This is a genomic window from Microbacterium sp. MTN4-26 (genome assembly GCF_042846595.1).
Taxonomy (GTDB): Bacteria; Actinomycetota; Actinomycetes; order Actinomycetales; family Microbacteriaceae; genus Microbacterium; species Microbacterium luteum.
The window spans coordinates 109,640-165,329 of record NZ_BTGO01000001.1 but is presented as its reverse complement, the minus strand read 5'-3'; the positions used below and the strand labels follow the sequence as shown (position 1 = coordinate 165,329).

Annotated in this window: 58 protein-coding genes and 3 tRNA genes (2 of these 61 cut by a window edge); 33 read left to right on the top strand and 28 right to left on the bottom strand. The window is 68.0% G+C overall.

Annotation, left to right across the window (positions count from 1 at the left end):
- From ACGG9C_RS00875 to leuS, 3 genes are all read right to left on the bottom strand, one after another.
- A protein-coding gene (locus tag ACGG9C_RS00875; RefSeq protein WP_390178112.1) for a ComEC/Rec2 family competence protein crosses the window boundary here: on the bottom strand, positions 1–675 show its 5' portion. The gene continues 1,659 nt to the left of window position 1, outside the view; the window shows 675 of its 2,334 coding nt (coding positions 1–675); the start codon lies at positions 673–675; its stop codon lies off the left edge, out of view.
- Entirely contained in the window at positions 675–1,265 is a 591-nt protein-coding gene (locus tag ACGG9C_RS00870; RefSeq protein ID WP_228481034.1) for a ComEA family DNA-binding protein, read from the bottom strand. Before ACGG9C_RS00870 ends, ACGG9C_RS00875 begins: the two co-directional genes overlap by 1 nt.
- 87 nt (positions 1,266–1,352) lie before the next feature.
- Positions 1,353–3,947: a leucine--tRNA ligase gene (gene leuS, locus ACGG9C_RS00865; RefSeq protein ID WP_390178111.1), complete on the bottom strand. Its 2,595-nt coding sequence runs from the start codon at positions 3,945–3,947 to the stop codon at positions 1,353–1,355.
- Between the two features lie 159 nt (positions 3,948–4,106).
- Between leuS and ACGG9C_RS00860 the strand changes: the two genes are divergently transcribed.
- Genes ACGG9C_RS00860 through ACGG9C_RS00845 form a run of 4 tightly spaced genes read left to right on the top strand, consistent with a single transcriptional unit; the run spans position 4,107 to position 7,439 of the window.
- Positions 4,107–4,793, top strand: a complete 687-nt coding sequence (locus ACGG9C_RS00860) for a DedA family protein (protein ID WP_071045767.1) — start codon at positions 4,107–4,109, stop codon at positions 4,791–4,793.
- Positions 4,794–4,798: 5 nt separating this feature from the next.
- The gene (locus tag ACGG9C_RS00855; RefSeq protein WP_071045766.1) at positions 4,799–5,836 is read left to right on the top strand and encodes an App1 family protein; all 1,038 of its coding nucleotides are present in this window, start codon (positions 4,799–4,801) and stop codon (positions 5,834–5,836) included.
- Between the two features lie 32 nt (positions 5,837–5,868).
- Positions 5,869–6,582: an SOS response-associated peptidase gene (locus ACGG9C_RS00850; protein WP_071045763.1), complete on the top strand. Its 714-nt coding sequence runs from the start codon at positions 5,869–5,871 to the stop codon at positions 6,580–6,582.
- Positions 6,579–7,439 (top strand): 3-methyladenine DNA glycosylase, encoded by an 861-nt coding sequence (locus ACGG9C_RS00845; protein ID WP_390178110.1) that lies wholly within the window; start codon positions 6,579–6,581, stop codon positions 7,437–7,439. The genes ACGG9C_RS00850 and ACGG9C_RS00845 overlap by 4 nt, the downstream gene beginning before the upstream one ends.
- 9 nt (positions 7,440–7,448) lie before the next feature.
- Here the strand turns inward: ACGG9C_RS00845 and ACGG9C_RS00840 are convergent, their stop codons facing one another.
- From ACGG9C_RS00840 to rplU, 11 genes are all read right to left on the bottom strand, one after another.
- Entirely contained in the window at positions 7,449–8,666 is a 1,218-nt protein-coding gene (locus tag ACGG9C_RS00840; protein ID WP_071045759.1) for a glycoside hydrolase family 3 N-terminal domain-containing protein, read from the bottom strand.
- Between the two features lie 86 nt (positions 8,667–8,752).
- Positions 8,753–8,828: transfer RNA gene (locus tag ACGG9C_RS00835), tRNA-Ala, on the bottom strand.
- A gap of 102 nt (positions 8,829–8,930) precedes the next feature.
- Positions 8,931–9,308 (bottom strand): ribosome silencing factor, encoded by a 378-nt coding sequence (gene rsfS / locus ACGG9C_RS00830; protein ID WP_071043331.1) that lies wholly within the window; start codon positions 9,306–9,308, stop codon positions 8,931–8,933.
- Positions 9,308–10,297, bottom strand: coding sequence for a hypothetical protein (locus ACGG9C_RS00825; protein WP_071043330.1), 990 nt, complete (start codon positions 10,295–10,297; stop codon positions 9,308–9,310). Before ACGG9C_RS00825 ends, rsfS begins: the two co-directional genes overlap by 1 nt.
- Positions 10,294–10,890, bottom strand: coding sequence for a nicotinate-nucleotide adenylyltransferase (gene nadD / locus ACGG9C_RS00820; RefSeq protein ID WP_071043329.1), 597 nt, complete (start codon positions 10,888–10,890; stop codon positions 10,294–10,296). The genes ACGG9C_RS00825 and nadD overlap by 4 nt, the downstream gene beginning before the upstream one ends.
- Positions 10,891–10,899: 9 nt before the next feature.
- Entirely contained in the window at positions 10,900–11,124 is a 225-nt protein-coding gene (locus ACGG9C_RS00815) for a hypothetical protein (RefSeq protein WP_071043328.1), read from the bottom strand.
- A gap of 57 nt (positions 11,125–11,181) precedes the next feature.
- Positions 11,182–12,441: a glutamate-5-semialdehyde dehydrogenase gene (locus ACGG9C_RS00810; protein ID WP_071043327.1), complete on the bottom strand. Its 1,260-nt coding sequence runs from the start codon at positions 12,439–12,441 to the stop codon at positions 11,182–11,184.
- A 9-nt stretch (positions 12,442–12,450) separates the two neighbouring features.
- Positions 12,451–13,284: a glutamate 5-kinase gene (gene proB / locus ACGG9C_RS00805; protein ID WP_071043326.1), complete on the bottom strand. Its 834-nt coding sequence runs from the start codon at positions 13,282–13,284 to the stop codon at positions 12,451–12,453.
- Positions 13,281–14,789: a GTPase ObgE gene (gene obgE, locus ACGG9C_RS00800; RefSeq protein ID WP_071043325.1), complete on the bottom strand. Its 1,509-nt coding sequence runs from the start codon at positions 14,787–14,789 to the stop codon at positions 13,281–13,283. The genes proB and obgE overlap by 4 nt, the downstream gene beginning before the upstream one ends.
- Before the next feature lie 81 nt (positions 14,790–14,870).
- Positions 14,871–15,128 (bottom strand): 50S ribosomal protein L27, encoded by a 258-nt coding sequence (rpmA, locus tag ACGG9C_RS00795; RefSeq protein WP_071043324.1) that lies wholly within the window; start codon positions 15,126–15,128, stop codon positions 14,871–14,873.
- 18 nt (positions 15,129–15,146) lie between these two features.
- Complete coding sequence (gene rplU / locus ACGG9C_RS00790) at positions 15,147–15,455, bottom strand: 50S ribosomal protein L21 (RefSeq protein ID WP_071043323.1); 309 nt, start codon at positions 15,453–15,455, stop codon at positions 15,147–15,149.
- Between the two features lie 190 nt (positions 15,456–15,645).
- Between rplU and ACGG9C_RS00785 the strand changes: the two genes are divergently transcribed.
- Entirely contained in the window at positions 15,646–15,918 is a 273-nt protein-coding gene (locus tag ACGG9C_RS00785; protein WP_071043322.1) for a DUF4031 domain-containing protein, read from the top strand.
- An 18-nt stretch (positions 15,919–15,936) separates the two neighbouring features.
- On the opposite strand, the gene ACGG9C_RS00780 is transcribed toward ACGG9C_RS00785, so the two are convergent.
- The gene (locus ACGG9C_RS00780; protein ID WP_071043321.1) at positions 15,937–18,309 is read right to left on the bottom strand and encodes an Rne/Rng family ribonuclease; all 2,373 of its coding nucleotides are present in this window, start codon (positions 18,307–18,309) and stop codon (positions 15,937–15,939) included.
- Between the two features lie 325 nt (positions 18,310–18,634).
- Here ACGG9C_RS00780 and ACGG9C_RS00775 point away from each other — a divergent pair, with 325 nt between their 5' ends.
- From ACGG9C_RS00775 to ACGG9C_RS00755, 5 genes are all read left to right on the top strand, one after another.
- Positions 18,635–19,660: a tyrosine-type recombinase/integrase gene (locus ACGG9C_RS00775; RefSeq protein ID WP_390178109.1), complete on the top strand. Its 1,026-nt coding sequence runs from the start codon at positions 18,635–18,637 to the stop codon at positions 19,658–19,660.
- A gap of 610 nt (positions 19,661–20,270) precedes the next feature.
- A complete protein-coding gene (locus ACGG9C_RS00770; RefSeq protein ID WP_390178108.1) occupies positions 20,271–21,053 on the top strand; it encodes a hypothetical protein in 783 nt (260 codons plus the stop codon).
- Positions 21,050–21,238, top strand: coding sequence for a hypothetical protein (locus ACGG9C_RS00765; protein WP_390178107.1), 189 nt, complete (start codon positions 21,050–21,052; stop codon positions 21,236–21,238). The genes ACGG9C_RS00770 and ACGG9C_RS00765 overlap by 4 nt, the downstream gene beginning before the upstream one ends.
- A gap of 90 nt (positions 21,239–21,328) precedes the next feature.
- Positions 21,329–21,532 (top strand): hypothetical protein, encoded by a 204-nt coding sequence (locus tag ACGG9C_RS00760; RefSeq protein ID WP_390178106.1) that lies wholly within the window; start codon positions 21,329–21,331, stop codon positions 21,530–21,532.
- Positions 21,529–21,843, top strand: coding sequence for a hypothetical protein (locus ACGG9C_RS00755; RefSeq protein ID WP_390178105.1), 315 nt, complete (start codon positions 21,529–21,531; stop codon positions 21,841–21,843). The genes ACGG9C_RS00760 and ACGG9C_RS00755 overlap by 4 nt, the downstream gene beginning before the upstream one ends.
- 29 nt (positions 21,844–21,872) lie before the next feature.
- On the opposite strand, the gene ACGG9C_RS00750 is transcribed toward ACGG9C_RS00755, so the two are convergent.
- Complete coding sequence (locus ACGG9C_RS00750) at positions 21,873–22,424, bottom strand: hypothetical protein (protein WP_390178104.1); 552 nt, start codon at positions 22,422–22,424, stop codon at positions 21,873–21,875.
- Positions 22,425–22,564: 140 nt separating this feature from the next.
- On the opposite strand from ACGG9C_RS00750, the gene ACGG9C_RS00745 reads away from it, so the two are divergent.
- The 17 genes from ACGG9C_RS00745 to ACGG9C_RS00665 all read left to right on the top strand — a co-directional run bounded on the left by ACGG9C_RS00745 (position 22,565) and on the right by ACGG9C_RS00665 (position 36,709).
- Entirely contained in the window at positions 22,565–24,160 is a 1,596-nt protein-coding gene (locus ACGG9C_RS00745; RefSeq protein ID WP_390178103.1) for a hypothetical protein, read from the top strand.
- Between the two features lie 165 nt (positions 24,161–24,325).
- On the top strand, positions 24,326–25,372 hold the full coding sequence (locus ACGG9C_RS00740) for a hypothetical protein (RefSeq protein ID WP_390178102.1): 1,047 nt from the start codon (positions 24,326–24,328) through the stop codon (positions 25,370–25,372).
- Complete coding sequence (locus tag ACGG9C_RS00735; RefSeq protein ID WP_390178101.1) at positions 25,369–27,093, top strand: hypothetical protein; 1,725 nt, start codon at positions 25,369–25,371, stop codon at positions 27,091–27,093. Before ACGG9C_RS00740 ends, ACGG9C_RS00735 begins: the two co-directional genes overlap by 4 nt.
- A gap of 17 nt (positions 27,094–27,110) precedes the next feature.
- Positions 27,111–27,479, top strand: coding sequence for a hypothetical protein (locus ACGG9C_RS00730; protein ID WP_390178100.1), 369 nt, complete (start codon positions 27,111–27,113; stop codon positions 27,477–27,479).
- Positions 27,469–27,879 carry a hypothetical protein gene (locus ACGG9C_RS00725; RefSeq protein WP_390178099.1) on the top strand — a complete coding sequence of 137 codons (411 nt, stop codon included), beginning with the start codon at positions 27,469–27,471 and terminating at the stop codon, positions 27,877–27,879. Before ACGG9C_RS00730 ends, ACGG9C_RS00725 begins: the two co-directional genes overlap by 11 nt.
- A 13-nt stretch (positions 27,880–27,892) precedes the next feature.
- The gene (locus ACGG9C_RS00720) at positions 27,893–28,288 is read left to right on the top strand and encodes a hypothetical protein (protein WP_390178098.1); all 396 of its coding nucleotides are present in this window, start codon (positions 27,893–27,895) and stop codon (positions 28,286–28,288) included.
- Positions 28,289–28,507: 219 nt separating this feature from the next.
- The gene (locus ACGG9C_RS00715) at positions 28,508–28,786 is read left to right on the top strand and encodes a hypothetical protein (RefSeq protein WP_390178097.1); all 279 of its coding nucleotides are present in this window, start codon (positions 28,508–28,510) and stop codon (positions 28,784–28,786) included.
- A 6-nt stretch (positions 28,787–28,792) separates the two neighbouring features.
- A complete protein-coding gene (locus tag ACGG9C_RS00710) occupies positions 28,793–30,235 on the top strand; it encodes a hypothetical protein (protein WP_390178096.1) in 1,443 nt (480 codons plus the stop codon).
- Positions 30,236–30,248: 13 nt separating this feature from the next.
- Positions 30,249–30,608, top strand: a complete 360-nt coding sequence (locus ACGG9C_RS00705) for a hypothetical protein (protein WP_390178095.1) — start codon at positions 30,249–30,251, stop codon at positions 30,606–30,608.
- A complete protein-coding gene (locus tag ACGG9C_RS00700) occupies positions 30,605–32,908 on the top strand; it encodes a hypothetical protein (RefSeq protein ID WP_390178094.1) in 2,304 nt (767 codons plus the stop codon). Before ACGG9C_RS00705 ends, ACGG9C_RS00700 begins: the two co-directional genes overlap by 4 nt.
- Complete coding sequence (locus ACGG9C_RS00695; protein ID WP_390178093.1) at positions 32,908–33,123, top strand: hypothetical protein; 216 nt, start codon at positions 32,908–32,910, stop codon at positions 33,121–33,123. The genes ACGG9C_RS00700 and ACGG9C_RS00695 overlap by 1 nt, the downstream gene beginning before the upstream one ends.
- 20 nt (positions 33,124–33,143) lie before the next feature.
- Positions 33,144–33,956: a fibronectin type III domain-containing protein gene (locus ACGG9C_RS00690; RefSeq protein WP_390178092.1), complete on the top strand. Its 813-nt coding sequence runs from the start codon at positions 33,144–33,146 to the stop codon at positions 33,954–33,956.
- A 19-nt stretch (positions 33,957–33,975) separates the two neighbouring features.
- On the top strand, positions 33,976–34,194 hold the full coding sequence (locus ACGG9C_RS00685; protein WP_390178091.1) for a hypothetical protein: 219 nt from the start codon (positions 33,976–33,978) through the stop codon (positions 34,192–34,194).
- Positions 34,191–34,490: a hypothetical protein gene (locus tag ACGG9C_RS00680; protein WP_390178090.1), complete on the top strand. Its 300-nt coding sequence runs from the start codon at positions 34,191–34,193 to the stop codon at positions 34,488–34,490. The genes ACGG9C_RS00685 and ACGG9C_RS00680 overlap by 4 nt, the downstream gene beginning before the upstream one ends.
- A 14-nt stretch (positions 34,491–34,504) precedes the next feature.
- Entirely contained in the window at positions 34,505–34,849 is a 345-nt protein-coding gene (locus tag ACGG9C_RS00675) for a hypothetical protein (RefSeq protein ID WP_390178089.1), read from the top strand.
- A gap of 653 nt (positions 34,850–35,502) precedes the next feature.
- A complete protein-coding gene (locus ACGG9C_RS00670) occupies positions 35,503–35,901 on the top strand; it encodes a hypothetical protein (protein ID WP_390178088.1) in 399 nt (132 codons plus the stop codon).
- A gap of 190 nt (positions 35,902–36,091) precedes the next feature.
- Positions 36,092–36,709: a vitamin K epoxide reductase family protein gene (locus ACGG9C_RS00665; RefSeq protein WP_071043320.1), complete on the top strand. Its 618-nt coding sequence runs from the start codon at positions 36,092–36,094 to the stop codon at positions 36,707–36,709.
- A 63-nt stretch (positions 36,710–36,772) separates the two neighbouring features.
- Here ACGG9C_RS00665 and ndk read toward each other — a convergent pair whose 3' ends face one another.
- From ndk to ileS, 4 genes are read right to left on the bottom strand one after another with little or no spacing between them, the layout of a single operon-like run.
- Positions 36,773–37,186, bottom strand: a complete 414-nt coding sequence (gene ndk / locus ACGG9C_RS00660) for a nucleoside-diphosphate kinase (protein ID WP_071043319.1) — start codon at positions 37,184–37,186, stop codon at positions 36,773–36,775.
- The gene (locus ACGG9C_RS00655; protein ID WP_071043398.1) at positions 37,187–37,585 is read right to left on the bottom strand and encodes a DUF4233 domain-containing protein; all 399 of its coding nucleotides are present in this window, start codon (positions 37,583–37,585) and stop codon (positions 37,187–37,189) included.
- On the bottom strand, positions 37,578–38,933 hold the full coding sequence (locus ACGG9C_RS00650; RefSeq protein ID WP_390178087.1) for a bifunctional folylpolyglutamate synthase/dihydrofolate synthase: 1,356 nt from the start codon (positions 38,931–38,933) through the stop codon (positions 37,578–37,580). The genes ACGG9C_RS00655 and ACGG9C_RS00650 overlap by 8 nt, the downstream gene beginning before the upstream one ends.
- On the bottom strand, positions 38,930–42,262 hold the full coding sequence (ileS, locus tag ACGG9C_RS00645) for an isoleucine--tRNA ligase (RefSeq protein WP_071043317.1): 3,333 nt from the start codon (positions 42,260–42,262) through the stop codon (positions 38,930–38,932). Before ileS ends, ACGG9C_RS00650 begins: the two co-directional genes overlap by 4 nt.
- 338 nt (positions 42,263–42,600) lie before the next feature.
- Here ileS and ACGG9C_RS00640 point away from each other — a divergent pair, with 338 nt between their 5' ends.
- From ACGG9C_RS00640 to ACGG9C_RS00630, 3 genes are all read left to right on the top strand, one after another.
- Positions 42,601–43,920: an MFS transporter gene (locus tag ACGG9C_RS00640; RefSeq protein ID WP_286720662.1), complete on the top strand. Its 1,320-nt coding sequence runs from the start codon at positions 42,601–42,603 to the stop codon at positions 43,918–43,920.
- A 119-nt stretch (positions 43,921–44,039) separates the two neighbouring features.
- Positions 44,040–46,604, top strand: coding sequence for a valine--tRNA ligase (valS, locus tag ACGG9C_RS00635; RefSeq protein ID WP_390178086.1), 2,565 nt, complete (start codon positions 44,040–44,042; stop codon positions 46,602–46,604).
- Positions 46,604–46,852, top strand: a complete 249-nt coding sequence (locus tag ACGG9C_RS00630) for a hypothetical protein (protein WP_071043314.1) — start codon at positions 46,604–46,606, stop codon at positions 46,850–46,852. The genes valS and ACGG9C_RS00630 overlap by 1 nt, the downstream gene beginning before the upstream one ends.
- Positions 46,853–46,887: 35 nt before the next feature.
- Here the strand turns inward: ACGG9C_RS00630 and ACGG9C_RS00625 are convergent, their stop codons facing one another.
- Together ACGG9C_RS00625 and ACGG9C_RS00620 are read right to left on the bottom strand one after the other, a co-directional pair.
- A complete protein-coding gene (locus ACGG9C_RS00625) occupies positions 46,888–47,097 on the bottom strand; it encodes a hypothetical protein (RefSeq protein ID WP_071043313.1) in 210 nt (69 codons plus the stop codon).
- Positions 47,097–47,717, bottom strand: coding sequence for a helix-turn-helix domain-containing protein (locus ACGG9C_RS00620; RefSeq protein WP_071043312.1), 621 nt, complete (start codon positions 47,715–47,717; stop codon positions 47,097–47,099). Before ACGG9C_RS00620 ends, ACGG9C_RS00625 begins: the two co-directional genes overlap by 1 nt.
- A 92-nt stretch (positions 47,718–47,809) precedes the next feature.
- Between ACGG9C_RS00620 and ACGG9C_RS00615 the strand changes: the two genes are divergently transcribed.
- Positions 47,810–49,861: a M3 family metallopeptidase gene (locus tag ACGG9C_RS00615; RefSeq protein ID WP_390178085.1), complete on the top strand. Its 2,052-nt coding sequence runs from the start codon at positions 47,810–47,812 to the stop codon at positions 49,859–49,861.
- Between the two features lie 50 nt (positions 49,862–49,911).
- Here the strand turns inward: ACGG9C_RS00615 and clpX are convergent, their stop codons facing one another.
- From clpX to ACGG9C_RS00590, 5 genes are all read right to left on the bottom strand, one after another.
- The gene (gene clpX, locus ACGG9C_RS00610; protein ID WP_071043310.1) at positions 49,912–51,180 is read right to left on the bottom strand and encodes an ATP-dependent Clp protease ATP-binding subunit ClpX; all 1,269 of its coding nucleotides are present in this window, start codon (positions 51,178–51,180) and stop codon (positions 49,912–49,914) included.
- A 160-nt stretch (positions 51,181–51,340) separates the two neighbouring features.
- Positions 51,341–52,012, bottom strand: coding sequence for an ATP-dependent Clp protease proteolytic subunit (locus ACGG9C_RS00605; RefSeq protein WP_071043309.1), 672 nt, complete (start codon positions 52,010–52,012; stop codon positions 51,341–51,343).
- 29 nt (positions 52,013–52,041) lie between these two features.
- Entirely contained in the window at positions 52,042–52,629 is a 588-nt protein-coding gene (locus tag ACGG9C_RS00600) for an ATP-dependent Clp protease proteolytic subunit (RefSeq protein WP_071043308.1), read from the bottom strand.
- A 145-nt stretch (positions 52,630–52,774) separates the two neighbouring features.
- Positions 52,775–54,151, bottom strand: coding sequence for a trigger factor (gene tig / locus ACGG9C_RS00595; protein ID WP_390178084.1), 1,377 nt, complete (start codon positions 54,149–54,151; stop codon positions 52,775–52,777).
- A gap of 67 nt (positions 54,152–54,218) precedes the next feature.
- Positions 54,219–54,292, bottom strand: a tRNA-Pro gene (locus ACGG9C_RS00590).
- Between the two features lie 132 nt (positions 54,293–54,424).
- Between ACGG9C_RS00590 and ACGG9C_RS00585 the strand changes: the two genes are divergently transcribed.
- Positions 54,425–54,498: transfer RNA gene (locus ACGG9C_RS00585), tRNA-Gly, on the top strand.
- 140 nt (positions 54,499–54,638) lie between these two features.
- Here the strand turns inward: ACGG9C_RS00585 and ACGG9C_RS00580 are convergent.
- On the bottom strand, positions 54,639–55,175 hold the full coding sequence (locus tag ACGG9C_RS00580) for a gamma carbonic anhydrase family protein (protein ID WP_071043306.1): 537 nt from the start codon (positions 55,173–55,175) through the stop codon (positions 54,639–54,641).
- Positions 55,176–55,336: 161 nt separating this feature from the next.
- Here ACGG9C_RS00580 and ACGG9C_RS00575 point away from each other — a divergent pair, with 161 nt between their 5' ends.
- Positions 55,337–55,690, top strand: partial view of a Dps family protein gene (locus tag ACGG9C_RS00575; RefSeq protein WP_071043305.1) — the 5' portion only. Its footprint extends 132 nt past the window's final position; 354 of the gene's 486 nt are visible here — the first part of the coding sequence; its start codon is at positions 55,337–55,339; its stop codon lies off the right edge, out of view.

Genomic DNA, 55,690 nt, shown 5'->3' with positions numbered 1-55,690 from the left:
GGTGTCGCCCACGGCCAGTCCGGGCACGAGCGACGCTCCGTCGCTCGGCAATCCATCGACCGCTGCGAGCAGCCCACGCCGCAGATCGCTCGAGATCCGGAGGACTCCGCCGGCAGGTCGCAGCAGCTCGACCACCGTGGCGTGGACCTGTGCGACGGCACGCTCACCGGCCTCGGACACCTGGAAGGAACCCCGCGCTTCGACGACCGCGCCGGCATCCAGAGCGGAGACGTTCTCGATGTCGTCGGGAGCGACCACGATCTGGATGACCGCGGCGACCGCGTGCGCCCCTTCCCCGTCACCGACGGCGCTCGCCACGGCATCGAAGGCGAGGTGCTCCGATCCCCACGGTTCGATCTTGCCGGTCACGGTCGCGGTCATCGACACCAGCGGTCCCTCACGCTCGGCCAGATCGATGACGTGCTCCCGGGGCCCGGTGGCCGACCACACGTTCGCCGCGGCGACGCCCGTGCTGAGCGCGACGAGGCCGATCAGCACGCCGGCCCGGCGCAGCCGCACCGCACGCCGCGAACGCCATGTCATGACGATCGCGCCCGCCATGACCGTCGCGCTGCCGGCCGCGAGCGCGGGAGCCACCGCCGGGTGGACCGTCGCGAGGCCCGCGACCACCCAGGTGAGCGCCGCCGCCGGGGCGAGCGTCCACGCTCTGCCCATCACACGACGATCAGATCGCGCATGCCGGCCAGCAGCTTCTCGCCGATCCCCGGCACTGCGAGAAGGTCGTCGACACTGGTGAACCGACCGTTCTCCTCCCGCCAGGCCACGATCCGGCCACCGAGGGTCGGCCCGATGCCCGGGAGCGTCTCGAGCGCGGCCACGTCGGCGGTGTTGAGATCGATCGGGCCGGCGCCGCCGCTCGCCGGCCCCGGCGCAGGCGCGGGCGCCTCCCCCTTCGCGGGCACGTGAAGCTGCTCGCCGTCGGCGATCGGCCGAGCGAGATTCACGGCGGCGGAATCGGCGTCGCCGGTGAAACCACCGGCGGCTGCCACCGCATCCATCACGCGCGCGCCGTCGGCGAGCACGTACAGGCCGGGACCGGCGACGGCGCCCGACACGTGGACATAGAGATCCGCCTCCGGTGTGCCAGTCGTCGCGAGGTCATCGACGGTCACCGTCTCGACAGGTGCCGTGGCACCGCGTACGAGCCCGATGACCACGGTGACGACCAGTCCCGCCAGCACGAGCAGCACCAGTCCGCCGACGCCCCAGCGCCGAGCTGTCGAGGTGTCCGAGATTCTCGCCACCCGCTCACGCTAGGCGTGTGCGCACACGCGGCGGACGCGGCCCGACCGCTCGGTGGACAGCGCGCTGCGGCAGCCCCGTGGGGAGGGTCAGTTCGCGCTGAAGCTCACGACCTTCGGTGCGCGGACGATCGCGCGCGCGATGGTCTTGTCACCGAGGGCGCGGATGACGCGAGCGTCCTCTCGGGCGAGCTTCTCCAGCGCGTCGGGCTCGATGCGCGCCGGCACCTCGAGCGTCGCCCGCACCTTGCCGTTGATCTGAACGACAGCGGTGACGGATTCCTCGACCAGCAGCGTCGGGTCGGCGCTCCGCCAGGGCATGAGGCCGACGAACGGCTCATAGCCGAGCGTCTCCCACATCTCCTCGGCCGTGTGAGGAGCGAACAGGTCCAGGATCATGGCCGTCGCCTCGGCGGCTTCCCTCACGGCGGGATCCGCCGCACCCGCGCCGGTGTCGATCACCTTGCGGGTCGCGTTCACCAGTTCCATGAGCCGGGCGACGACGACGTTGAACTTCGTCTGCTCGACCAGTGTCGGAGCATCTGCGAGGAGGCGGTGGGTGACGCGGCGCAGGGCCGGATCGCCGTCCTTCCACACGACGTCCCGCTCGCTGGCCACGTCGTGCGCCACGCGCCAGGCGCGGGCCAGGAACTTCTGGGCACCCGTCGTCGAGACGTCGTTCCAGTCCTTGTCGTCCTCGACCGGTCCGGCGAAGGCGAGGGCGACCCGCAGCGCGTCAGCGCCGTGCGCGTCGAGTTCGTCCTGGAACACCACGAGGTTGCCCTTGCTCTTGGACATCTTCGTGCCGCCGAGGATGATCATCCCCTGGTTGATCAGGCTCGAGAACGGCTCGGTGAAGTCCACCAGCCCCATGTCGTACAGGACCTTGGTGATGAACCGCGCGTAGAGCAGGTGGAGGATGGCGTGCTCCACGCCTCCGATGTAGAAGTCCACCGGCGCCCACTTCATCGCCTCGGCGGACGAGAACGCCTCGTTCGGGTCGCCCGGCGAGAGGAAGCGCAGGAAGTACCAGGAGCTGTCCACGAAGGTGTCCATGGTGTCGGGGTCGCGCCGCGCCGCCTCGCCGGTGGTGGGATCGACGGTCTGCACCCACTCGGCAGCCGCGCCCAAGGGCGAGGTGCCCTTCGGTGCGAGATCGAGACCGGCCGCGTCCGGGAGGGTGAGCGGCAGCTGATCCTCCGGGACCGGCACGATGCGGCCGTCATCGGTGTGGATCATCGGGATCGGGGTCCCCCAGAAGCGCTGCCGGGAGATGAGCCAGTCGCGCAGCCGATACGACTTCGACGCCCGGCCGGCCCCCTTCGCCTCGAGTTCCTCGATCATGCGGGTGATCGCGTTGCGCTTGGACAGCCCGTTCAGTGAGCCCGAGTTGACCATGCGACCCTCACCGGCCAGGGCGACGCCCGTGTGCGCGGGATCGAGCTCGTCGAGCGACGGGTCGTCCGCGAAGGGGTCGATGGGGTTGCCGTCTTCGTCGACATCGATGACCGGGATCGCCCCCGTGATGGGTGCGGTGGTGTCGACGACGACCTTCACCGGCAGGTCGAATGCGCGCGCGAAGTCGAGGTCGCGCTGGTCGTGGGCGGGGACGGCCATCACGGCGCCGTGGCCGTAGTCGGCCAGCACGTAGTCCGCGGCCCACACCGGAAGGCGCTCGCCGTTGGCGGGGTTGACGGCGTAGCGCTCGAGGAAGACGCCGGTCTTCGGCCGATCGGTGGACTGACGCTCGATCTCGGTCTGACGACCGACCGACTCGACGTAGTCGCTGAAGCGCTGCCGCACGTCGGCCGAGGCTCCGGCAGCCAGCTGAGCCGCCAGCTCGCTCTCCGGTGCGACGACGAAGAAGGTCGCCCCGTGGAGGGTGTCCGGGCGCGTCGAGAAGACGGTGACCTTCTCCGGGTGCCCTTCGATCTCGAAATCGATGTCGGCTCCGACAGATCGCCCGATCCAGTTCCGCTGCATGCGGATGACCTTCTGCGGCCAGCGCCCTTCGAGCTGATTCAGGTCGTCGAGGAGCCGGTCGGCGTAGTCGGTGATCTTGAAGTACCACTGTTCGAGCTTCTTCTTGACCACCACCGCACCGCTGCGCTCGGATGTGCCGTCGGGAAGCACCTGCTCGTTGGCGAGCACGGTCTGATCCACCGGGTCCCAGTTGACGGCGGCGTCCTTGCGGTATGCGAGCCCCCGCTCGTGAAGACGCTGGAACAGCCACTGGTTCCACTGGTAGTAATCGGGGTCGCTCGTGTGGAGGACGCGGTTCCAGTCGAACGAGACCCCGTAGGCACGGAATCCGGCCTTCTGCTGTGCGATGTTGTCGTACGTCCACTCCCGCGGGTCCGCGCCGCGCTTGATCGCGGCGTTCTCGGCGGGCAGGCCGAATGAGTCCCATCCGATCGGGTTGAGCACGTTGTAGCCGCGGTGGCGCCAGAAGCGCGCCACGATGTCCGAGTAGAGGTAGTTCTCCGCGTGACCCATGTGCAGGTCGCCCGACGGGTAGGGGAACATGGCGAGCACGTACTTGCGCGGACGCGTGTCCTCGGGGCCACCCGCCTTGAAGGGGTCGGCCTGCTCCCACCGCTGTTGCCACTTGCGCTCGACGGCGTGGGCGTCGAAGCCGCTTCCGTCGTCGGAAGCAGGGCGGTCGGAGGGAGAGTGCTGTGACACGGGAGAACCAATCGCGGAGTACGGGGGCGCGCGGAACGCGTCTTTCAGGTTACCGGAACCTCATCCGGCCCCCGCGCGAGCCCGCGCATCCTGAAGGCCTGCTCCGAGCAACGGGGATTTCACACCTCCTCGCGAGGCGTCCGACGTAGTCTCGATCGGGTGAACGACGTGCTCACCTGGATCCTCGATGCCGTGCAGTCGGTGGATCCGGTGCTGCGAACCGCACTCGCGGGCATCGCGATCATGCTCGAGACGAGCGTGCTGATCGGTCTGATCGTGCCCGGGGACACCATCGTCATCGTCGCCGGAACGGCGGTCTCGAGCATCTGGGAGGGGCTCACTCTCGGTGTCGTGGTCGTCATCGGTGCGCTGGCGGGCGAGAGCATCGGATTCTGGCTCGGCCGCTACCTCGGGCCCCGTATCCGTCACTCCCGTCTGGGACGGCGCATCGGCGAGGCGAACTGGATGCGGTCGGAACGCTACCTGCGCCGGCGGGGCGGCCCCGCGATCTTCCTGTCGCGCTTCCTCCCGGTCCTGCACTCGCTGGTGCCGCTGACCGTGGGGATGAGCGGCTACCGATACGGCCGCTTCCTCGCCTGGACCACGCCCGCCTGCATCGTGTGGGCGGCACTGTACGTGTCGGTGTCGTCCGCCGCGGCCGGCACCTATCGCGAGCTCGCCGACCGCCTCCACTACGCCGGCTACCTCTTCGTCGGCGTCATCGTCGTGTTCCTGGTTCTCGTTCTGGTCGCGAAGAAGGTCATCGAACGCGTCGAACGCAAGCACCTCGCGGACGACGGCACCGGCTCGACGGCGGTCCCGGGCGCGCATCGCGTGGAAGACTGAGGGGTATGGCCGCCCCGACCGAGGATCCCGTCCGTCCGAAAGTCCTGTGGCTGGCCCGGTGGGAGCGGCGCTTCCACGCCTGGCGCGAACGCCGGGCTCGTCAGCGCGGGCAGCTGCCGACGGTGACGCCGTTCCCCGGGTACGGCGGCACCGACTGGGTCCGCGTGCTCGGGCGCGTGCTCATCGTGCCGCCTCGGACCCCTCCGAGCGACGGCGAGTACGGCGGCGTGCGCGGCTGGCGCAGCTTCGTGGCCGTGCCCGTCGGCTTCGCCCAGGTGAGCGTCGACATCGGCGGCGTGACGCATGACGTCGTCGCCGATCGCGGCGGCGTGATCGACACCGTGCTGCCCGCATCCCTCGCGCCGGGGTGGCAGACCTTCACGATGTCGGTCGAGGGCGGCGAGCCCGTCGAGACGCGGGTCTTCGTCGTCGGTTCGGATGTGCGCTTCGGTGTCGTCTCCGACGTCGACGACACGGTCATGGTCACCGCTCTCCCGCGGCCCCTGCTGGCCGCATGGAACTCGTTCGTGGTCGATGAGCATGCTCGGCAGCCGGTCGCCGGCATGGCGGTTCTGCTGGAGACCCTCGTGCGCGATCGACCGGGAATCCCCGTGGTGTACCTGTCGACAGGTGCGTGGAACATCGCACCGACGCTCATGCGATTCCTCCGGCGTCACCTCTATCCGCCCGGGGCGACGCTGCTCACCGACTGGGGGCCCACGCACGACCGCTGGTTCCGCAGCGGCCAGCTGCACAAGTCGGAGAACCTCCGGCGGCTCGCAGCCGAGTTTCCCGACATCACGTGGCTCCTGATCGGCGACGACGGCCAGCATGACGATGAGATCTACACGCGGTTCGCCAGCGAGCACCCCGGCAACGTCGCCGCGGTGGCCATCCGGCGCCTGTCCCCCACCGAGGCCGTTCTCGCCGGTGGCCGCACGGCCGTCAACGACCACACGGCGGCATCTGTCCCGTGGGTCTCGGCCTCACACGGCGCGGGCCTGCTCCGGCGCCTGCGCGAGGCGGGGGTCGTCGATTCGTGAGCCGTGTCGTCGGCCGCGCGTAGGCTGGCAGCATGTGCGGAAGGTTCGTCGTCGCGAATGTCGGATCCGAGCTCGTCGGCGTTCTGCGCGTCGACGTGGAAGGCGACGATCTTCCCGCACCGTCATTCAACATCGCCCCCACAGACCCTGCGGCGATCGTGCTCGATTCCACCAAGACCGAGCCGCCGACGCGGCGGCTTGCACGAGCGCGCTGGGGTCTCGTTCCCGGGTGGGCGAAAGACCCGACCATCGGAGCACGGGCCTTCAACGCCCGCTCCGAAGAGCTCGAGGACAAGCCGCTGTTCCGAACCGCCCTCCACAAGCGCCGTGCCGTCATTCCCGCATCGGGGTACTACGAGTGGCAGAAGTCCGACCAGGGAAAGGTGCCGCACTACATCCACCCGGCGGACGACAGCCCGCTGCTGTTCGCCGGCCTGTACGAATGGTGGAAGGATCCGTCCAAGAGCGACGACGACCCGGCACGGTGGATGCTGAGCTTCACGATCCTCACACGTGACGCGGTCGGCTCGCTCCGTTCCATCCATGACCGTACGCCGCTGTTCGTCGACCCGGACCACGCGGACGCGTGGCTCGATCCGACGACCGAGAACGTGCGTGACGTCCTCGACGCCGCGATCGACGCGGCACCTGCGGTCGCCGAGACGCTCGACGCCCGGGTCGTCTCCCCCGCTGTCGGAAACGTGCGCAACAACCGCCCCGATCTCATCGACCCGGTCCAGACGTGACGGTCACGACGAGCCTTCCTGCGTCGGCGTGGCACGATCTCGCGTCGCGTCACGCCCACCGCGCCGACGCCCTCACGGCCGCGCGGCGCGAGCGCTCCTCTCGCCGGGAGGCGCACCCGGTGGACGATTTCCTCTACACGTACTACTCCTACAAGCCGGCAGTGCTGCGCCGGTGGCATCCCGGTGCGGGCGTTGTCCTCGAAGACGCCGCCGAGACCTCACGCGGCCGGTGGCGAGGTTACGTCGCGAGCGACCCTCCCGGATCGCTCGTCGTCGATGCCGATGAGTGCCGACGCACGCGCGGCGACCTCCTCGCCGGCATCGTGCGCATCCTCCGATCCACGGCCGGGCGCGCCCCCGCCTTCGGATGCTTCGGCATGCACGAGTGGGCGATGGTCTATCGATCATCTTCACCGCGTCACGACCTGCCGCTTCGACTCGGCCCCCGAGGCACCGATGACGTGGTGGAGGCGCACGAGCTGCGCTGCACGCACTTCGACGCCTACCGCTTCTTCACCCCTGATGCCGCACCGCGCAACCGCGAACCGCTGTCCCGTCGCACGCAGGCAGATCGTGAGCAGCCGGGATGCCTGCACGCGGGTATGGATCTGTACAAGTGGGCCGTCAAGGCCGGGCCGCTCGTGCCGGGCGATCTCTTGCTCGACACCTTCGAGCACGCGCGCGCGGTCCGAACCCTCGACATGCGGGCCTCACCCTACGACCTGCGTGACTGGGGCTTCGATCCGGTGGCGGTGGAGACCGCCGCGGGCAAGGCGGAGTACGTACGGCAACAGCGAGAATTCGCGGCGACGGGGGCCAGGCTGCGGGAACGTCTCCTCGCCGCCATCATCGGCTGACAGCGGGCGTCACTGCGCGCAGTCCGCGCAGGGAAGCAGGGTGGTGTGCGCCGACACCCATCGCAGCGCCGTGACCCGCTCGGATGCCTCGGTCAGTCGCTCCAGCGACACCTCGCCGCGCTCCACGGCGGCCACGATCCCCTCCACCAGGCGCTCGGCGCTGCCGGCGTCGCTGTAGAGCACCGTCAGGAGCAGATCATTGCCTGCTGCCAGCGCGGCGACGCCGTTGGCTACCGGATCGGCGTATTCGGGCAGGCCGGTCGCCTGAAGCATCCCGAGATCGTCGGTGACCGCGACGCCGTCGAACCCGAGTTCCTCGCGGGCGATGCGATGCCACTCGGACGACAGGGATGCGGGCGCGTCATCGACGGTCGTGTACGACAGATGTCCGAACATCAGCAGGGGTGCGCCCGCGTCGATCCCCGCGACGAATGGGGGCGCTTGCGTCTCGGACCATTCCTGCATCGACATGTCCGTGCTCGGGATGCCGATGTGCGAGTCGCCCGGCGCTGCGCCGTGGCCGGGGAAGTGCTTGAGGGTGGATGCCACCCGTCCGCCCTCGCCCTGAACAGCGCCCACGACCCTGTCCGCCGAGGCAGCCGGGTCCGTGCCGAGAGCACGCCGGTAGATGAACATCCCGGGGTCGGATGTCACGTCTGCAATGATGCCGAAGTTCACGCTCGCCCCGGCACGCGCCACGAGAGACGCGCGTGCCGCGAACGCGTCCGCCGCGGCACCGGGGTCGGCGTCCTTCAAGGTCGGCGCCGCGGCGAAATCGTCCCACGGCAGCCGAGAGACGTCGCCGCCCTCCTGGTCGATGGCCAAGAGCGGCGGGAGCGTCGGATCGACGATGAGGGATCCCGTCACCGCACGGAGCGCCGACTCGTCCGCCGGGATGTTCGCGCCCATCAGGATGAACCCCGCGATCCCCTCCTCGGCCATGTATGTCCGGAGCAGCGATGTGTCGGTCGTCGGAAGGTGCCCCATCACGACGCTCGCCGCGCGCTCACGCACCGTCATCGCTGCGACGAGCCGGGCGGCTTCCGATCTCACCTCGCCGGCACCGGCGGGCGCGACGACGACGGGCTCTTCGGCGGCGGACGCGTCGGTCGAGGGCATCGATGCGGCAGCAGCCGCGATATCGGGATCGGACTCCTCCGACGCGAGTGCGCCGCTGATCGCGCTGCTCAGCACGCCGACCACCAGGACGCGCGCGAGGAGCTTCATGTCTCCACGCTACGACACAGCAGGATGGGGAGGACTCTTCAGGCTGCCCGCATCCAATACAAAACCCCCGGTTGCCCGGGGGTTTTTGGTGGACCTGAGGGGACTCGAACCCCTGACCCCCTGCATGCCATGCAGGTGCGCTACCAGCTGCGCCACAGGCCCAGATCGTTTCCCGCTCCGGCGGGACAACTCGATCAGCTTACAACATGTTCCCGGTCTCTTCGAACCGTCGCCGCCCCGGGCGTGGCGCGCGACGCGGCGTAGTCACTCACCAGCCGAGGCTCCGGCAAGGACGATGGGGACGACGGGGCAGTCCTTCCACAAGCGTTCGAGCCCGTAGTACGACCGCTCCTCCTCATGGAAGACATGCGCCACGAGGTCGCCGAAATCGAGGAGGATCCAGCGGGACTCCTCGCGTCCTTCGCGCCGGAGCCGCTTGTGGCCTGCCTCGAGGAGCTTCTCCTCGATCTCATCGGCGATGGCGGCGACATTGCGCTCGCTGCGCCCGGTGACGATGAGGAAGACGTCGACGAGCGGCAGCGGATCGGACACGTCCAGGGCGACGAGGTCCTCACCGCCGGTCGCGTCCGCTGCGGCGGCGGCGATCTGGAGCATCTCCCGCGACTGTTCCGTCGCCGGCATCAGATCGCTCCCGTCACGAACGCGAGGATGAGCACGCCCACGAGGGCGAGCGCCAGGACACCGGCGGTGATCGCGAGTGTCAGCATCAGCCGCCCACCCTTCTCGGGGGTGGGGGGCTTGATGACGTCGCCGGGCTGCTTGTGGGTGCTGATCGCGGCGCTGGCGGCGATCGGCGTCGGTGACGAATGCGCCGGCAGCTCACCGTCGACGAGCACCGCGTCCACCTCTTTGCCGTCCGCCGTCCCACGGGCGTGTCCGGTGGATCCGAAGCCCTCCGGCAGGTCGTACGACCCCGTGAGGATGACCTCGCCCGTCGAGGCGACAGGCGAGGCGAGCGTCGACGGCGTCTGAGACATGATGAGCGCGTTGGGAGTGCTGACCGAGCCGCTCGACGAGCGCGTCAGCAGCTGATCGAAGGACGCCGGGGCCCCCGCAGCCTCCTGCACGCCCCCGGCGAGGAGCCCTGCCCCGAGAGCCGGGTTCACCACGGGCCGCTCGGACTCGTCCGCGACCTCTCGGCCAGCCTCGCCCGAATTGTTTTCGGTCGGTGCATCCGCACCCTCGGGGACGGAGGCGACGATGGGCGTCGGCTCGCCCAGGGCGGGGTCGACCGGCGCCGCGGTCCACACGGGCTTCTTCGCCGCTGTGGTGTGTTGAGCAGCCACCTCCGGTGTGATCACCGGCACCGAGGCGGTGCGTATCTTCTCCTGCTGGCGCGCCTGCCGGCGCGTGAGCGGCGCCTCACCGAGGTTCACACTGGAGTCGGGGGCCGGCGCCGGCGACACATCGGTCGGGGGTGCCGGCCGGGGCAGGCGCGGCTTCGGAGAGGCGACCGGTGCCGCCTGCTCGGGCGCGGCGTCGTCGGTGTCGGCTGTGGCATGGGCGTCGGCGTCCGGGGGTGTCACGACGGGCGTCGAGCCGGTGTTGCGGATCTCCCGCAGCTGACGGCGGGTCAGCGGCTTGTCCGCGGGGTGCTCGGGTGTGCTCATTCCATGCTCCGGTAGAGGTGATGCTTCGCAATGTATTGGACAACCCCGTCGGGGACGAGGTACCACACCGGGTGACCTCGACGAACCCGGTCTCGACAGTCCGTCGACGAGATCGACAGCGCGGGGATCTCCAGCTGGCTCACGTTCTCCGACGGCAGTCCCTCGGTGCTCAGCACGTGGCCGGGACGGGAGACGGCGACGAAGTGGGCGAGTTGCCACAGTTCATCATGGTCCCGCCAACTGAGAATCTGCGCCACGGCGTCGGCGCCGCTGATGAAGTACAGCTCCGCGCCCGGTCTCTCCGCCTGCAGATCGCGCAGTGTGTCGATGGTGTAGGTCGGGCCGGCCCGGTCCACGTCGACGCGGCTCACGGTGAATTGCGGGTTCGATGCCGTCGCGATGACGGTCATCAGATAGCGATGCTCGCTGGAGGTCACGCTCTGCTTCTGCCAGGGGCGTCCGGTCGGAACGAAGACGACTTCATCGAGGTCGAAGGACTGCGCCACTTCGCTGGCCGCGACGAGGTGCCCGTGGTGGATGGGATCGAACGTCCCGCCCATCACTCCGATCCGAGGGGCTCGCGCCGTGGACATGCAGCGGGCCTAGTGCCCGTGTCCCGCCTTCTGAACGTCGTTCGCGTGCGCCTTCGCGTAGGCCTCCGCCTTATGTGCGTGGCGGTTCGCCACGTTACGATACGACGCGGTCACGAGCGCCAGCAGACCGAAGACGGCCAGGGCCACCGCACCGTACCAGAAGGTCTCGAGCGCGACGTTGCCGTGGTGCTCGGTCTCCTCCGCCGCGAGGATGACGATCTCAGCCAGTGTCATTCGTGCTCCGTTTCGGGTGGGCCCGGGATGTCCGGACGCTGACCAGTCTATTTGGGATCAGGCTCGGACGTGGCCTTCGCCCCGCCCGATCCACTTCACGCTCGTGAGTTCGGTCAGGCCCATCGGCCCTCGGGCGTGCAGCTTCTGCGTGGAGATGCCGACTTCTGCACCGAAGCCGTACTCTCCGCCGTCCGTGAAGCGTGTCGACGCATTGAGCATCACCGCCGCGGAGTCGACCTCGGCGAGGAAGCGCTCGGCCGCTGCCGGGTCATCGGTGATGATCGCCTCGGTGTGGTGCGTCGAGTAGGTTCGGATGTGCGTCAGCGCCTCGTCGATCCCGTCGACGACGCGCATGGCCAGATCCAGACTCAAGTACTCCGTGGACCAGTCGTCATCGGTGGCCGCCACGACGCGAGGCGAGAGTCCTGAGATCGTCTCGTCTCCATGCACGGTCACCCCCGCCCCCTCGAGCGCGTCCAGCAGGTCGGGGACGAGTCCGAGAGCATCGCGGTGCACGAGGACCGTTTCGACGGCGTTGCAGACGCTGGGTCGCTGCGCCTTCGCATTGACGACGATCTCCCGCGTCCAGTCCGCGCGCGCGGTGGCGTCGACGAAGATGTGCACGACCCCCGCGCCGGTCTCGATGACGGGCACGGTCGATTCCGTCACGACCGTTTCGATGAGCTGCGCGCTTCCCCGCGGAACGAGGATGTCGACCAGCCCTCGCGCGGTCATCAGCTCGCGTGCGCCGTCGCGTCCGAACGCATCGATCGTCTGCACCGCTTCGGGGTCGATGCCTGCAGATGCGAGGGCATGCCGCATGGCTGACACGAGGGCCCTGTTCGTGTTCTCGGCCGCGCTGCCGCCGCGCAGGACGACCGCGTTCCCCGACCGCAGGGCGAGGGCCGCGATGTCGACGGTCACGTTCGGCCGGGCCTCGTAGATCGCGCCGACGACGCCGAAGGGCACGGCGACCTTCGTCAGCCGGATGCCGCCGCCGATGATGCGCTCGTCGAGGACACGTCCGACGGGGTCGGGAAGGTCGGCGACCTCCCGCACGGCGGCGGCGAGAGCGGCGACGCGCGGGGCGTCCAGGCGCAGGCGGTCGCGCAGGCCATCGGCGAGCCCGCTCGCCGCACCGCGTGCGAGATCCTCGGTGTTCGCGGCGACGATCTCGGCGGAGGCCGCCTCGATCGCGTCGGCGATGGTCCGCAGCGCGTGCGACTTCGCATCGTCGTCCAGGAGCGCGACGGCTCGGCTGGCATCCTTCGCCCGCTGCATCCGCTCGCGTGCCGAAGCCTCCGTCACCGTGGTCATCGTTCCAGCCTACTGATTCCCGGCCGCCCGCACGGGCCCCGTGGCGGGCGCCGCATCCGGTGCCGGATCCGGCTCGAACCACGTGCCGACGTGACGCCCCTCGAGCGCCTCGGCCACGAGGTCCGCGCTCGTCACGAGCACGCCGATGCCCGCTGCCGAAGCAAGCTTCGCAGCCGAAGCCTTCGTCGCGGCACCGCCGGTTCCGAGGCTGTTGACGACCGTTGCGCCGAACTCGTAGTCGTCGAGATCGTCGCCCCAGGCCACACGATCGATCGGGCGAGCACCCGGCTCGCCCGGCGGGCGCGTGTAGAGGCATTCGATGTCGCTGAGAAGAACCAGCGCGTCGGCACCGATCAGGCGGGCGACCAGCGCTGCCAGGCGGTCGTTGTCGCCGAAGCGGATCTCGTGGGTCGCTACGGTGTCGTTCTCGTTGACGATCGGCAGGATGCGCAGTCCCAGAAGCCGCTCCATCGCGCGGCGCGCATTCGATCGCGGTGTCGCGTTCTCGAGGTCGCCTGCCGTCAGCAGCACCTGCCCGGCGACGACACCGAAGGGGCGCAGCGCATCCTGGTAGCGGTAGATCAGCACGTTCTGCCCGACCGCCGCGGCCGCCTGCTGGGTGGCGAGGTCGGTGGGACGCTCGTCGAGGGTGAGGTACGGCATTCCGGTGGCGATCGCTCCCGACGAGACCAGCACGACCTCGGCGCCGCGAGCATGGGCGTGGGCGAGCGCTTCGACGATCGGCGCGATCTTGCCGCGATTCGCACCGCTGATCGACGAGGACCCCACCTTGACCACCACGCGGCGCACGGTGGCGAGACCGGAGCGGTCGACGACGCTCACCCGTCGCTCTCCTCGCTCCACCCGGACGACGAGAGGCGCTCGGCCTCGAGATCGGCGCGCGCCTCGGCCTTGGCATCCATGCGTTCGCGATACTGCTCCCGCCGCTGCGACGTCGTGCGGCGGTTCGACGGATCGATCCGGGGATCGGTCCCCCGCGGAGCGGTCATGAGTTCGGCAGCCGAGCTCAGCGACGGCTGCCAGTCGAAGACGACGCCGTCGCCCTCCCCGATCACCACGGTCGCACCCGGGGTCGCACCGGCGCGGAACAGCTCGTCTTCGACACCGAGCTTGTCGAGGCGGTCGGCCAGGAAGCCGACGGCCTCATCGTTGCGGAAGTCGGTCTGCTGCACCCACCGCTCCGGCTTTGCGCCGACGATGCGGTAGAGATTGCCGTAGGTGCCGCCCTCGACCCGAATGGAGAACTCCTTCTCGGAACCGCGCGGGCGGATGACCACGCGCTCCTGCGGCCCCTCGTCGGCTCGCGTCGCCCGATGACCGGCGATGATCTCCCCCAGAGCGAACGTGAGCTCACGCAGCCCCGAGCGAGCGACCGTGGAGATGTCGAAGACGCGGAAGCCGCGAGCCTCGAGGTCGGGGCGCACGAGATCGGCGAGGTCCTTGGCCTCGGGCACATCGAGCTTGTTGAGCGCGACCAGCTGTGGCCGTTCGAGCAGCGGCACCTGATCGTCCGCGACCGGGTAAGCGGCGAGCTCCGCGAGAATGACGTCGAGATCGCTCAGCGGATCGCGGCCGGGGTCGAGGGTGGCGCAGTCGAGCACGTGCACCAGTGCCGTGCACCGCTCGACGTGCCGGAGGAACTCCAGGCCCAGCCCGCGGCCCTCGCTGGCACCCTCGATGAGTCCAGGGACATCGGCGATGGTGTAGCGCGTGTCACCGGCCTGGACGACGCCCAGGTTCGGATGCAGTGTCGTGAAGGGGTAGTCGGCGATCTTCGGTCGCGCGGCCGAGACCGCCGCGATCAGGCTCGACTTGCCGGCCGAGGGGAATCCGACCAGCGCCACATCGGCGACGGTCTTCAGCTCGAGGACGACATCGCCCTCCCAGCCCGAGGTGCCCAGCAGCGCGAAGCCGGGCGCCTTACGCTTCGGTGACGCCAGGGCGGCGTTCCCGAGTCCTCCGAGGCCGCCCGGGGCGGCGACGAAACGCATCCCGGGGTGGATGAGGTCGACGAGGGTCTCGCCATCGGGCGCCTTCACCACGGTCCCGACCGGCACAGACAGCTCGAGGTGCTCTCCCGCCGCGCCGGACCGGTTGTCGCCCATGCCGAACCCGCCGTTGTCGGCGCTGCGGTGCGGAGAGTGGTGATACGACAGCAGCGTCGTCTCCTGCGGGTCGGCGACGAGCACGATGTCTCCGCCGTGTCCGCCGTTGCCGCCGTCGGGACCGGCGAGGGGCTTGAACTTCTCCCGTCGCACCGACACACAGCCGTTGCCGCCCTTGCCCGCGCGCAGGTGAAGGGTCACCCGATCGACGAAGGTGACCATGTCATTCCCCTCAGGATGTGGATACAGATGAGGGGCGAGCCGAAGCCCGCCCCTCATCGAAGACTTCTCGTGAGCCCCGGATCACTCCGCAGCTGCGACGATGTTGACGACCTTGCGACCGCCCTTGTTGCCGAACTCGACCGCACCGGCGGCGAGGGCGAACAGCGTGTCGTCGCCGCCCCGGCCGACGTTGGCGCCCGGGTGGAAGTGGGTTCCGCGCTGACGGACGATGATCTCGCCCGCGCCGACGACCTGACCGCCGAAGCGCTTCACGCCGAGGCGCTGCGCGTTGGAGTCACGACCGTTGCGAGTGGAGCTTGCGCCCTTCTTGTGTGCCATCTCAGCTTCTTCCTGGAGTTACTTGATGCCGGTGACCTTGACGCGCGTGAGGTCCTGGCGGTGCCCCTGGCGCTTCTTGTAGCCGGTCTTGTTCTTGAACTTCTGGATCACGATCTTGGGGCCGCGCTCCTCACCGAGGACCTCGGCGGTCACCGAGACCTTCGCCAGCTTGTCGGCGTCGGTCGTGACGGCGTCGCCGTCGACGAGCAGGACGGCCGGAAGCTGCACCTTGTCACCGATCTGAGCGGCCAGACGATCGAGAACGACGATCGAGCCGACCTCGACCTTCTCCTGCCGGCCACCGGCGCGCACAACTGCGTAAACCACTTCACACCTTGTTTCGTCTTGGGGAGCGCACGGCTCCGGTTGTCTTGAAAGACGGGTAACGGTGCGGAAGCCATGCTCTCGGCGTGTCGCCATGAGTATGCGGCACGCTACGCACCAAAGGAATACTTTACCGGATGCCGCAGCCCCGCGCAAAGCGACGCCGCCGGAGTCCGCGCCGTAGGATCGCGGGATGGCGATCCTGATCGATCCACCTCGCTGGCCCGCGCACGGACGCTTGTGGTCGCACCTGATCAGCGATGCGAGCCTCGACGAACTGCACCGCTTCGCAGCGGCGAACGGCATCCCCCGGCGCGGTTTCGATCGCGATCACTACGACGTTCCCGACGACGCCTACGACCGTCTCGTGGCCGCGGGCGCTCACGCCGTCGGAGGCCACGAACTGGTCCGGCGCCTCATCGCCTCCGGACTGCGCGTCACCGCTCGCGAGCGCCGCGGGCGGTGACGCGCGACCTCCGCGACGTCAGTCTTCGCTCGGCGGGGCCGGCGTGACGGTGCTCACCGGCGTACCCGTCAAGGCGGCGGTGGTCACCCGGCGCCGACCGCGTCCCTGACCGGGGGCCTTCGGCTCGGGGAGCGCATCCAGAACGGAGTCCAGGAGGACGTCCGTCTCGGTGCGGGGACCCTTCGATGACTCGGGCTTCTTGCGGCGGGGCTTCTTGCCCCGATCCGCGTGCTCGGCCCGGGATCCGTCCTTCGGGGCAGGCTGGTCGTCCTTGGGCTCGGGCAGCACGACATCCACCTGTCCACCGGCGGCGGGGGCCTCCTCCCCCTGCGACGGATGGATCGTCGAGGCCGCGATCTGCGCCAGCGCCGACTTCACGCCCTCGGTGATCGTATGCGTGCCGCCGCCCTGGGACGACGCTCCGTTGCCGTTGCCCTGCGAGGGACCGCCGTTGCCGTTCTGGCGCTGTCGACGACCGCTCGAGGACGACCCCGATGACCGATGCTTGACCACCGGGTCGTGATGGACGATCACGCCGCGGCCGGCGCACACCTCGCACGCCTCGCTGAAGGTCTCGAGCAGCCCGAGACCCAGCTTCTTGCGCGTCATCTGCACGAGTCCGAGCGACGTGACTTCGGCCACCTGGTGCTTGGTCCGGTCGCGACTGAGGCACTCGACCAGACGCCGCAGCACGAGATCGCGGTTGGATTCGAGCACCATGTCGATGAAGTCGACCACGATGATTCCGCCGATGTCGCGCAGCCGCAGCTGCCGCACGATCTCCTCGGCCGCCTCGAGGTTGTTCTTCGTGACCGTCTCTTCGAGGTTGCCGCCGGAGCCGACGAACTTGCCGGTGTTGACGTCGACGACGGTCATCGCCTCAGTGCGGTCGATGACGAGCGATCCCCCCGAGGGCAGCCACACCTTGCGGTCCAGCGCCTTCTCGATCTGCTCGGTGATGCGGAAGCGGTCGAACGGGTCTCGGTCCTCCTCGTACGACTCGACGCGATCGAGGAGGTCGGGAGCGACCCCTTCGAGATACGCGGTGATGGTCTGGTGCGCATCCTCACCCTGGATGAGCATCTTCGAGAAGTCCTCGTTGAAGACGTCGCGCACGATCTTGACCAGCAGATCGGGCTCCGAGTGCAGCAGCGCCGGGGCCTGCTGGGATTCGACCTGGCGGCCGATGTGCTCCCACTGCGTCGTGAGCCGGTTGACGTCACGTGTCAGCTGCTCCTCCGTCGCGCCCTCGGCGGCGGTGCGCACGATGACGCCGGAGGACTCGGGCAGCACCTCTTTGAGGATCTTCTTCAGACGCGCCCGTTCGGTGTCAGGGAGCTTGCGCGAGATGCCGTTCATGGCGCCGCCGGGCACGTACACGAGATAGCGCCCAGGGAGCGAGATCTGGCTCGTCAGTCGCGCACCCTTGTGTCCGACCGGGTCCTTCGTCACCTGCACGAGCACCTTGTCGCCCGATTTCAGCGCGAGCTCGATCCGTCGCGGCTGATTGCCGGTCTCGACGGCGTCCCAGTCCACTTCACCGGAATAGAGCACGGCGTTTCGTCCCCGGCCGATGTCGACGAACGCGGCCTCCATGCTGGGGAGCACGTTCTGCACGCGACCGAGATAGACGTTCCCGATGAGAGACGAGTCCTGATTGCGGGCCACATAGTGCTCGACGAGGACGTCGTCCTCCAGCACCGCGATCTGGATCCGGCCGTTCTTCGATCGCACCACCATGACCCGGTCGACCGCCTCACGGCGCGCGAGGAATTCGGCCTCGGTCACCACGGCACGACGGCGACCGGCCTCGCGCCCGTCACGGCGGCGCTGCTTCTTCGCCTCGAGGCGCGTGGATCCCTTGATCCGCTGCGGCTCGGTCACGACCTCGACGGCCCGCTTCCGGCCGGAGGACCGGCGCGATTCGTCGTCGCCGCCGCTCTTGTCGTTCTGGCCGCCGCCTCCGCGACGTCGACCACGGCGGCGAGAGCTGCTCCCAGACTGCTGCTCCCGGTCGCTCTCGACGTCGTCATCGGGCCGCGCCGGCAGCACCGCGATCTCGGGAGCGTAGAAGTGCAGCTGCGTCGACACCGCGGAGACGAACTGCTCCGGCAGGAGACCGAGACTGACAGCGGTCAGTCTCTCCGGTTCGGAAGGTTCTTCGGGCGGAGCCGGAGGAACCTCGGGCTCGGCCGAGGACTCGGGCTCAGGGGACGGCGCCGGCTCGGAGGACGCTTCCTCCTGGGTGGGCACCGTGACCTCGGCGGCCCCTGCGGGTTCCGAGAGTTCCTGCGTCCCAACCTCGGACGACTGTTCCGCCTCTACGTTCGTCTCCGCCGGGGCGTCCGGTTCGGAGTCTGCTGGGACGTGTGCATCATTTCCATCGGCCATCTCTGGCGTACTCCCCGCGGGTGACACCGCGCGTCACCCGTCGAAATCTCGTGCGTGGCGCCCATCCCTGGGAAGGGGCGTCCCCGCGAACTCACTCGGTGTGTCGTCGCGCCCGGTCCAGCGGGTTCCGCGACGACGATAGGGCGTTCATCGCCCGAAGTCTTCTGTCGATGCCCGTGGCGGCGCGGCCGCCGTGCATCGCCGTTCATTATCGCACGGTGACCAGGTTCCGCGCCACGACACGGCGCGCGGCCCGCTGGCCTAATTTCGGCCTTCGGTTTTCGGCCCGTCCTCCTCCGACGTAGCACGGAGGAAGGGACACAACATGGCAGGCAAGCGGTACCGGGCACGGGTGACCATCGATGGCAAGCAGATCCACCTGGGCTACTTCACCACGGCGAGGGAGCGGAAGCAGGCCGAGGCGGAGGCGCTCGCAAACCAGCGAGAGACCGTCCAAGCACGCGAGCGCGGCGGCGAGAGGTTCGAGACTTTCGCGGCCCGAACGCTCCAAGCTCGCAAGCGCAAGGTGGCGCACTCGACCTGGGTCAATTACAACCTCATGGCGCAGAGGTGGATCTTGCCGACCTTCGGACGGATGCGCCTCCGTGACATCACCGTGCGGGACGTGGACGAGTGGTTTGCGAGCCTGCCTCCCGCACCGTCGAATGCCCAGCGCTACGCAGTCCTGAGCCTCATCATGCGGCGAGCGGTCAAGGAGGGCGAGATCGACCGGTCCCCCTGCATGACTGAGGGCGTCGCGTCCGTGAAGTCGAAGCCGCGCCCGACGTGGAGCTGGACCGACTTTCAGATGCTGGTGGACGCCGCCGCCGACGCGCAGGAGAGCGCCCTCCTCCATGTGCTCGCAGGGTCCGGCGCACGCATCGGTGAGGTGCTCGCACTGGACTGGGGCGACGTCGACTTCGACAACGGTGAGATCACGATCTCCAAGCACCTAGGCAGAGGGACAGCGGTCCTGCCGGGCACCAAGGCCCACCCTGACCAGGTGCGCATCCTCGCCCTGCCGTCAGCGGCCCTCAGCGCCCTCCTGAGGCTCTTCCAGACCACCCAGGGCCTCCAGGAGGGTCCTGTGTTCCTGAACAGCAGAGGAGGCCGCCTGTCCTACTCCGTCGCCTTTGAGCGGTTCAAGAGCCTCAGGGCCTCCCGGGGCCTGGATGATCTCCACCTGCACGACCTGCGCCACCTGCACCTGACTGCGTTTGCCCAACACGCCACCCTTGCCGAGACGATGGAGCGCGGAGGCCATGCCGACTACCGTTCGGCCCTTCGCTATCAGCATTCCAGCCGTGAGCGCCAGCGGGCCATCGTCGCGGCGATGGAGGACGCGAAGTGACGTCCCCACGGTGCCCCCTCACCGGCCGAGCATGCTCAACTGCATACGGTCGCCACGGTTGCCGGTGCTCGAAGTGCAGGGCCTGGAACGCCGACCACTCCCGCCGCCGTCGCGAGAGGGTTGGTGGACGCAACCGAACATTCACGTGGTCGGAAGAGAAGATTCTGGCGAACAGAATGCGTGAGCTGTGGGAAGAGGCCGACGCGGCCTTTCGGTCCGATAGCGCGTACGCGATCGAAATAGCCAACGCGGCTAATAAAGAAAGGACCCCTCGCCGCGAGCAAATGGACGAGGGGTCCTTCGATGAGAGTGCCGACCAAAGCAACTAACGCACTCAGCCTAGCAATTCAGCATGGACTGAGCACTATCCGAGGCCCTGTCATATGAGCTAGGCAAGGTCTGTCATATGAGCTAGGTATTGCCCCTGTCATTTCAACTTATCCGTCCACGGGACGGATGGAGAGAAACTTCGCATTTCCGCATCGTGGGAGTATCATCATCGGCATAGCTTGACTTCGCTTCGAAGTCGATTCGAGAAATTCGAGTCTGGTCGTCACCGGAAATGCGAACCGGTGAGGGTAGCAACATCGCAACCTTGTGGAAGCCGACCATGAAGCTCTACCCGTACCCGAAGCCTCAGCCTCACCTTCGCCGCCGCGCGACCTCGAAGGGCCGCCCCGAGGTCTACTGGGACCACTCGACTCGCGTACTCCGCACGATGGGCCGGAACGCCCTTCGCCGCATCCACGAGGTGCACAAGACCACCGGCCGGTTCCCGACCGTGGATGAACTCCAAGAGTGGGTCCTGGATCATCACCCGCAGGCGCGGCGAGAGTTCGACAAGGTCGACGCAATGGCGGAGGACGCCGCCGTCTTCGCGCTGGGCGTGTTCGATGTCGAGGAGTATGAACGGCGCGTTCAGCGGGCTCGCAATGGCGGCAAGATGTCAGGCCACAAGAAGGGCGCCCGGGGCAGGCGCCCGGTGGCGTTCACCGTCGAGGATCTGCGCAAGGTGGAGCACCTGAGCATCCGTGAGCAGGCGGAGGCCCTGGGATGCTCCGAAGCGACCATCTCCCGACGCCGTCGCGACCTGAAGGCGCACAAGGCCGCTGAGCTGGATGCCGCGGTCGACGAGGTCATGGGCCCGATTCCGGAAACGTCCAACGAGGCTTCACAGAGCGACCCTGAGGCGCGTATCACGGACATGGCACCCGACAAGCCCACGCCCGAATGGACCCTCGACGAGATCTCCGCCGATCCCGACGCGTACCGTGCGCAGGCCGAGGATGAGGCCATCGCGGCCCTGGATGCTGAGAAGTTCCTGGCAGGTCTCGACCTCAGCCTCCTCGACGACCTCACCGGCCGATATTCCCCTCAGACGAAGGGAACGTGACCATGCTCACTCGCTCAATTGCCATCCTCCGACAGGCGCGTCTCGTCGCTGAGAACCCCGAGACGCTCAAGGACATCGATCTCGCCATCGCCCTCCTCACGGGCGTCGAGGCCGTGGGCGACAACCTCACCGAAGCCGAGCGCGAATGGCTCCGCTCAGCCATCGAGGAAGAGGCCCGGCCATGACTCGTTTCCGGAAACTCAGCCCTGCCCATTGGGGCCGAACAACCTACGTCGTCGTCCTCCTCGCCACCGCCCTGATCGGAGCACTCTGACATGTCCATCACCCGTATGGAGTTCACCTGGAACCCCCAGGTCGTCATCACCGTCATCGGCGCTCTCGTGCTCATCGTCGGCATCCCGCTCATCGCGTGGACGCACGTGTACGCGCCCATGCTGGAGCGCCCCGAACGAGTCACGTACTCCGCCTGTATCGCTGACGGCGGGTCCGTCCCTGAGTGCCTGGAGTACCCGAAGTGACCCGCACCGGCCCCACCTCCGCAAAGCACGCCTCTCCCGAGTGGCGGCGCACCGTACGCACTATCCGCGCGCAGGTCCGGCAGGCCTACGAGCGGGGCGAGCCGGTCATGTGCTGGCGCCACGGCGACGAGATCCCCGAGGGTGTGCCGTTCGACGTCGGGCATCTCCAGCCGTTGGGAGGGGAAGGCATCGACAACGCCGCCCCCGAGTGCCGACGCGGCAACCGGTCACACGGCGGTCGCATGGGCGCGGCGAAGACCAACGCGAAGCGCTCGAAGGCGTCGACCTTCCGCCCTCTGCCGTGGGCCTAGGTCGATTTGAGAAACGAATGACTAGCGGATCAGCAACCACCGCCGCCCATGAGAGACAAGCTCTCAGGGCTGGGTGCCTTCGTCGTGACTGGCCGGCGCTTTCCCCGGTATTGGAGGCTCACGACCGGGCGAACAAGAGGACGCCGTCTAGACGGAAGCTGTCCGGGTGGCGTTCTCGGCTTTGGATCCACGGCATTGATCACCTTCGTCGATTGAAGGTCGGGTCCGGGCGGTCCCCAGCCGCGAATGGCAGGCTCGAACGGCACCTCGAACCCGTGACGCTCTCCTGGCCTGAATTCGTCCCAGTGGTCCCAGTGCTTGAGATTGCAGACCATCCCTTCGGCTTCGATGTTCAGGCGGAGATTACGCGCCGTCGCATCGCCGTCGTTCCAGAATCGGCACACGCCGATGAGCATGCCGTCCGGGCCCTCAAAGATCTCGTCAGCCCACTCAAACTCGAAGTGTGGGCGCTGGCGGAAGAAGTGATTCTGGATCAGCTCAGCACCGGCCACCAGGACAGCGAGGGACGCCATGACAAAGGTCAGCCAGTCCTGAGCCGTGAACGAAGCGAAGAACTCCACGACTCGAACGCTACCGACCGCACCCCGCGCGGTTATCGCGAACACGACGGTTATCGCGAACTCGGCGGTTTTTTCTTCCACATCGCCACAACCCCCGCCTACGGCTCGACACGCACGTCCCCCCCACCACGGAGAGCACCATGAGCACGAACCCAACGCTCGAAGATCTCCTCCACGAGTCCACGTGGCTGGAGTGGCGCTCACTCGTGCCCGCCCAGGCGCTCCGTCAGTCGGACATGGTAACGACGGCTCAGACCCGGCAGGAGTTCGTAGACGGTTGCCGCATCCTCCGGCTGGATGAGCGCCGACGAGGCGGCGACGGTCTCATCGGACCGAGCCCCATCCAGCTCGCCATCGCGGACACGCTCAATGCGGGCCACAAGTTCAACGGCGTGATGGAGCCTCGCCGGACGACGAAGACGACCAGCATCCAGGCCGTGGCCCTGGGTCGGTGCCAGCACCGTGAGGATTTCCAGGTCGGGTGGACCATCACGAAGCGAGACGGCGGCACGAAGGTCTCCGAGCGCTTCCGCAAGGACATCCTGGTGCACATCGAGCGCCGCTGGCCGGACAAGCGCTCGCGTCCCTTCACCGTGGTCACCTCGAACGGGGGCGAGCACATCCGATGGCCGAACGGCTCCTTCTTCAGCATGTACGCACCCCAGAACGAGGGCTTCACGTCCGGCGCCTATGACCTCGCCTGGGTCGACGAGGCACAGGACGCGGACCCCGACATCGTCGAGTCCCTGCTGACCTCCATCCCCCCGACCCTCGACGGACGCTTCTCGTACATCGACGACGGGACCCAGATGGGCGCGCAGATGATCGCCAGCGGCACCGCCCCGGACTGGCAGGACGGGAACCTGCTGTGGCAGATGCTCCACCATCCGCGCGGCGGTGTCCTCATGCACGGCATCGACCCCGCGACCGACCCCGAGGAGCTGGAGGCATGGGAGGCCGATGAGGAGCACCCGAGAGCCCGCGTCCGTGAGCTGGTGGAGCTGAGCCACCCCGGCGTGGGCTTCAACACTCCCCTGTCCGACGTGGCCGACAACTTCGAGACGATGCGTCCCCCGAAGGTGTTCCATCGCGAGTACTTGGGTCTGCCTGGCACCGAAGGCTCCAACGTCGCCCTGCTGTCACAGGCGAAGTGGACCGAGTCTGCGCAGGCGCTCGCCAAGGCTGGCAAGGTCGCTCCGTCACGGTTCGCTCTCGTCGCGTTCGTGCACCCTGACGCCGCCGCCGCGTCTGTCGCCGCCGCCTGGTACGGCCCCAAGGGCGTGACCAAGGTTGGCCTCCTGCACCACCAGAAGGGCGTGGAGGGCTTCGCCAAGCGTCTCCAGGCTCTCGCTCGGAAGCACCGCCGCGCGATCACCTACGACAGCGCCAGCGCCGCGACCGAGGTCGAGCTACGGCAACTGCGCGAGTCGAAGCCCGCGCCCGCCGAGAAGCCGGTGATGTCCAAGGACATCGCACGGGCGGCCATTCATTTCTCGAAATTGCTGAATGAGGGAAAGCTGGAGCATTTCGACCAGCCCGAATTGAACGCCGCCGTGGAGATCGCTGTGAAGCGCAACTTCGCCACAGGCACGGGATGGGCATTCGGGCGCCCGAAGAAGGATGGAAAGCTCGTAGAAGATGCAGACATTACGCCGCTCGAAGCGGTCGCATTGGCCGCTTACAAGCTCGCTGACGAACGCGGTAAGCGCGAATCGGCACAAATTGACTTCTTCTGACGGAGTTATCCACAGGGAATTCACACAGCTAGGGAAAGTCGACGCCGCTGGATAGAATTGTCACGGCTATGAACTGAGCGCCTGACGCCGCCAAATTCGTTTCTCGAAATTGGAGCGGCGTTGGGCGCTTTCTCTTTTCTCACCGGAGGCCTTCGGTTCACCGAGGTGGCCCCGGCGCCTGCCGCGCTCGTGTCGCCCTGGGCCACGACCGACAGCCTTGAGAAGGCCATCGTCGGCGACGTCTTCGGTGAGATCCCCGCCGAGGTCATCACTCCCGAGATCGCGCTTCGCGTCCCCGAGGTCTCCCGGGCCCTCCAGGCACACCAGGCCCTCGTCGCCCCTCTCGCCTTCGAGCGATTCACCGGAGGCACCAAGGACGCAACCCAGCCGTACTGGGTCACCAACTCCGCCTACCCCGGCATGTCGCCGTGGTTGCGGTGGAAGGGCGTCGTCAGGGACCTCTTCCTCCACGGCTACGCGCTCCTGGGCGCCGAGCTGGACGACGCCACCGACCTCCCCCGCGACGTCGTCCACATCCCGTACCAGTTCTGGACCATCGACAGCGCCGGGTCGATCACGGTCGACGACGCGTCCGTCCCGCTCCAGTACCGACAGCGCCTCATCCTCATCCCGCTCGGTAGCAACGGGCTCCTTGTCGACGGCATCGACTCCGTTCGCCAGGCTCGCAAGCTCGAACTCGCCCGCCAGTCTCGGCTGGACGCTCCCCCGGTCGGTACCGAACTCCACATCACCGACGCCCGCTTCGACGAGATGACCAAGGCCGAGAAGCGCGACCTCGCCAAGTCCTACGCCGAGGGCCGCCAGAACGGCTCCGTCAGCGTCACGCCGTCCTACATCGACGTCAAGGAACGCGGCACCTCCGGCCAGCTCGACCTCTTCGAGACGGGCATGAACTCCCTGCGCCTCCAGCTCGCCATGCACGCCGCCGTGCCCGCCAGCTTCCTGGAGGCCGGGAAGGAGGGCGGCTCCGCAGGTGCCATGACCTACAGCAACGAGAACGACCGCCACTCCGAGCTTTGGACGTTCGGCTCCGCGGCCTTCGCTTATGCGATCACGGCGCGCCTCAGCCTCGACGACGTCGTCGGGCCGGACAGCGAAGTCCGCGCCGACCTCGCCCACTTCTCCGTGCCTGCCCCATCCGCCATCGACCCAGAAGCCGGAGACGCACCCGGACGCGAGGTAACGCCATGACCGAACAGCTCCCCATCACCGACGCCGACAAGGATGCCGCCGTCGTCATCGACGCCGGAACGCTGGAGTTCTCCGCCGAGGACATGACCGCGACCGGGCTCCTCGTCCCCTTCGGCGTCCAGTGCCGAAGCAATCTCGGCATGTTCACCTACGCGGCCGGTGACATCGCACTCCCGACCGACCTGGGCGGCATGAGCCTGAACGTCGAGCACAAGCGCGAAGACGTCGTCGGCTCCTTCACGAAGGTCTGGGAACAGCCCGAAGGCGTCATGGCCACCTTCCGCTACCGAGACACCCCCGAGGGTCGCCAGGCCTTCGAGGACGGCAAGAGCGGCAAGCGCAAGAACCTCAGCGCCGAGGTGGCCAAGGTCCGCATTCGCGACGGCAAGGCCCTGCCTGGCTCCGTCCTCTTCGCCGCCGCACAGGTCGAGAAGCCCGCCTTCGAGGGTGCCACCCTCCTCGCCGCCGAGGACACCGCGACCTCCAGCCACGACGAGCACGAGTTCACCGACGAGAACGGCGTGACGTGGCGCCGCGTCGAGGACTCCACGACGACCGTCGCCGACGACGGCAACACCACCACCACCGAGACCACCGTCACCACGACGGTTACCGAACCTGAGCCGACCCCGGCTGAGGAACCCACCACCGAGGAAACAGGAGAGTTCTCCATGTCTGACAACAACGCCGGGGCACTGGTTACCGGCACCCCCACCAAGGACGACGCCCCCGCTGAGGTTGAGCTGGGCACCGTCTTCGCCAGCATCGCCGCAGTCAAGGGCGGCATGTCCGCCCAGACCGCCGACGCCGAGACCCTTCTCGCCGCGCTCAGCGACATCAAGGTGAACGCCACGGGCGGCCTCACCACCTCCGCCTCCGGCGTCATCCAGCCCGCATGGGTCGGCAAGCTCTGGCAGGGCCTGACCTACGTCCGCAAGTACATCGACCTGGGCACGCACCTCTACGGCGGCATCCAGCTCGGTGGCCGCAAGGGATTCACCCTCGACCAGGGCACGGCTCTCGTCCAGCACTGGAACGGCAACAAGTCGGAGATCCCGTCCGGGTCGGCTACCACCGGCACCAAGGCTTCGAGCCTCCAGAAGTACGCCTACGGGGCTGACGTGGCGCGTGAGTGGTACGACCTGGAGGGCGGCGCTGAGGTGATCCAGGCGTTCTTCGAGGGCGTCGTGGACTCCTACGCCGAGCTGACCGACGAGGACGCGCTGAAGGCGATCTTCGCGACCGCCGCTGGCGCTTCGCTGGCCAACCTCCGCCCCGCGGGAACCTACCCGGCCGACTACCCCGCATCGATGGGTCTCCTCATCGACGCCATCGAGACCGTCTCGGAGGGCAAGGACGAAGCCACCTTCGCCGTGGTCAACCCCGCCGCCTACCGCGAACTCCTCTTCACTCCGAAGGACCTCGTGCCGGAGTTCGTGAGCTTCGCCTTCCGGGCTGGCTCGGGCGCGGGAACCGCAGACGGCAAGGTCGCCGTGGTCAAGGCACCCGACGAGTTCTTCGTCGGACTCGACCCGACTGAGCCTGCCGTGATCTCGGGCGCGAAGCGCGCCATCGAGTTCCGTGAGCAGGGCTCCACCCCGATCCAGGTCGACGCTCTCGACATCGCCAAGGGCGGTATCGACAAGGCCGTCATCGGCTACATGGAGACCTTCGTCGTTCGCCCGGAGAGCTTCGTCCTCTTCGGCACCGAGGCCGAGTGACACAGGGGGCGAACGCGATGACCATGTGGTTCAGCGCATCCGACGAGGACCGGCTTCTCGCCGCCTGGGAGGACGCGCCCACGGACAACGCCGAGGTGTGCGAGATGCTCCTCGACGTGGCCCGCGTGCAGGTCATTGCGTTCGCCCCGAAGCCGGACGAGGAGGACCCCACCACCCCGTGGACCCTCGAAGAGGACGAGACGTGGACCCCCGCACCCCGTCTCGTGTTCGCCCAGCTCCAGCAGGCCCGCAACCTCTGGATGGCCGCTGAAGCGAACGCATCCGGCGACATCGGCGCTGAGGGATTCAGCTTCGTGCCCCGCCCGCTCGACAAGACCATCCGCCAGATGATCCGCCCGACGACGGGAGCGCCCGATGCCTTCTAACCGCTCCCCGCTCGCCACGGTCCGCAAGACCCTGCGCGACACCATCAAGCCACTACTCCCCCAGCGGTGGCGCATCGTGCCAAGCCTGGAGGCCACGAAGACCCTCACCGTCCCGGCCGTGTACTTCGTGTTCGGGAGCGTCTCCCCCGAGGCGGACGGCCAGCGCCTCCCACCCGGCCACGTCTTCTGTGACTTCGACCTCGTACTTGTGGTCCCGCAGAAGGACACCGAGAAGGCCGAAGAAGCCGTCGATGAGGCCCTGTTGGACCTCATCCTCGCCCTCGAATGGCTCCCCGACGTCGCCTGGAACACCGCCGAGAAGATCCGCCTGGAGACCGGCCAGATTGTCTGGCGAGTTCAGGTATCCGTCCTCGCCTCAACCCCACAGCCCACCCCGTAACTAGGAGCACGCCATGCCCGAGATCGCATCCAACCCCGTCCTGAACAAGGCCACCTTCACGGTCGGCTCCAACTCGTACACGTCGCACATCCTCTCCTACGAGTGGGTGCCCAACGCACCGACTCAGGAGGTCACCGACATCGGTGGCACCGTCCACCGCTTCGCCGGTCAGGCCGGATGGACCCTCAACCTGGGCCTGTTCCAGGACTGGACCGACACCGGCCTTGCCACGATGTTCTTCGAGGACGAGGGCGAAGAGGCCACGGTGACCGTCGAGACCGCTCAGGCGTCGTTCGCCGCAACGATCACCGTCGTCGCCCCGTCCATCGGTGGCGCCGCCGCGCAGATCTCGCAGTCGAGCATCAGCCTGCCGTCGTCGAAGCCCGTCCGTACCGCGGTATCGAGCTGAGCCGTGGCCGGGTCCATCAGCCTCCTGGTGGACTCCCCTCTCCGCGACCTGGCATTCGCTCTGAGGGAGGTCCCCTCGGAGACGAAACGACAGATCTCGCGGCGCACTAAGCCGGTCGCGGACGAGGTGTGGTTCGACGAGCTGAGAAGCCGAGCTTCGACGCGCCTGCAACAGCGGGCCCTCGTGGACTCGCGGCAAGTCTCGGCCACTTCTCGAAACGTGTTCCTCCGGTCCGGAGGCCGGGGCACGCTCAGCTCCGGCACCCCGGTCTCCGTCGTCGCGGCAGGTGCCGAGTTCGGCATGAACCCGTCCCGTCCTGTCACTCAGCGCTCCCGGAAGGGCAACGAGTACACGCGCAAGATCGGCCCCGTCTTCCTCGCTCCGCGCCGTCAGGGGTACGTGGTCTTCGAGTCCGGCAAGGCCTCGATCTCCCGTGTCGCCTCCCTGTGGATCCAGACCGCGGCGCGCACCCTCTACGACGCCGCCGAAGGGAGTTGATCAACCATGGCCAGAAAGTACGAGATCGCTATCGCCAGCGAGACCGGCGCGTTCGAGAAGGGCATCAAGTCCGGCGTCATCGAACCGCTAGAGGACGCCGAAAAGGCCCTCGAAGATCTCGGCGACGCCAACGTCGGCCGAGACATCGACCGCGACCTGAAGATCGCTGAGCGCGCGACGAAGGACCTGAAAGACGAGACGAAGGACACCGCCGAGGCCATCGAGCGACACTTCCGCCAGTCCTACAAGAAGGTCCAGGACGACAGTCGTCAGACCACGAACCGGATGAAGGAGGGCTTCGACGAAGCCGCGGACGAAGCGGGCCAGTCCGGACGTGAAGCCGCCGCCTCCTTCTCGGGCGAGTTCGACGACGTCGCCGACTTCGTGCAGGAGACCCTCGCCAACGCCCTCTCCGGCTTCGGCCCCATCGGAGCCGCCGCGGGTATCGCTCTCGCCACCATCATGGGCACCGTCCTGTCCCAGGCCGCACTGGCCCAGGAGCGGCTGGCAGAGGCCCGTGAGCGGGCCGTGGACCTCGCGTCGGTCATGTACGAGAACGGCGGCGAGCTTCCGATGTCGGAGCGCGTGGACGACCTCATCGAGCTTCTCGGCTCCGAACGTCTCGCCCGTAACCCCATCGAGGCGCTGGCGAATGACTTCATCGATCTCGGTACGAACATCGACCAGGTCAAGGACGCCGCCCGTGCCGCCGAGACGCCGGTCGAGAAGCTCATCTCGGGCCTGTCCGGCGCCAACCTCCGCGACACCCAAGACGCCCTGGATGCGGTCAACGATGCCCTGGAGAAGATGAAGGAGGAGTCCTCCGACGTCAACCTCGACGACTGGGCCAAGCGCAAGGACACTCTCACCGCGATGCGCGGCGAGCTGGAGAAGACCGTTGAGCAGTCGGAGCTTGCCAACGAGCTGTACAACTCGACGAAGTTCCTCAACTCCGAGCGCATCGAGGCTCTCGCCGAGTCCTGGCAGAACGCCGCCGTGGACGCCGAGAACTACTTCACGGTCACCGAAGAGGGAGCCTCTGAGTTCGACCTTGAGAAGTATCTTCGCGACTCCGAGGCCGTCGAGAAGGCGAACGCGTACGTGCGCGACAACCTGGAGTTGCTCCCGCCCGAGGTCGCCGCCGAAGCCGCCCGTGTCGCCGAAGAGGCGGGACCGCAAGCCGCCCAGGGCTACATCGAGTCCTATCTCGGAGCTGACGCCGCCAATCGTGGCCGGATCATCGACGCCGCCCGCCGCAACGGTACCGCCGCGGGTAAGACGCAGGGCTCCGCGATGAACGACGCCGTGCAGAACGCCCTTCGACGCAACTTCGAGGTGCCCGTTCGCCTGCGCCTGAACACCTCCGAGTACGACAACTGGACCCCGGCTCGGAAGACGGCCTACGTCAACATGCGCATCAACCAGCCCGGCTACCAGCAGTTCGTGTGAGGAGGGGATCACCATGGCACACACCATCAGCGCCGCCAACGGAAGCGGCACCACCAGCCCGCTCGCCATCGACGGCTACGCGCCCTCGCGCACCTCCCGAAACGTCATCCACGACCTGCTGGACGGCTCCATCGGCGTCTCCTACATCGCCCCTCGCCCCCGCTCCGGCACGCTCCGCCTGACCTACCGCACGCTCCCCGAGGCCTTCGCCGCGTTCACTCTGCACGGCGAAGAGACCTCGTTCACGCTCACCTCGACCGTGTCGCAGGTCGGCATGAGCTACGCCCTCGACGGGGAGCTGAGCATGCCAACGCTGGACCCGCGCAGTGGCATGTACGTCATCGAGGTCGGGTATCAGGAGCTGACCGCATGAGCTTCGAGAACCGACCCCGCGCCTCCGCCCTCTATGACGCCGAATCCCTCGACGTCTCGCAGGGCAGTGTCGCGCTTGACTCCGGCTGGGCCCCATACGGGCAGGCCTCCATCACCGTGCCCCTGGCCACCCCGGAGCTGGCCGAGGAGCTGGACCCGTACGAAAACCAGCGCGTCGAGCTGACGACCTCCGTCACCGGCTCGTGGGCCGAGACCCCTGCGACGTACTCCGCCTGGACTGAGACTCGCCGAAACCTCTTCCGGTCGCCGCGTGGGACCACCACCAGCTCTGTGCACTGGGGCCAGGGCTCCGGCTCCTACTCCCTGCGCACCGACATGGAAGGCGACATCCCCACCGCCATCCGGTGGACGCGAGTGTCCACCAGCGCGGGTCGCATCTCGATGCTCGTTGGCTCGACGATGCCGAACGCAGGCCAGGACGTCCATGTCTCCCTCACCGTGCGAGCCTCAGCCGCGCTCACAGGTGTCTCCGTGGTGACCCGCCCTACCTCCACGTCCAGCACCGGCCAGACGACGCTGGAGACCATCGACATCCCGGCTGGCCTCTCGATCATCGACGTCTCCGGACCGACCTTCACGGCGAGCACCTCGACCGGCTCCGGAGTGGCGCTCATCTTCCCCTCCGGTGGCACGACCGGCGTGACGCTCGACGTGACCGGCGTACTCGTGGAGCTGGCCGCCACGGCGGGCGACTACTTCGACGGCGAGAGCATCGACCAGGAGCTGGAGCGCTACTCGTGGGCAACCACGGCCAACGCCTCCGCGTCGATTCTCGAAACGAGATCCATCCTCACCCCAGCCACCCAGACGTGGGTCCCCGCAGGTGATCGCACCTTCGATCTCGTCATGACGGACCGCACCGTCGACCACGCCGCCCGTGAGGTCCGCATTGACCTGGCCACCGATGAGGCCATCCTTCAGCGCTGGGCAGACGTCACCGACGACAGCACCCCACGCACCCACGAGGCATCCGTCCGCTCACTCGTGAACTACGTGTTGGGCAAGTGCATCCCCGGCGCCGCCCTCGAAGCTGGCACCACCGACGCGGACATCACCGCCACCTGGAGCGCCGCGAACGAATGGCCGGACCCGGTTGTCGGCACCGGGACAGTCGGCGACTTCGGCACCGGCACCACCGCGACTGGGCTGACGATTGGCTCTGGATCGACGCCGTTCGCTGGCCCGCACTACATCGTGTACCGCCGCAACGGTTCGTCGGCGGGCTGGGCCTTCTCCGGTGCCACCACAAAGTTCCCCGTCACGCCGGGGCGGCTCTATACCTTCAGCTATCACGCGATGCCCGTGGTCACCCGGAATCACCGCGCCACCATCGATTTCTACGACGCCAACGACCGCCGCATCCGCCGCGATGAAAGCGCCAGCTTCTCGTGCAACCCCTCCAATGGCTGGAGCCGCGTCCACCAGACCTCCGTTGCGCCGACAAGCGCGCAGTACGCCATCGTCAACACGCTCTTCTACTACGACGGGTCCGACGACACCGCTACCCGCATCGACGGATTCATGTGGAACGAGGGAGTGCTGGAGGATTTCTTCTACGGGGGCACCCCGGACACGAGCCTCTACGTTTACGACTGGGCTGGCGATGCCAATGCCTCCGCATCGACCCGTACGCCCATCGTCGAGCGCGCCCCCGAACTCTTCCGCTGGGAGGCGGGCACCAACGCGTGGGAGTTCCTCGCACCGCTGACGGCCGCCGCGGGCCTTCGCCTGTTCTGCGACGAACAGCGCCGCTGGTACCTCATCGACCCGCAGGAGTACGTCCTGCCCGGGCGCATCGTCTCCCAAGTGTCGAACACCACCGAGGGAACCGACGCCATCGGCGCACTGTCGGGCCTCTACGCAACCGGCGTCGTGGTCGTCTACCGCTGGACCGATGAGAACGGCGTGACCCAGCGTCGCGTGGACCACGCAGGCACCGGGCCGAACGTCGTCCGCGTCGAGCTGGACCGCCCCTACCCCGGACCCGGTGCCGCTCAGGCGCGCCTGAACAAGCTCGCAGGTCAGGGCCGCACGCAGGACGTCACCGTCGCCACCGACTACGCGGCCACCCCCGGCATGGAAATCGGCATTTCCCTGCCCGGAACCTTCGACCAGGTCGGCCGCATTCGTCGCGTCGCCTGGCGCCTTGACGAAGGCCTCATGGACATCGAGTCCTCCGGCCTCACCGAGGTCACGCCCGGCTCGTGGCTCGCCGTCGACCCCGCTCTGGAGTGGGACGACACCCCAACCACCGACACCGAATGGGAGGACTGGACCTAATGGCTATCGGAGACGCCGCCGCGGCGGCAGGCATGGAGACCGTGCCCGACACGGGCGAGAACGGGAAGGTCAAGTACGGCGCCCGCGAGATCAACCGCACCCGGGATGAGATCGCCAACCGCGCCAAGCGCGACTCGCCCACCATCGCCGTCCACGTGGGCTCCACCGCACCGGCAAGCCCGGTCGTGGGGCACCTGTGGTTCCAGCCGATCTAACCCGAAGGAGGAGGTGACCCATGGCTAGCGGCACCGCGCGCGACGACTACTCGGGTCGCCCGCAGTACGAGCTGATCCTGTCCGTCTCGACGCACTCGACCGACTCTGGGAACAACCGTTCCCGCTACAACTGGCGGCTCTACGCGCGCTCGAAGAGCGGGTACGGCTCCTTCGCGTACGACTCGCACCCGTGGGCCGTCAACGTCGAAGGGTCCTACTACAGCGGCTCCCACGACCTCCGCTTCACCGATGGCGGCGACTACAGCGGCAAGGAGATCACCCTAGGCTCCGGCACCACCGGCTGGAAGGGTCACAACGGCGACGGCAACCTGACCGTCACTATCGTCGCGGACCACTCCACCAGCTCCGTCTTCGGCAGTGCCCAGACGCCCACGGTGAACTTCTCCGCGGACCGCATCAAGGAAGCCCCGGGCAAGGCGGGCACCCCGTCCGTCTCCAACATCGGGCCCGTGTCGGCCACCTTCTCGTGGGGCTCCGCCTCCCGAGGTCACGCCAACATCACGAATTACCAGTTCCAAATCTCGACGAACTCGAACTTCTCCGGTGCGACCACCGTCAACAACGGCACCAGCCGGTCCCTCACGCGCTCGAACCTCACCCCCGGAGACACGTATTACACGCGCGTCCGTGCGCAGTCCAGCGACGGCTCCGGCTCGTGGTCCTCCACGCGCTCCTTCGACACCCTCAGCGGTGGCCGCGCCTTCATCGACGGCGTCTGGAAGGACTGCCGCACCCGCATGTGGACCGGCTCCGCGTGGGTGTACGTGCGAGCCCGCCGATGGAACGGCACGAGCTGGACCGACGTCCGATAACCCCTACCCGGAGAACACCATGAAGAAGTTCCTGACCCCCGCTATCCGCCGCTACGTGTACGGCGTGTGCATCGCCGCCGTGCCCGTGCTCATCTACTTCGACCTCCTGCCCGCCGACGCGGCACCGGTCATCCTCCCGCTCGTGCTGGCCATCCTGAACGTCCAGGACGACCCCAGCGCCACCGTGACCGTCTACCAGGGCCACGAGTCCCCGGACTACGACGGGAGGGGCGCATGAGCACCGACGACCCCATCATGCAGACCCGGCTAGACGTGGCCGAGATGAAGGGCATGCTGACCCAGCTCGTGTCCTCCCACGCCGAGCGCCTTCACCAGTCCGAGACCCGCCACGACTCCGCCGAACAACGCCTCAACGAGAAGGGCAAGCAGATTGCCCGCCTCGATGAGCGCGTCAACGACCTCGAAGACGACAACTCCGCCCGGTGGGGACGCGTGACCGGCGTGCTCTCGCTCATCATCAGCGGGGTTGTCGGCCTCGTCGCCATCTTCAACGCCCTCCGCATCGGCGGCTGACCCTAGGAGAAGCCATGACTACCGCATCCGAACCCATCCGCTGGGACCGAATGGTCTACGTCGGAACTGATCACGAGTGGACCCAGCGTCGTGTGGACGCCGAGGGCTCGCCCATCATCCCGACCGAAGCTCAGGCCCAGCTTCGCAACCGACACGGCGGCACGCTCTGGACCGAGTGCATCACCGAGATCGATGACGTGGACGGCTGGGTCACCGTCCGCATTCCCGCGAGCGCTACGGCCACCGACGCATGGAGCAAGCGTGAGCGTGGCGTGTGGGACCTCGAAGTCGTCGTCGGCGGGAAGCGCCTGCGATGGGCCGAGGGAGCCGTGACTGTGAGCCAGGAGGTAACGAAGTGAGCCGCATCGAAGTCAAGGTGACCGAGACGGAAGTCGTCGAGGTCGCAGTACCCGGCGCCACCGGCCCCGCGGGCCCGTCTGGCCCTACCGGGCCGAAGGGTGACCCTGGAGACCCTGGAGGCCCTCCTGGCCCGGAAGGACCGCAAGGCCCCATCGGAGCCACCGGCCCTGCCGGGGCGACCGGCCCTGCCGGACCGAAGGGTGACAAGGGAGACACCGGCTCAGTCGGCCCGACCGGGCCACAGGGCGCCACCGGTCCTGAGGGTCCCCGAGGGCTTACGGGGCTCACCGGAGCCGCATCCACCATCCCCGGACCGACCGGGCCTCAGGGGCCTTCTGGAGCCCCCGGGCCTCAGGGTCCTGCCGGTGCTGACTCGACCGTTCCAGGTCCCACCGGACCAGCCGGACCGAAGGGTGACAAGGGCAACAAGGGTGACACCGGAGACGCGGGAGCGACCGGCGCGACGGGACCCACCGGTCCACAAGGCGAAGTTGGGCCGCAGGGGCCTGCCGGTGCAGACGGCGAGGCCGGGGCTCAGGGCCCCACAGGTCCCCAGGGACCCCAGGGACCCCAGGGAGAAGCAGGGCCAGAAGGCCCTCAGGGACCCCAGGGAGAGCCAGGAGCCGGTGGGACAAGCACTTACGTGTCCCGTGTGTCGACGGCCAGCCAGAGCGCCGCAGGCGGCACGAAGATCCTGTTCCAGTCGCCGGAGATCACCATCGATCCCGACAGTGTCTTCAGCTACAGCTCGGGCGAGTTCACGGTGAACGAAGCCGGATACGTCGACTTCCGCGTCCAGGCCACCGTGTACAACTCCGTGGCGACAGTGTGGATCGACGTGTATCGGCGACGGGGCGGAACGAGCACGGTCATCCGCACAGCAACCGCCTACCTGGCGAATTCGTCGGCGTACGACTCCATCATCGCGTCGGCCAAGGTGCAGGTGCTCTCTGGTGACGTGCTGTACTTCGCGATCTCATCGAGCGGTGGCACGCCTGCGACGGCTGTGGGAGGCAACCAGACCAACGTGTGGCTCACGCACCAGGTCTGAGGTGGCCTAATTTCGGCCTAAAACTCGCCGCCTTCGGGTACTCTCATCCGCAGGAGGACGGCGCTATTTCCAGAAATAGCGACCACCGAAAGCCAAAACGATCATTATCGCACTTTCGCTCCGATAATGCGCGACCGCGGCCGCAGTCGGTCCACAGCAGACCCATAGCGGACGATGAGAGGGTCGCCGTATGGCTTCGCCCTTGTCGCACACCCGCCCGACCGGCCTGGCGATCTGGCTGATCATCGCGGGGGTGATCGGGTGGTTCGCCGCCTTCAACCTCACGGTCGAGAAGATCGAGCGACTGGCGGACCCGAGCGCGTCGGCGTCGTGCGACTTCAGCGTGCTGGTGCAGTGCAGCGCGAATCTCGACTCCTGGCAGGGCAGCGTCTTCGGCTTCTCCAACCCGATCCTCGGCCTCACCGGGTGGGTCGCACCGATCGTCGTCGGCGCGGCGATCCTCGCCGGAGCACGCTTCGCGCGTTGGTTCTGGTGGTGCTTCTGGGCGGGCATGGCGTTCGCGTTCGGGTTCGTCGTCTGGCTGATCGCGCAGAGCATCTTCGACCTCGGCACGCTGTGCCCGTGGTGCATGGTGACCTGGGCGGTGACGATCCCGTCCTTCTACGCGGTGACGACCCACCTGCTGCGGTCAGGCGTGGTGCCGGTTCCTGCGCGCGTGCGCAAGGCCGCCGCAGGCCTCATGGCCTGGGTGCCGCTGATGGCGATCCTCAGCTATGCGGTCGTCGTGCTGCTGGCACAGGTGCAGCTGAACGCCCTTCCGAACATCTTCCAGACGATCTTCGGCTGAGCTGCAGCGCGAAGGCGCCGATCCCCAGGGGGATGCGGCGCCTTCGTCGGGCTGAGGAGAGGGTCAGAACCAGATGGCGAGTTCGCGGGCCGCCGACTCGGGGCTGTCAGACCCGTGCACGAGGTTCTGCTGCACCTTCAGGCCCCAGTCGCGGCCGAGGTCGCCGCGGATCGTGCCGGGTGCAGCCGTGGTCGGGTCGGTTGTTCCCGCGAGCGAGCGGAACCCTTCGATGACCCGGTTGCCGGCGACCCGGATGGCCACGGAGGGGCCCGACATCATGAACTCGAGCAGCGGCTCGTAGAAGGGCTTGCCCTCATGCTCGGCGTAATGGCGCTCGAGACGCTCGCGCTCGGGCTCGACCAGGCGCAGGTCGACCAGCGCGTAACCCTTCGCTTCGATCCGGGCGAGGATCACGCCGGTGAGACCGCGGGCGACGCCGTCGGGCTTGACGAGGACGAGGGTTTCTTCGGTGGCCATTCAGTCTCCGTTCGTGGGGTCCGCGTCTGCGGCACGCGAGGCGTTCCGGCGGTCCAGCGCCGCCCCCTTGATGGTCGCATACGCCCACATCGCTCCGAAAATGAGACCGACCAGCACCAGCGCGGGAACGAGGAATCCGCCGAGGACGACGACGACCTGGAGGGCCCACCCCAGCACGATCCCGGCACGGTACCGCAGCAGACCAGCGGTGACGACCATCGCCAGTGCGACGACCGTGCCGCCGACGATCCCCCACCACGGCGGGATCGACCCCGGGAGGGCGCGCAGTCCGAACACGACCAGTCCACCGAGGAAGACGATGATCGATTCGAATCCGAGCACCACCGCCCCGAGCGACTCGGCCGCTCCTCTCGAACGCCTCACTCGGGGCTCACGCATCGGCGCCACCGCGCTTCCATCCCTCGGCGACCGATACCGCGATCGCTTCGCCGGCGAGCACCACCGAGCCCGCGATGACCACCGCACGCTGAGCGGACTCGACCGCCCAGGCCCGGGCTTCGTCGGCGGCGGTCGGAAGATCACCGTGCACGGTGACGTCCAACCCCGCGGCCTCCGCGAGATCGGCCAGGGCGTCTGGGTCACCGGCGCGGTCCGAGGCGGGTGCGGTGACGAAGACGCGCGTGGCGATCGGCGCGAGGGCCGCGACGATGCCGGCGGCATCCTTGTCGGCGAGCACGCCGAGCACCACGCCCCACTCCTCGAACGCGAAGGACTCCCGCAGCGCAGTGGCCAGCGCTGCGGCGCCGTGAGGGTTGTGGGCCGCGTCGACGAGCACGGTCGGCGCGGTGCCGAGCAGCTGCAGCCGGCCCGGAGAGGTGACGACGGTCAGCGCCTCGGCGAGCACGTCCTCCGCGATCGCGCGTCCGCCGGCACCGAGAAGCATCTCGACGGCGGCGATCGCCAGAGCGGCGTTTCGCCCCTGATGCGACCCGTACACCGGCAGGTAGGCCCCTTCGTAGCGTCCCGCGAGTCCCTGCACGGTCAGCTGCTGGCCACCGACGGCGAGCCGAGCCTCGGTCAGGGCGAACTCACGACCCTCGAACGCGACCCTGGCACCGCGCGCGGTGGCCGTGGCGCGGATGACCGCCTCCACCTCGGTGTCCTGCCGTGCCGAGACCACCAGCGCGCCGTCCTTCACGATCCCGGCCTTCACGGTCGCGATCTCGGCCGGGGTCTTGCCGAGGCGGTCGGCGTGGTCCATGCCCACCGGTGTGAGCACCGCCACATCGCCATCGGCGGTGTTCGTGGAGTCCCACGAACCCCCCATGCCGACTTCGACGACCGCCACGTCGACGGGGGCATCGGCGAACGCGACGAACGCGAGCACCGTCAGGAGCTCGAAGAACGTCAGCGGGTCCTCCCCCTCGGCGACGAGTTCGGCATCGATCATCCCCACGAAGGGATCGATCTCGTCCCAGGCGTCGGCGACGGCCGCGTCGTCTATCGGCTCACCGTCGACCAGGATGCGCTCGGTGAAGCGGTCGAGGTGGGGACTCGTGAACAGGCCGGTGCGAAGCCCGTGCGCACGCACGAGCGCCTCGATCATGCGGGCTGTCGAGGTCTTTCCGTTCGTGCCCGTGATGTGCACCACGCGATAGGTGCGCTGCGGATTGTCGAGCAGGTCGAGCACCCGCTGAGTGCGCTCGATCCGCGGCTGCACCCATCGCTCACCGGCGCGGTCCAGAAGCGCCGCGTAGACGGCGTCGGCTCTCTCGCGATCGGTCATCGAATCGCCTCCATCCGGGAAACGCGGACCGTGACGACGCCGGCGTTCGCGTAGGTGCCCGCAGTCACGGTGGTCTCGAACTCCATCGACGATCCGGTCGCGGTGTCCCCGAGGACGTGCTCACGGGCGAGCGTCTCGCCGGCGACGTCCGCGATCTCGAACGCCGACTCCACCTTGGCCAGATCGCCCGCGTCGGCGAACAGCAGCTCCAGGCGGATGCGGTCGCTCACCTCGAATCCTGCCGCCTTGCGGGTCTCCTGAACGGCCCTGATCATGTCGCGGGCCAGTCCCTCCGCCTCCAGCTCGGGGGTCGTGACGGTGTCCAGCAGGACGAAGCCGCCGTCGGCAAGCAGCGAGATGGCCACGCCCTCGGCGACGCCTCCCGCCTCCAGCGTGAGGTCGTACTCGCCGCTTTCGAGCGCGATGCCGTCCACGATCACCGCGCCGTCGATCTCCTCCCAGACGCCGGCTCTGGCGCCGGCGATCACGTGCTGAACGCGTTTGCCCAGTCGCGGGCCGGCGGCTCGGGCGTTCACGCTCAGCCGGCGGCTGATGCCGTACCGCTCGGCGACGGCCTCGTCGAGCTCGATCAGTTCGACGGCCTTGACGTTCAGCTCCTCGCGCAGAATCGCCTCGAACGGCACCAGCGCGGCGGCGTCTCGCACGACGACCGTCAGCGCCGCGAGCGGCAGCCGCACGCGAAGCCCCTCGCGCTTTCGCAGGGCGTTCGCTGCGCTCGAGACCTCGCGCACGGCATCCATCGCCGAGCGGATGTCGGACGCCGGGGCGAAGGCCGAGGCATCCGGCCAGTCCTGCAGATGCACGCTGCGTCCGCCGGTCACGCCCTTCCAGACGTGCTCCGACACCAGCGGCAGCAGGGGCGCCGCAACCCGCGCGAGGGTCTCGAGCACCGTGTACAGCGTGTCGAAGGCGTCTCTGCTGGCGGGATCGTCGGTCACGCCCACCCAGAACCGGTCCCTCGAGCGGCGGATGTACCAGTTGGTCAGCACTTCGGCGAAGTCACGCAGGCGCGCGGCGGCCGTCGTGGAGTCCAGTCCCTCGAGATCGTCGGCGACGCCGCGCACCAGGTCGCCCGTGAGCGCCAGGATGTATCGGTCGAGCACATCGGTGCTGTCGGTGCGCCACGTCGCCTCGTATCCGCGTACCCCGCTCGCGTTGGCGTAGGTGGCGAAGAAGTACCAGGAGTTCCACAGCGGCAGGAGGAACTCCCTGACCCCCGCACGGATGCCCTCCTCGGTCACGACCAGGTTCCCGCCGCGCAGCACCGGACTCGACATCAGGAACCAGCGCATGGCGTCCGAACCGTCGCGGTCGAAGACCTCGCTCACATCGGGGTAGTTCCGCAGCGACTTCGACATCTTCTGCCCGTCGCTGCCCAGCACGATGCCGTGACAGGAGACTCCGGTGAAGGCAGGGCGGTCGAAGAGGGCGGTCGAGAGCACGTGCATGACATAGAACCAGCCGCGCGTCTGCCCGATGTACTCGACGATGAAGTCGGCGGGCGAGTGCTCGTCGAACCAGGCCTGGTTCTCGAACGGATAGTGCACCTGCGCATACGGCATCGAGCCGCTGTCGAACCAGACGTCGAGCACGTCCTCGATGCGCCGCATCGTCGAGCGGCCCGTGGGATCGTCGGGGTTCGGGCGGGTGAGCTCGTCGATGTACGGCCGGTGCAGGTCGACCTCGCCCGACTCGTTGCACGGGAGCTCGCCGAAGTCCCGCTCGAGCTCCGCGAGTGAGCCGTACACGTCCACGCGCGGGTGCTCGGGGTCGTCGCTCCGCCAGACCGGGATCGGCGTCCCCCAGTAGCGGTTCCGGCTGATCGACCAGTCGCGTGCTCCGTCGAGCCACTTGCCGAACTGCCCGTGCTGCACGTTCTCGGGCACCCACGCGATCTGCTCGTTGCCGGCCAGGAGACGGTCCTTGATGTCGGTCACGCGCACGAACCAGCTGGAGACCGCCTTGTAGATCAGCGGATTCCGACAGCGCCAGCAGTGCGGATACGAATGCTCGTAGCTCGCCTCCCGAAGGATGCGGCCGGCCTGTCGCAGCAGACGGATGAGTGGCCGGTTGGCGTCCATCCACAACTCGCCCGCAACGTCGGAGACCTGCGGCAGGAATCGCCCACCGTCGTCGAGGCTCATGACGAGGGGGATCCCGGCGGCCGCGGTCACACGCTGATCGTCCTCGCCGTACGCGGGCGCCTGATGGACGATCCCCGTGCCGTCGCCGGTCGAGACGTAGTCGTCGACGAGGATGCGCCAGGCATCGCGCGTGCCCCACGCGTCGGTGTCGGCGTAGTAGTCGAAGAGGCGATCGTAGGAGACGTCGGCCAGGTCGGCGCCGAGGAAGGTCTCCGTCACCGCCTCGCGGGCCTCCTCGGGTGACGCGTAGCCGAGGTCCTTCGCGTATCCGGCCAGCAGGTCCTCGGCCAGCAGGTAGCGGTGCGCCGTGGCCTCCACCGGGTCGTCATCCCGGTGCACGTCCGCGGCACCGGCGGGACCGGCCGGCAGCACGGCGTACCTGATGTCGGGTCCGACCGCGAGCGCGAAGTTGGTCGGGAGGGTCCACGGCGTCGTCGTCCAGGCGAGGGCTCGCACGCCGGTCAGGCCCAGGGCCTCGGCCTTGGCCCCGACGAGCGGGAAGGTGACGGTCACCGACGGGTCCTGCCGCATCTTGTACACGTCATCGTCCATGCGCAGCTCGTGCGCCGACAGCGGCGTCTCGTCGCGCCAGCAGTACGGCAGCACGCGGTGCCCCTCGTAGGCCATCTCGCGGTCGTGGAGGGTCTTGAAGGCCCAGAGCACCGATTCCATATAGCCGGTGTCGAGGGTCTTGTAGCCGCGCTCGAAGTCGACCCAGCGCGCTTGGCGCGTGACGTAGTCCTCCCACTCGCGGGTGTACGCCAGCACCGACGAGCGCGCCTTCTCGTTGAACGTGGCGATGCCCATCGCCTCGATCTCGCTCTTCTCGGTGATGCCGAGCTGCTTCATCGCCTCGAGTTCCGCGGGCAGCCCGTGGGTGTCCCATCCGAAGACGCGGTCGACCTTCTTGCCGCGCATGGTCTGGAAGCGCGGGAAGAGATCCTTGGCGTAGCCGGTGAGGAGGTGACCGTAGTGAGGCAGTCCGTTGGCGAAGGGCGGGCCGTCGTAGAAGACCCACTCCGGCGCACCGTCGCGCTGTGCGATCGAGGCCCGGAAGGTGTCGTCTTCGGCCCAGAAGGCGAGGGTCTGCTGTTCCAGGTCGGGGAAACGCGGGCTCGGCTGCACGTCGGCGGCCGGGCCGAAGGAGGATCGGGGGTAGGTCATCGCACTCTCGCAGGTTCTCGTCCTGCGGGGACGATCCACCCGTCGGGAGAACCGCGGTACCACCCCGCGTGCCGCTCGACCCGCGTGTCGCGGGCCGGGGCCACTCTCACAGCGGCTGTGACGGGCCTGACCCGCTCGGTTCTAGTGATCCCGCCGCACGATCGAGAGCGGACGACGGAACGTTCTTCCGAGGACTCCCCGGTGATGGCCGGATCGATGTCTGTCCGGACATTCTACGCGCGGATCGGCGACCCGCGACCATCGCGGGGTGAACCCTCCCGACGCCGGTCTTCTTCGCCCGATGCCGCCTTTCTGGACTCGTGCCACAATTGACGCTCGTGACATCCTCCCCCGCATCCACAGCTCCGACCTCCACTCCGCGCCGCGTGGCGTGGGCCTCGATGGTCGGCACGTCGCTCGAATCGTTCGACTTCTACGTCTTCGCGTACTTCTCCGCCTTCTTCCTCGGCCCGCTCTTCTTCTCGCCGCTCGGCGAGTTCGGGTCGACGCTCACGTCGTTCCTGACGATCGCGCTCGCGTTCGTCGTGCGCCCCATCGGCGCGGTGCTCTTCGGCTACATGGGCGATCGCCTGGGGCGGCGCGCGACTCTGCTGTGGACCATCGGCATCATGGGCGTCGCGACGGGCCTCATAGGGATGCTGCCCACCTACGCGCAGGCCGGCTGGCTGGGCGCTGCTCTCCTCATCGCGCTCCGCATCGCACAGGGCCTGTCGCTCGGCGGCGAGTGGGGCGGATCCATCCTCATCGCGACCGAACACTCCTCCCCCGTGCGTCGCGCGTTCTTCGCGGCCATCCCGCAGCTCGGCTCACCGGTCGGGTCCATCCTCTCCGCCACCGTGTACATCGTGATGACTCAGGTGCTCAGCGCCGAGGATCTCGCAGCGTGGGGCTGGCGCATCCCGTTCCTGCTGGCCATACCGCTCCTCGCCGTCTCGCTCTACCTGCGTCTGACGATCACCGAGACGCCGGTCTTCCGCGACGTCGTCGCCGAGGGCCGCCGCGACCGGGTGCCGTTCGTGACGATGTTCGCCCGGCGTCCGCTCGCGATCGTGGTCGCCATCGGCGCGGCACTGCTCGGCATCGGCTCCTACTCGCTGATGAACACGTACACGGTCAACTACGGGGTCGCCCAGCTCGGATTCGCCTACCAGGACCTCCTGGTCGCCACGACCATCGGCGGTCTGCTGCAACTGGTCACGATCCCCCTCTTCGGGTGGTGGTCCACCCGCATCGGGTCCGCCCGTGTGGTGATGTGGGGCGCACTCGGCACGCTTCTGATCACGTTCCCGATGTACTTCCTGCTGCAGTTCGCCACCTTCCCGATCCTCGTGGGCACGATGATCATCGGCGGCATCCTGCCGACGATGGCGTGGGCGGCACTCGGCGGACTCATGAACGACCTCTTCCCCGATCACTTCCGCTACTCGGCTCTCTCGCTGTCGTACGCCATCGCCGCGACCGTGAGCGGATTCGTGCCCGCGCTCACCCTCGCCCTGGGCGAGGCCACCGCCTATGCGTGGTGGCACCCCGGGATCGTCCTGGCGATCATGTCGGCCATCACGCTGCTCGCGGCATGGGTCGCGGCCCGGATGCCGACGGCGGCGCACGTCGCGGCTCCCGAGCCCGTTCAGGTGTGACTCGACCTCAGCGGGGGTGACCCGGCCTCAGCGAGGGGCCGTCCTGCGTCGGTAGACTGTGCCCACCCGCACATTCAGGCACGCTCACACAGTGCCGCCCATACCGCGCAAGGAGCACCATGGCCGAGATCCCCGACAAGCCCGCCCTCGAAGGTCTCGAAGACAAGTGGGATGTCGCATGGAACGCCGCGGGAACGTACCGGTTCGACCGCGCGCGGGCCGCGGTTGCCGGACGCGGCGGGGTGTACTCGATCGACACACCCCCGCCGACGGCGTCGGGAAGCCTCCACATCGGCCACGTCTTCAGCTTCACGCACACCGATATCAAGGCGCGATACGAGCGGATGCGAGGCAAGGCCGTGTTCTATCCGATGGGCTGGGACGACAACGGCCTGCCCACCGAGCGCCGCGTGCAGAACTACTACGGCGTGCGGTGCGATCCCTCCCTCCCCTATGACGCGTCGTTTACGCCGCCGTTCGAGGGGACGACGAAGACGATCAAGCCCGCCGACCAGGTGCCGGTCAGCCGCCGGAACTTCATCGAGCTCTGCGAGCGTCTCACCGTCGAAGACGAGAAGCAGTTCGAAGCGGTGTTCCGCCAGCTCGGACTGAGCGTGGACTGGGATCAGACCTATCGCACGATCAGCGACGACACGATCCGCACCAGCCAGCTGGCGTTCCTGCGCAACATCGAGCGCGGCGAGGCCTATCAGGCGCTCGCACCCACGCTGTGGGATGTCGACTTCCGCTCCGCGATCGCGCAGGCCGAGCTCGAGGACCGCGATCAGCAGGCGTCCTACCATCGCATCGCCTTCCACAAGAGCGACGGGTCGGGCGACGTGCACATCGAGACCACGCGCCCGGAGCTGCTGCCCGCGTGCGTGGCGCTGGTCGCACATCCGGATGACGAGCGCTACCGGCCGCTGTTCGGCTCGACGGTGCGCACCCCGCTGTTCGACGTCGAGGTCCCCGTCCTGCCCCATCCGCTCGCACAGCCCGACAAGGGCTCCGGCATCGCCATGATCTGCACCTTCGGAGATGTCACCGACATCATCTGGTGGCGGGAACTCGACCTTCCGAACCGCACGATCCTGGGCAAGGACGGACGCCTGGTCGCAGAGGCCCCGGATGTCATCGTCTCCGACCGCGGCACCGCGGCCTACGCTGAGCTTGCCGGCAAGACCGTCTTCAGCGCGAAGAAGGTCGTCGTCGAGCAGCTCGAGGCCAGCGGCGAGCTCATGTCGGTGTCCGCACCGTTCACCCATCCGGTGAAGTTCTTCGAGAAGGGCGACCGCCCCCTCGAGATCGTGTCGACGCGGCAGTGGTACATCCGCAACGGCGCGCGCGACGAGAGTCTCCGGGAGCGCCTGATCGCCTTCGGTCGCGAGATGTCGTGGCATCCCGACTTCATGCGCGTCCGCTACGAGAACTGGACCGGTGGACTCACCGGGGACTGGCTCGTCTCACGTCAGCGCTTCTTCGGCGTGCCGATCCCGGTGTGGTACGGGCTCGACGCCGAGGGCGAACGCGACTACTCGCGTGTGCTCACCCCCGACCCGCAGAGCCTGCCGGTGGATCCGACCATCGACGTGCCCGCCGGCTTCACCGAGGACCAGCGCGGGATGCCGGGGGGATTCGACGCCGAGCGCGACATCTTCGACACCTGGGCGACGTCTTCTCTCACCCCGCAGCTCGTGGGCGGCTGGGAGCGGGATCACGGGCTGTGGGACCTCGTCTCGCCCTTCGACCTCCGACCGCAGGGCCAGGACATCATCCGTACCTGGTTGTTCTCCACGATGCTCCGAAGCGTGCTCGAGGACGACCGTGCGCCGTGGACCGATGCCGCCATCTCGGGCTTCATCGTCGACCCCGACCGCAAGAAGATGTCCAAGTCGAAGGGCAACGTGGTCACACCTGCCGACATCCTTTCGCGGCATGGTTCGGATGCGGTGCGATACTGGGCGGCTTCGAGTCGTCTCGGCGCCGACGCCGCCTTCGATCCGCAGAACCCGACGCAGGTGAAGATCGGCCGGCGCCTCGCGATCAAGATCCTGAACGCCGCGAAATTCGTCCTGTCCTTCCCTGTTCCCGACGGCGCGCAGATCACCCACGCCCTCGACGCCTCGATGCTCGCCACTCTCGACGTCGTCGTCGCCGAGGCCACGCGCGCCCTCGACGCCTACGACCACGCGCGGGCGCTGGAGGTCACCGAGTCGTTCTTCTGGACCTTCTGCGACGACTACCTCGAGCTGGTCAAGGAGCGCGCCTACGACCGCACCGACGTCGGGCAGCCTTCCGCCGCGCTTGCCCTCCGCACCGCCCTGTCGACGTTGCTGCGCCTTCTCGCCCCGGTCGTGTCGTTCGCGACGGAGGAGGCGTGGTCGTGGTTCGAGGATGGATCCATCCACACCTCGGCGTGGCCCGAGACCGGCGACGGCGACGGCGACCCGGCGGTGCTCGCAGCGGTCGGCGCCGCACTCATCGGCATCCGCCGAGCGAAGACCGAGGCCAAGGCGTCGCAGAAGACTCCGGTCACCCGCCTTGTTCTGGGGGCGCCTGCCGACCGGCTCGAGGCCCTGCGCCTGGCGGAGGGCGACCTGAAGGCTGTGGGACGGATCGAGGATCTGACCTATGTGGAAGCGGCCGAGACCACGGTCGTCGAGATCGAGCTCAGGGAGGTCTGATGAGACTCGGAACACGATGGACCTCGGGAGAAGAACCGCCGGAGGCGGTCCCCGAGAGCCTGCGCGAGGGAATCGCGGGTGTGGATGCCACCATCCCCGTCGACGTCCTCGGCGCGCCGAGACCACGATGGACGCTGACATGGCTCGAGGGCAAGCCGATCGCCGAGCTGGCCAACGGCGTGCTCGTCGAGCTCGACGAAGAGGGCAACGCCGTGGTGCGCCACGCGTCGGACGACGAGTCGCCCTGAGGCGCTCACCCGCCTGACGCGAGCGCTCACCACGCTCACCCGGGCGGGATGACGACGCCCGCGGACGCCTGAGCGCGGGCACGGAGATCGTGATGACGCGATTCGATGGCCGCCGCGAAAGCGGCACGTTGCCGTCGCGCGATGCGCGCGGCCACGAGGGCGGCCAGGCGACGCGAGAAGCTCAGGAGCACACGATCGACCGCGGTCGGTGCGGACGCGTGCGAGACCTCGACGAGAGTGGTCATCACGATTCCTTCAGATCGGTGAGCGGGAAGAGGTCGGCACGGATGGAGACCGGTCGGACGCCCTCGCCGACCTGATCGCGATGGCGCTCCACGGCGTCATCGATCAGCTCCATGATCCGGTGCGACAGGTCTCGCAGCTGCTCGGGCGTCAGACGAGCCGTGGCCGTGGAGACCATCGCTCCGTCCGCCCAGGCATCCTCCAGCGCGTCATCGGGCTTCATCACGAAGTCGATCAGCCGCTCCTGCCGGTGGCGGAAGAACTCGCTCATCACCAGCTGCGTCGCGGACCGCTCGGAGGGCGAGGTGGCCCCTGCGGGGTTGGTGAACGACACTCCCCCGATCGGTCGTTCCCACCACCGTTCGCGCGCCGATCCACGGTCGACGCACTCGCGGATGAGGTCGTGCTTCGCGAGCGCCCGCAGGTGATAGCTCGTCGAACCGGTGGACTCGCCGAGGTGTTCCGCGAGCGTACTGGCGGTCTGCGGACCGTACTGGCTCAGAATGTCGTAGATCCGCACCCGGAGAGGATGCGCGAGAGCTCGGAGAGCACCGGCCTCGAGCACCCGATCGTTGCTGTGATGCGCCGGTGACCGGGTGACATCGGCCCTCTTGTCGTCCATGGCTCGAGCATAAAACCACAAAGACTTCTTTGCAAGCGTTGCTTTGCAAAGACATCTTTGCTGAAGAAGCGCTCGCCGAATAGGGTGGATGAATGGTCCACGAGAATCCTCTGCTCTCCCCGTCCACGCTCCCCTATCGCCTGCCGGACTACGCACGAATTCGACCCGAGCACTACCTCCCCGCGTTCGAGCGGGCTTTCACGGAGCACCTGCGGGAGATCGAGCAGATCGCGACCTCCGCAGCACCCCCGACCTTCGAGAACACCGTCGTGGCTCTCGAAGAGTCGGGACGCATGCTCGAAGACGTCGCTCACGCGTTCTACACCGTGGCATCAGCCGATGCGACGGCGCCCATCCAGCAGGTCGACGAGCAGTTGGCGCCGCTGATGGCCGCCCACGAGGACGCGGTGCGCCTCGATGCGCGCCTCTACGCGCGCGTGCGCGCCGTGCACGACCAGCTCGACACGCTGACGCTGAGCGAGGAGGATCGCTACCTCGTGGAGCGACACCATCGGGAGATGGCGCACGCGGGCGCGGCGCTCGACGCAGACGACAAGGCGCGGCTGTCGGAACTGAATCGGCGCCTGTCGGTTCTCACCACGACCTTCGAGAAGAACCTCCTGGCCGACACGAACGAGCTCGCCGTGGTCTTCGAGGATGCAGCCGACCTGGACGGGCTGTCCGAGGGTGAACTCTCCGCTGCGGCCGAAGCCGCCCGAGGACGCGGCCTCGACGGCGCGTACGTGGTGACGCTCACTCTCTTCACCGGCCACCCCTATCTGTCGTCGTTGACGAACCGCCGCGCGAGGGAGCGGATCATGGCCGCGTCACGCAGCCGCGGTTCCCGCGGCGGAACGCACGACAACCGAGGCGTCCTGCGCGACATCGTGCGACTGCGCGCCGAGCGCGCAGCACTGCTGGGCTACCCGTCGCATGCCGCCTACATCACCGCCGACCAGACGGCCGGTTCCCCCGAAGCGGTCGAAGAGATGCTCCGCCGGCTCGCCGTCCCCGCGGCCCGGAACGCCGCGGCAGAGTATGCGGCGCTCCAGGAGATCGCCGACCGTTCCGCCTCACCCCACCAGATCGCCGCACACGACTGGGCGTTCTACACCGAGAAGGTGCGCGCCGCGCGATACGACCTCGATCGAGCCGCCCTGCGGCCCTGGTTCGAGGCGGAGCGGGTGCTGAAGGGGGGCGTCTTCCGTGCAGCTGACGCCCTGTACGGTCTGTCCTTCCGGGAGCGCGACGACCTGGTCGCCTACCACCCCGATGCGCGCGTGTTCGAGGTGTTCGACGCCGACGGATCCGCGCTGGGTCTCTTCGTGCTCGACCTCTACACTCGCGACAGCAAACGCGGGGGCGCATGGATGAATCCGATCGTCTCCCAGTCCGCGATGCGCGGGACGCATCCGGTCGTCGTCAACAACCTCAACGTCTCCAAGCCTGCAGCCGGCAGTCCGACTCTCCTCACCCTCGATGAGGTGACGACGCTCTTCCACGAGTTCGGCCACGCCCTTCACGGCCTGCTGGCCACCGTGACCTACCCGCACTTCGCTGGGACCAACGTCTTCCGCGACTTCGTCGAGTTCCCGAGTCAGGTCAACGAGATGTGGATCTACTGGCCGGACGTGCTCGCGGCGTACGCACGTCACATCGACACCGGCGAGCCGCTCCCCGCGGAGATCGTCCGACGCCTTCATGACTCCGAGGCGTTCAATCAAGGCTTCGAGACCAGCGAATATCTCGCGGCAGCCTGGCTCGACCAGGCCTGGCATCGATTGAGCAGCGGCGAGGTCGACGCCGAGATCGACGTCGCGGAGTTCGAGGCCGCCGCTCTTGCCGATATCGGACTCGACCACCCCGCGGTTCCCACCCGGTATTCGTCCGCGTACTTCGCGCACATCTTCTCGGGAGGCTACAGCGCCGGCTACTACTCGTACATCTGGAGCGAGGTGCTCGACGCGGACACGGTCGAATGGTTCCGCGAGAACTGCGGCCTGACCCGGGCGAACGGCGAACGGTTCCGCGCCCGCCTCCTGGGCGTCGGTGGGTCCAAGGACCCGCTCGAGGCCTACCGGGACTTCCGCGGCCGGGACGCCGAGATCACGCCGCTCCTGGCGCGCCGAGGCCTCACCGCCTGATACGCGCGAGGACCCCACCGTTGCCGGTGGGGTCCTCGCGTCACGGAAGGTCAGGCGCTCTTGCGCTTCTCCCGCATGACGAGGGTGGGGGCCGCACCCTTCTCCACCGCGTCACGGGTCACGATGACCTTCTCCACGTTGTCGGCGGAGGGGATCTCGAACATGATCGGGCCCAGCACGTCTTCGAGGATCGCGCGCAGACCGCGCGCACCGGTCTTTCGCTCGACGGCGAGTTCGGCGATGGCCTCCAGCGAAGCGCGATCGAACTCGAGGGAGACGCCATCGAGCTCGAACATGCGCTCGTACTGCTTCACGAGTGCGTTCTTCGGTGCCGTCAGGATCTCCATGAGCGCCTCGCGATCAAGCGGCGAGACGGCCGCGACCACCGGGAGGCGACCGATGAACTCGGGAATGAGACCGAACTTGTGGAGATCCTCCGGGCGCACCTCCGAGAAGAGGTTCAGGTCGTCGCCCTTCGTGTGAAGCGGCGCGCCGAAGCCGACGCCGTGCTTGCCCACGCGCGAGGAGATGATGTCCTCGAGTCCGGCGAACGCCCCCGCCACGATGAACAACACGTTCGTCGTGTCGATCTGGATGAACTCCTGGTGCGGGTGCTTGCGGCCGCCCTGCGGCGGGACGGACGCGACGGTGCCCTCCAGGATCTTCAGCAGCGCCTGCTGCACGCCCTCGCCCGAGACGTCGCGGGTGATGGACGGATTCTCGGCCTTGCGGGCGACCTTGTCGACCTCGTCGATGTAGATGATCCCGGTCTCGGCCCGCTTGGTGTCGAAGTCCGCCGCCTGCAGGAGCTTCAGCAGGATGTTCTCGACGTCTTCGCCGACGTAGCCGGCCTCGGTGAGCGCGGTCGCGTCCGCGACGGCGAACGGCACGTTCAGCCGCTTCGCGAGGGTCTGTGCGAGGTAGGTCTTGCCGCATCCGGTCGGACCGAGGAGCAGGATGTTGCTCTTCGCGATCTCGACCTCTTCGGCGCGCTGCTCGGCGGACTGGATGGTGCCGTGCGCGCGCACGCGCTTGTAGTGGTTGTAGACGGCGACGGACAGGGCGCGCTTGGCGTCCTCCTGCCCGACGACGTACTCCTCCAGGAACGCGAAGATCTCGCGCGGCTTGGGGAGATCGAAGTCGGCGACCTCGCCCGAGGACGATTCGGCCATGCGCTCTTCGATGATCTCGTTGCACAGCTCGACGCACTCGTCGCAGATGTAGACGCCGGGACCGGCGATCAGCTGCTGCACCTGCTTCTGGCTCTTGCCGCAGAAGGAGCACTTGAACAGGTCGGCGCTCTCTCCGATGCGTGCCATCCGGCTCCTCCTCAAACAGCGGGCCTCAGCCCCGGGTGTCCTTCGAGCCTAACCGTAGTCTGTGACATCGGTGGGAATTGCGACGGCGAATGTGCCGGAGACACCGAACGGACGACGCCCCGCCTCCCATCGGGGGCGGGGCGTCATCAGGACCGTCGCGTCAGGACGTGATCGCGGCGGGTGTGCGCTTGCGCGTGGTGAGCACCTGGTCGACGACTCCATACTCCAGCGCCTCGGAGGCGGAGAGGATCTTGTCGCGGTCGATGTCCTTGTTCACCTGCTCCGCCGTGCGGTTGGTGTGTCGGGCCATCGTCTCCTCGAGCCAGGTGCGCATGCGGAGGATCTCCGCGGCCTGGATCTCGATGTCGGATGCCTGCCCGTGGCCGGCCTCCCCCACTGCGGGCTGGTGCATCAGGATGCGCGCGTTGGGAAGAGCGAGACGCTTGCCCGGAGCGCCCGCTGCCAGCAGGACCGACGCGGCGGAGGCCGCCTGTCCGAGCACGACCGTCTGGATCTCCGGCGAGACGTACTGCATCGTGTCGTAGATCGCCGTCATCGCGGTGAAGGATCCGCCCGGCGAGTTGATGTACATGATGATGTCGCGGTCGGGATCCTGGCTCTCGAGAACCAGGAGCTGCGCCATGACGTCGTCGGCGGACGCGTCGTCGACCTGCACGCCGAGGAAGATCACGCGATCTTCGAACAGCTTGTTGTAGGGATCCTGTCGCTTGTAACCGTAGGCGGTGCGCTCCTCGAACTGCGGGAGCACGTAGCGACTACCGGGCATCTGCAGACCGGACGGGGCGGGGACGCCGTGTGTCGGGGTGTACATGTGCGGTTCTCTCTCTTTCGCCTGCGGACTCAGCTCGCGGTCCCGCCGCCGCCGGAGACGTCGGCGGCGTGCTCGCGGATGTGGTCGACGAACCCGTACTCCAGCGCCTCCGCAGCGGTGAACCACCGGTCCCGGTCGCCGTCGGCATTGACCTGCTCGACGCTCTTGCCGGTCTGCGAAGCGGTGATCTCCGCCAGGCGCTTCTTCATGTCGAGGATGAGCTGCGCCTGCGTCTGGATGTCGCTCGCGGTTCCGCCGAAGCCGCCGTGAGGCTGGTGCAGGAGGACGCGGGCGTTCGGTGTGATGTAGCGCTTGCCCTTCGTCCCGCTGGTCAGCAGGAGCTGCCCCATCGAGGCGGCCATGCCGATGCCGACGGTGACGATGTCGTTCGGCACGAACTGCATCGTGTCGTAGATCGCCATGCCCGCGGTGATCGAGCCACCGGGCGAGTTGATGTAGAGGTAGATGTCCTTCTCGGGGTCTTCGGCGGCGAGAAGGAGGATCTTCGCGCAGATCTCATTCGCGTTCTCGTCACGCACCTCCGACCCGAGCCAGATGATGCGGTCTCTCAGCAGCTTGTCGAAGACGCTCGTCGCGACAAGGGGTTCAGCGGCCATGTGTGCTCCTGATTCCTTGGGTCTGAGTCGAATCTACCGGCGCCCACTCGGCGCACCGCGCGTGTTCGCCGTGGGCAGATCGATCAGCGGACCGGACGACAAAGGGCGGATGCCGCAGCATCCGCCCTTCATCACCCGAAGGCGATCACTTCGTGTCGTCGGCGTCCTCGGCGTCGGCTTCGGCGGCGTCGTCGACGATCTCCTCGGCCTCTTCGACGGCCTCCTCCGCGGCGGCCTCGTCGTCCCCCACCGCGATGAAGCCGGTGAGGTCGACGGTGTTGCCGGCGGTGTCCACGACGGTGACCTTGCCGAGCGCGACGGCGAGGGCCTTGTTGCGAGCGACCTCGGCGACGACGGCCGGCAGCTGGTTCTGCTGCTGCAGGGCCTGCACGAACTCCTGCGGAGCCATGCCGTACTGAGCGGCCGACTGGACAAGGTACTGGGTGAGCTCCTCCTGCGAGACCTGGACCTCAGCCTGCTCGGCGATCGCGTCCAGCAGCATCTGCGTGCGGAACTGCTTCTCGCTGGCCTCGGTCACTTCGGCGCGGTGCTCGTCGTCCTCGAGTCGGCTCTCCTGCTCCAGGTGCGCGTGGACCTCGTCCTCGATCAGCTGCGGCGGAACGGCGATCTCGACCTGCTCGAGCAGCTGCTCGACGAGCTTGTCGCGGGCCGCCGAGCCCTGCGTGAAGACGGACTGCTGCGAGACGCGCTCACTGAGGCTGTCGCGGAGCTCCGCGATGGTGTCGAACTCGCTGGCGATCTGCGCGAAGTCGTCATCGGCGTCGGGAAGCTCGCGCTCCTTCACCGCCTTCACCGAGACCGACACCTCGGCCTCCTGCCCGGCGTGGTCGCCGCCGACCAGCTTGGAGCGGAACGTGGTCTCCTCGCCGGCGGTGAGCGAGTCGATCGCCTCATCGATGCCCTCGAGGAGTTCCCCGGAGCCGACCTCGTACGACACGCCTTCGGCGCGGTCGATCTCGGCACCGTCGATGGTGGCGACCAGGTCGAGTTCGACGAAGTCACCGGATGCCGCGGGGCGGTCGACCGTCACCAGCGTGCCGAAACGCGAGCGGAGCTTGTCGAGCTCCTCGTCGATGGCGGCCTCGTCGACCTCGACGGCGTCGACCTCGATCGTCAGCCCCTCGTACGCGGGGAGGTCGAACTCGGGCCGCACATCGACCTCGACGTCGACCTCGAGGTCGCCGGAGAAGTCCTTCTCGGCGGGCCATTCGACCACCTCGGCGCTCGGACGCCCGAGGACGCGGATGCTCTCCGCCTCGACGGCCTGACGGTAGAACCCGTCGAGCCCCTCGCTGACGGCGTGCTCGAGCACCGCACCGCGACCGATGCGCTGATCGATGATCGGGGCCGGAACCTTGCCCTTGCGGAAGCCGGGGATCTGCACGTCTTTGGCGATGTGCTCGTAGGCGTGCGCGATGCTGGGCTTCAGTTCGTCGGGGGTGACCGTGATGTGCAGCTTCACCCGGGTCGGGGTCAGCTTCTCGACGGTGCTCGTGACCATGCCTGTTCGTTCTCCTCGCTGTCGACCGCGCGGTAGCGCGCGGCGGTTGAGTCTTGGTCGGTGGACGTCGGGGCGACAGGATTTGAACCTGCGGCCTCCCGCTCCCAAAGCGGGCGCTCTACCAAGCTGAGCTACGCCCCGGTTGGGTGCGCACACGCGAACGTGCGGCGATCGGCCCCGAGAAGTCTAGCCGACGCGAGGTCGACTCGCCTGCCGGTGTCCAGGCCACGACCGGATGTCGTCTAGACTGGTCACGCCGCGGCTTGCCGCTGCGGGGATGTAGCTCAATGGTAGAGCCTCAGTCTTCCAAACTGATGGTGCGGGTTCGATTCCCGTCATCCCCTCCACACCACTCCCCCCTCCGCCCATGCCGCGTCGGATCCGAGCCGCCCGCGCGGCGCCGCTCCGCAGTCACTTCCGGCGGGTGGTGGCCCTGTTCGACCCGCAGAAAGTGACTGCGGAGCGGAAGGGACCCGCGGGGCTCGGCTCAGCCGGCCGGGCGCGCGTCGCGGTGGGCGGCGAGGTGGGCGCGGTAGGTGTCCGCGTTCCGTCGGATCGCCGTCCGCTCCTCCTCCGTGAGCTCGCGCCGCACCTTCGCCGGCACGCCGGCCACCAGCGAGTTCGGCGGAACGACGGTTCCCTCCAGCACCACCGCTCCCCCGGCCACGAGACAGCCCGGGCCGATCTCGGCACCCGACAGAACGACGCTCCCCATGCCGATGAGCGACCCCTCGCCGACGGTGCAGCCGTGCACCACGGCGTTGTGTCCGACCGACACGTCGTCGCCGATGACGACCGGCCGGCCGGCGTCGACGTGCACCGAGACGTTGTCCTGGAGGTTGCTGCCCGCGCCGATCGTGATGGAGGCGCTGTCGCCGCGGAGAACCGCGTTGTACCAGACGCTCGCCTCCGGCCCGAGCGAGACCGAGCCGATGATGCGAGCGCCGGGGGCGACGAAGGCCGAGGGGTCGATGACCGGACGCAGCCCGGCCACGGTCAGGACAGAGCACTCTGAGGAGATCATGGGGCGAGGCTAGCGCGCGAGGTCGAAAGGGGTATGGATAGGCTCAGAAAAGCAAGCCCAGCCTGGGCTTGCTTGCGGAATACCCGACGCTGAGTAGCGTTGTCATCGACAGGGCGCAGAGCCGGCACACCCGCCGGAGCCGCCCGAATGGAGGCGACAACATGACGGACATCCAGACCACCCCGACCACCGCCGCCGACCCGACGGTCGCTGCCGGAACCGCACAGTTCCTCACCCCCGTCGCGCTCGGCTTCCAGGCTCTCGCCGTCAACGGCAAGCAGGCGCACTGGAACGTGCGCGGTGCGAACTTCATCGCGATCCACGAACTGCTCGACTCGGTCGTCGACCACGCGCAGGCGGGCGCCGACGAGGCGGCGGAGCGCATCGTTGCTCTGGGCCTGCCGATCGACGCGCGACTGGGCACCGTGGCGGAGAAGACCAAGGCGACCGCCGTTCCCGCCGGCTTCACGCAGTGGCAGGACATCATCCGCGCCGTGATCGCCGACATGGACGCT

Bases quoted from the DNA above. Each gene is read 5' to 3' on its own strand.
- ACGG9C_RS00855 (WP_071045766.1), top strand. From the start codon at position 4,799: ATGGCCGCCCCGACCGAGGATCCCGTCCGTCCGAAAGTCCTGTGGCTG.
- ACGG9C_RS00850 (WP_071045763.1), top strand. From the start codon at position 5,869: ATGTGCGGAAGGTTCGTCGTCGCGAATGTCGGATCCGAGCTCGTCGGC.
- ACGG9C_RS00840 (WP_071045759.1), bottom strand. From the start codon at position 8,666: ATGAAGCTCCTCGCGCGCGTCCTGGTGGTCGGCGTGCTGAGCAGCGCG.
- rsfS (WP_071043331.1), bottom strand. From the start codon at position 9,308: ATGCCGGCGACGGAACAGTCGCGGGAGATGCTCCAGATCGCCGCCGCC.
- ACGG9C_RS00825 (WP_071043330.1), bottom strand. From the start codon at position 10,297: ATGAGCACACCCGAGCACCCCGCGGACAAGCCGCTGACCCGCCGTCAG.
- nadD (WP_071043329.1), bottom strand. From the start codon at position 10,890: ATGTCCACGGCGCGAGCCCCTCGGATCGGAGTGATGGGCGGGACGTTC.
- ACGG9C_RS00815 (WP_071043328.1), bottom strand. From the start codon at position 11,124: ATGACACTGGCTGAGATCGTCATCCTCGCGGCGGAGGAGACCGAGCAC.
- ACGG9C_RS00810 (WP_071043327.1), bottom strand. From the start codon at position 12,441: ATGACCACGGTGACGGAGGCTTCGGCACGCGAGCGGATGCAGCGGGCG.
- obgE (WP_071043325.1), bottom strand. From the start codon at position 14,789: ATGGTCACCTTCGTCGATCGGGTGACCCTTCACCTGCGCGCGGGCAAG.
- rpmA (WP_071043324.1), bottom strand. From the start codon at position 15,128: ATGGCACACAAGAAGGGCGCAAGCTCCACTCGCAACGGTCGTGACTCC.
- ACGG9C_RS00785 (WP_071043322.1), top strand. From the start codon at position 15,646: ATGGCGATCCTGATCGATCCACCTCGCTGGCCCGCGCACGGACGCTTG.
- ACGG9C_RS00780 (WP_071043321.1), bottom strand. From the start codon at position 18,309: ATGGCCGATGGAAATGATGCACACGTCCCAGCAGACTCCGAACCGGAC.
- ACGG9C_RS00775 (WP_390178109.1), top strand. From the start codon at position 18,635: ATGGCAGGCAAGCGGTACCGGGCACGGGTGACCATCGATGGCAAGCAG.
- ACGG9C_RS00770 (WP_390178108.1), top strand. From the start codon at position 20,271: ATGAAGCTCTACCCGTACCCGAAGCCTCAGCCTCACCTTCGCCGCCGC.
- ACGG9C_RS00760 (WP_390178106.1), top strand. From the start codon at position 21,329: ATGTCCATCACCCGTATGGAGTTCACCTGGAACCCCCAGGTCGTCATC.
- ACGG9C_RS00745 (WP_390178103.1), top strand. From the start codon at position 22,565: ATGAGCACGAACCCAACGCTCGAAGATCTCCTCCACGAGTCCACGTGG.
- ACGG9C_RS00735 (WP_390178101.1), top strand. From the start codon at position 25,369: ATGACCGAACAGCTCCCCATCACCGACGCCGACAAGGATGCCGCCGTC.
- ACGG9C_RS00730 (WP_390178100.1), top strand. From the start codon at position 27,111: ATGACCATGTGGTTCAGCGCATCCGACGAGGACCGGCTTCTCGCCGCC.
- ACGG9C_RS00725 (WP_390178099.1), top strand. From the start codon at position 27,469: ATGCCTTCTAACCGCTCCCCGCTCGCCACGGTCCGCAAGACCCTGCGC.
- ACGG9C_RS00720 (WP_390178098.1), top strand. From the start codon at position 27,893: ATGCCCGAGATCGCATCCAACCCCGTCCTGAACAAGGCCACCTTCACG.
- ACGG9C_RS00710 (WP_390178096.1), top strand. From the start codon at position 28,793: ATGGCCAGAAAGTACGAGATCGCTATCGCCAGCGAGACCGGCGCGTTC.
- ACGG9C_RS00705 (WP_390178095.1), top strand. From the start codon at position 30,249: ATGGCACACACCATCAGCGCCGCCAACGGAAGCGGCACCACCAGCCCG.
- ACGG9C_RS00700 (WP_390178094.1), top strand. From the start codon at position 30,605: ATGAGCTTCGAGAACCGACCCCGCGCCTCCGCCCTCTATGACGCCGAA.
- ACGG9C_RS00695 (WP_390178093.1), top strand. From the start codon at position 32,908: ATGGCTATCGGAGACGCCGCCGCGGCGGCAGGCATGGAGACCGTGCCC.
- ACGG9C_RS00690 (WP_390178092.1), top strand. From the start codon at position 33,144: ATGGCTAGCGGCACCGCGCGCGACGACTACTCGGGTCGCCCGCAGTAC.
- ACGG9C_RS00685 (WP_390178091.1), top strand. From the start codon at position 33,976: ATGAAGAAGTTCCTGACCCCCGCTATCCGCCGCTACGTGTACGGCGTG.
- ACGG9C_RS00680 (WP_390178090.1), top strand. From the start codon at position 34,191: ATGAGCACCGACGACCCCATCATGCAGACCCGGCTAGACGTGGCCGAG.
- ACGG9C_RS00675 (WP_390178089.1), top strand. From the start codon at position 34,505: ATGACTACCGCATCCGAACCCATCCGCTGGGACCGAATGGTCTACGTC.
- ACGG9C_RS00665 (WP_071043320.1), top strand. From the start codon at position 36,092: ATGGCTTCGCCCTTGTCGCACACCCGCCCGACCGGCCTGGCGATCTGG.
- ndk (WP_071043319.1), bottom strand. From the start codon at position 37,186: ATGGCCACCGAAGAAACCCTCGTCCTCGTCAAGCCCGACGGCGTCGCC.
- ACGG9C_RS00655 (WP_071043398.1), bottom strand. From the start codon at position 37,585: ATGCGTGAGCCCCGAGTGAGGCGTTCGAGAGGAGCGGCCGAGTCGCTC.
- ACGG9C_RS00650 (WP_390178087.1), bottom strand. From the start codon at position 38,933: ATGACCGATCGCGAGAGAGCCGACGCCGTCTACGCGGCGCTTCTGGAC.
- ileS (WP_071043317.1), bottom strand. From the start codon at position 42,262: ATGACCTACCCCCGATCCTCCTTCGGCCCGGCCGCCGACGTGCAGCCG.
- valS (WP_390178086.1), top strand. From the start codon at position 44,040: ATGGCCGAGATCCCCGACAAGCCCGCCCTCGAAGGTCTCGAAGACAAG.
- ACGG9C_RS00630 (WP_071043314.1), top strand. From the start codon at position 46,604: ATGAGACTCGGAACACGATGGACCTCGGGAGAAGAACCGCCGGAGGCG.
- ACGG9C_RS00625 (WP_071043313.1), bottom strand. From the start codon at position 47,097: ATGACCACTCTCGTCGAGGTCTCGCACGCGTCCGCACCGACCGCGGTC.
- ACGG9C_RS00620 (WP_071043312.1), bottom strand. From the start codon at position 47,717: ATGGACGACAAGAGGGCCGATGTCACCCGGTCACCGGCGCATCACAGC.
- ACGG9C_RS00615 (WP_390178085.1), top strand. From the start codon at position 47,810: ATGGTCCACGAGAATCCTCTGCTCTCCCCGTCCACGCTCCCCTATCGC.
- clpX (WP_071043310.1), bottom strand. From the start codon at position 51,180: ATGGCACGCATCGGAGAGAGCGCCGACCTGTTCAAGTGCTCCTTCTGC.
- ACGG9C_RS00605 (WP_071043309.1), bottom strand. From the start codon at position 52,012: ATGTACACCCCGACACACGGCGTCCCCGCCCCGTCCGGTCTGCAGATG.
- ACGG9C_RS00600 (WP_071043308.1), bottom strand. From the start codon at position 52,629: ATGGCCGCTGAACCCCTTGTCGCGACGAGCGTCTTCGACAAGCTGCTG.
- tig (WP_390178084.1), bottom strand. From the start codon at position 54,151: ATGGTCACGAGCACCGTCGAGAAGCTGACCCCGACCCGGGTGAAGCTG.
- ACGG9C_RS00580 (WP_071043306.1), bottom strand. From the start codon at position 55,175: ATGATCTCCTCAGAGTGCTCTGTCCTGACCGTGGCCGGGCTGCGTCCG.